Source organism: Micromonospora sp. MGP-C2, assembly GCF_057766525.1.
On sequence record NZ_JBYMEN010000002.1, the window covers coordinates 6,760,183 to 6,817,853 of the forward strand.

Below are 57,671 nucleotides of genomic sequence, written 5' to 3' on the forward strand. Positions count from 1 at the left end.
TGGCGTACACGTCGTGGAAATTTCGACGCCGTCCAAAGCCGCCGCATTGAACGCCGCTGACCAGGCAGTAAGCGGCGAGGTTCGCATTTATGTGGACGCCGACGTGCCCGTCACGGCCGAATTGTTACGCCAGCTCGCCGCCACCGTCAGCCAGCCCGGAGTCGTCGCCGCGGTGCCCCGGCCACTGATCGACACCTCGGGTAGCACCTGGCCCGTCCGCGCCTACTACGCGATCAACGCCAGACTGCCGGTGTTCCGCAACCGCCTCTTCGGGCGTGGGATCATCGCGCTCTCCGCCGAGGGGAGGTCCCGATTCGTTCGGATCCCCGACATCACGGCCGACGACATGTTCCTCGACGCGGTGGTCGGCGCGGACGAAAAGGTGGAAATCGAGGCGGTGGTCCGCGTACGCGCGCCGCAGCGAACGGGGGATCTCATTCGCCGGGTGGCCCGCGCGCGGGAGGGCAACGCGCAGTTCTGGCGCTTCGTCCGCTCCGCCCCGCCGGAGTACGGGCTGCCGGCCGACCCGGTGCCCGGTCCGAGTTCCTGGTCCTGGCTGCGGCACGTTCTGCTCCGGTCGCCCTGGCTGCTGCCGGAGGCGGCCTGCTACGTCACGATCATCCTGCTGGCCGAGGCGAAGAGGCGCTCGCCAGGGTGGAGTGTCCGCTCCGGCTGGGGGCGGCAGGAGGCGCCCCAACTCCGGCGATGACCCCTCGCTCGGCGGATGGCTGTCGCTTGGCCGGTACGGCGGCGGATGGGCATTCGGGACGATTTGGGCGCCCATTCTCAAGTATCCATTAAGTCTCGCGGAGGGCCGTACCTGATCAGCTGCTGCTTCTCGTTAGCCCAGACAGCGATGACTGACGGGTGCAGCAGCTCTCCACGTCAGCCAAGTCGTACTGGGGAGGGGTTTCCACTTCGACCAAGCGGGGTGGCGGCAGTAAGAGATCTAATCCGAAAGGTGCCAAGTCTCGTGGAAAGCCAGCATCCGCCCGCTCCTCTGGCCCCCCGCCCGCACGGCGGCGCCGCCTCGCCGCCACCGGGGCTCCGCCCGCGTCGCGGGCGCTTGATCTTCACCATCGCCGCGGCCCTGGTCATCTTGGCCTCGGCAACGGTCATCGCCGCTCGGGCAGCGACCAGCCAACCCGCAACCTATTCCTTCTTCACCGGGACGGACGTCTCGGACGTGCCGACCGATTCCGATACCCAGTCCGTCGAGCTCGGCCTGCGCCTCACGTCGAGCAGCAACGGGACGCTGACCGCCGTCCGGTTTCTGAAGGCGAACGGATCCGGAACTTCGCACCCGGTCAACGTCTGGTCGACGGCAGGCCAGAAGCTGGCGACGGCGACCTCGACCAGAGAGTCGAGCTCGGGCTGGCAGGAGGTGAAGCTCCCGACGCCGGTTTCGATCAAGGCTGGCCAGGAGTACGTCGTCTCGTACCACACTTCTCGGTACCGGGCGACGCAGGAGTTCTTCAATCGCACGGTCAAGTCCGGTCCGCTGTCCACGGTTGGCAGCGCCGGGGTCTACCTGTACGGCAGCGAGGGCTTCCCCACGTCGACCTGGAAGGCGAGCAACTACTGGGCAGATGTCGTCTTCGTTCCCGCCGCAGGTGGCTCGACCTCACCGACTGCCACTGCCGGTCCGACCACGACGCCGACCCGTACCCCTTCGGCGTCTCCCTCTCCGACGCGCCCTCCGACTCCGGTCCCGACGCCCAGCCCGACGGCGACGGCGGCCAATCCGTTGGCCCTGCCCCGTATTGCCTGGGAGGGCGGTCCCGCCTACTACGGGGCCTACCCGGTCGCCCGGACGGCGGGCTGGACCAACCCGGCTTTCTTCCCGATCGGCGTGTGGCAGGAGAGCGTGATCGAGGCGCGTGACACGGGCCTGGACAAGAGCGCAGGACTCAACACGTACGTGGCACCAACTGACAACAGCAACCTGCGGCTCATCGAGAACGCCGGGATGAGCGTGATAGGGGGCAACAGCCAGCACGTCGGTCCGTCGACCGTCGGCTGGTCGCTGTCCGACGAGGTCGACATGTGGGGCGGCCCGGGCAGTTCTGCCTGGACCGGCAACCACCCCGGCCAGGGAGCAGTCTGCCAACCTGCCAACGGTCGCTGTGGATACACGATCCAGGAAGCGATGCTCAAGCGCTTCCCTGCCGACGGGCGGCTACGCTACGCCAACTACGGCAAGGGCGTCATGTTCTGGGAGACCGATGCCGAGGCGGGCCGTTTCGTCAACGGCTACACCAGCGTGGTCTCCAACGACATCTACTGGTACACCGATCCGGGCGTCTGCGTGTCCCCCTCCGAGGGGCCTGGCATTGGTGTACGGCCGGAAAACTGCCGGCGCGCCGCAAACTACGGCCGGACCATGGATCGGATGCGCCAGCTCGACGGGGCCGACGGCAAGCGTCAGCCGATCTTCGCCTTCGTGGAAGTGGGGCACCCGTTCACCGAGAACGGCGCACCGACCATCACCGGTGACCAGATCGCCGGCGCGGTGATGAACTCGCTGATCCACGAGGCGCGGGGCATCCAGTACTTCAACCACAACTTCGGTGGGTCCTGCCTCTCGCAGCACGTGCTGCGCGATCGCTGTGGCGCTGCGGTCCGACCGGTGGTGACCGAGTTGAACCGGCGGGTGACTTCCCTGGCGCCCGTGCTGAACACCCAGTCGTACGAGTGGCGGTTCAACGCGAACCTCGACACGATGCTCAAGGCGTCCGGGAATTCGTACTACATCTTCGCGATGCCGGGCCGGACCGGCGGCACGGGCTCCCAGGCTCTGACGCTTCCGCCGGGAATGAAGGGGACGCGGGCCGAGGTGCTGTTCGAGAACCGCACGGTGCCGATCAGCGGTGGCGCGTTGCAGGACACGTTCGCCCGGGAGTCCGCGTACCACATCTACAAGATCACACCGTGACGCCCTGACGGACCAGCAGTCGATCGTCGGGATTCCGGCCCCACTGTGGTGGAGCCGGAATCCCGACGGCCACGCAGCGGTCCAGCCCGTGTCGGGTGGCCACTGGCACCGTCAGTAGCGGTGGCCGATCTCTTTGAAGAACGCCAGGATGCTGGCGCTCTCCCGTTCGGCCGAATACTCGGCCCGCACGTGCCGCGCCGCCTCCACCCCTCGCGACCAGCACCAGCCGGGCTGCTCGGCCTCCCGGATCAGGCATTCCTCCAATGTGCGACTCATCCCCAGCAGGTCACCGGTGGGAACCGGCTGGCTGAAGGTGGGGTCGAAGAACTCCCGACCACCGAAACCGTCAAAACCGATCACATAGTTTCCGGACGCCATGGCCTCGACCGCCGGTAGCCCGAAACCCTCCTGATAGCAGGAGCTCAAGAAGATCGTCGAAGCGCGCAGCCGGCGGGCGACCTCCTCCTGAGAGACACCATCCACCGCATCGATGGTCCACCCGGCCAGCGCGCTCCGAGCCCGCAGCACATGCAGGACGTTCTCGGCGTCCGCCCGCCCGCGCCGCGGCATGTAGCTGATCACACGTCCGTTGGCCCGCTCGGGTGGGTGGAACAGCGCCGCGTCGACGCTCAACCGGACCCGGTGGATCGGCTTGCGGAACGCGTATTCGAGGAGGTCCTGGCTGTGCTCCGAGACCACCATGACGCCGAGCAGAGCGGGGCTGCCCAGGTAGTGCCGCGTGACCGTCTCGGCGTCCACGTTCCAGGTGAGGTGCCCACTCTGGTTGAAGACGACGTGCCGCACGCTCGCCGGCAGCCGGGACAGCAGCCGGGCGTCGGTCTCGGGCACCACGAGGAGATCGTCGGGTCCGAGCGGGCTCGATTTCACATCGGTGACCCGGGTTTGATGAGGGAACCAACTGCACCGGAAGCCGCGCCGCTCGTGCAGCACCGCGGCGGCGACCCCGGCCTCGTTGAGCACATCGACGTGTCGATAGAGGGTACGGATGCCGCCGGAGGGCTTGTTGTAGTCGCGGGCCAGGTAGTAGATGGTCGGTGCCGCGGAAGACTTCTCCCGCACCCGGATCTTGGGCGGCCCGTGCTGCCGATACTGCTGATAGACCCGGTACGCCCGCCGTGCCTGTTCCTCGAGGCCCATCGTCCGCCGCCCTCAGATGCTCAAGATGCCGAGCTTGCGGGCGAGTTTGAGAGAGCGGTCGAAGACGGTCAGGCCAATCGCGAACATGATCACACTGAACCCGGCCAGGATCGCCAACGACGTCAGCGGGGACAGGCCCTCGGCCGGCGGGTCGCTCATGAGCAACTGCCGCTCGGCCGAGATGACGTACGAGTGCGGCACGAGGTAGCTGACCCAGCGGATCCAGTCCGGCAGGACGCTGATCGGGAAGAGGGTGCCGCCGAGCACCCCCGCGGCCAGGCTGTAGAGCATGATGACTGGCTCGCCGCGCTTGAACAGGATGATGAAGCTGGCGGCGAGGGTGCCGACGGCGTTGCAGGCGGCTATCCCGACCAGGAACACCAGCAGCGCGAGGGGGATGGACCGCCATTCGATCTGGGCACCCAACAGGCTGCCGAACGCGATCATGAATGCCGCCATCACCGTGCCAGTGACGCTGCGCCAGATGTTCATCGCGATCGGGATCAGCGCCCACGGCACGGGCTCCACCAGATAGGTCTCGAGCGTGCCGCGTTCCTGCGCGAACTGGAGCCGGTTTGTCAGGGCGGTCAGCGCGTCCTGAAAGCCCGCGGTGACACTCGCGCCGATGAGCATGAAAGCGAACGCGTCGGTGGCATTCAGGAACGTGCCCTGGAAGAAGTAGAGCAGCACGGGAAAGACCACCGCGGCGTACCGCAGGATGGTGGTGGCCGGGAACATCCGCTCTTCCACCAGGTCGATGCGGATGTAGGCCGCACAGGTGTCGAGCGATTTGCGCCAGAGCCCACGGCGGCCGATCGGAGCGGTATAGGCCAAGCTCATATCGCTCTGCTTTCTGCGGTCTGATCGTGACGGTAGGCGCGAGCGATGAGGTCCCGCAGTGGCATCGGGATCTCGCGGACGTGCCGGACGTGCCGGGCGGTCGCACCGAGCGCCGCCAGCACGTCACCCGCTCCATCGCGGACCTTGAGCCAACACCGGACGGTGGCACCGTCGATGGTGAGCTCCAGCCCCAGCGACGTCAGATCCGCAGCCGCCTGGTCGGCTGCGCCGGCCGAGGCGAAGACCAACTCGAGTTGCGGGCGCTCCCACTGCTCCCGCAGGCTGTCCAGGTCACCGAAGTACTTGACCCGACCCTTGTCGAGCAGCAGGGCCTCGGAGCGCAGCGCCTCGATCTCTTCGAGGCGGTGCGACGAGATCAGCACCGCGAGTCGCTCCCGCTGGACGAGATCGGTGATCAACCCGAGGAGCCCGTGCGCGGCGATCGGATCCACCGCCCCGGTCGGCTCGTCGAGGATGAGCACCCGGGGGCCGGGCAGCAGCGCGCGCGCCAGTCTCAGCCGGGCTTTCATGCCGGCCGACAGGCCGGCGACGACCGTGTCGACCCGAGACTCGAGGTCCACTGTCGCCAGGACCTCGGGGATCCGGGTCGCCATCGACCGCGATGACATGCCCTGCAGCCGGCCGTGCATGTGCAGGTTCTCCCGGGCGGTCGCCCGCATGAGCAGGCTCCGGTCGTCCGCCGGCATCCAGCCGACGACCTGGCGGATCTGCTCCGAGTCCCGTCCGACGTCGAGCCCGAGGAGAGTGCCGGTGCCGCGCGTCGCCGTGGTCAGGCCGACGATGATCCGGAACAGGGTGGTCTTCCCGGCGCCGTTCGGGCCGACGATCGCGCAGATCTCGCCTGCGCGCACGGTCAGGTCGACGCCGTCGAGCGCGATGACGTCGGACTTGATGTGCGTCCGCGCCAGGACCCGCATCCACCGTGGCGTCGGTTCGTACACCTTGGTCAGGCCGGCCAGGACAAGGACGTCCTCCGCGCCAGCCCGTTGCGCCCGGCCGGAGCCATCCGCTGTGGTGGGTGTGCGCGATCGCACGCCCGACGGGAGTTCGGCCACGCCGACGTCACCCGCGCTCTCCGAAATCGCCGACATGCCGTCAGTCGCCCCTTCACCCTTGTGCTTGTGCTTGTTCGCCGCGCCGGTCAGACCCGGATGCCCCGCCAACGCCACCAGCCCCACCGCACCCGGCGATCGACCCGGTCGGCCAGCAGCCGCAGCCGGGACGGGCGCTCGGGCCGTCGTCCGCCGCTGACGTTCCGTTCGTAACGCTGCCAGAGCCGTGACCCCCGCACCTCGGCGTCGATGCCCTCGGCCAGCGTCGCCAACCGTTCGGGCAACTCGTCATCGCCGTCATCCAGCTCGGAGGCCCGGCACGCGATGGACAACGCCGTCCGGGCGAGCGCGGCCTTGGCCGCCTCGTGCAGGTGGCGCACCGGCTCGACCCGGTCGCCCTCTTCGGTGAAGACGATCTCGAAGACGCTGTTGCGCTCGGTGATGTCCCGGACCATGCCACCGAACTCCTGGACGTGCATGTTGGCACCGTGGACGCGGTAGAAGGCCTGGTCGACGCCATTGACCCGGCCGACGTGGGCGCGGGCGGCGGCCCGCAGCCAGAGCAGGAAGTCCGCAGCGTGTGGCACCCGGGCGTCGTAGCCCTTGAGGTCGTGCATGACGCTCGCCCGCATGACCACCTCGGGCGTCGAGACCGGGTTGGTGGCCCGCTCGCAGTTTTCCCGCAGCCACTGTTCGCCGGTCCAGATCGTCCACGACGTTACCCGGGTCCGCGGCGTCGGGGTGCGGTCGTTGAACGCCGCGGAGAAGCCGTAGACGAACCCGACCTCCGGATGCGCCTCCAGCAGCGCGGTGGCCCTCGCCAGTGAACCCGGCGTCAGCAGGTCGTCCGCGGAGAGCAGGACGAGATAGTCGCCGGTCGCCTTCGCCAAACCCTCGTTGTACGTGGCGATGTGGCCCTGATTGACGACATGCTCGATCACCTGGACCCGCGGATCCACGGCGATCTCGCGGGCCACCTCGACGCTGCCGTCGGGCGAGGCGTCATCGACGATCAGTACATCGACGTCCACGTCCTCCTGCGTGAGGATGCTCTGCACACAGGCTGGGAGATAACGGCCGTAGTTGTAACAGGGAACCACGACGGAAACGGTCGGCCGCCGCCGCAACGGGTGCGGCCGTTCCCGGGTCACCACGCGGCGACGGCTAACGTCGGCCAGGCTCACCCAAGACTCCCTCAATTGCCCGTGGACAGAAACCCGCGCAAGCATGGCCGCGCCGACCCTCAAGGTGCCGTAAGGCCGCGTTGACGCACAACCTCCAATTGCCTCGAGCTGCTGTCCAGTAGTTGACTGCGTCAGGCGTTCGGTTGGAATACGACGTCCACCCAGAAGTTGTGCGAAACGGCAGAATCGGGGAAGCCGCCTCCGTAACGGAAGCTAGCGCCGCCGGCCGGTATGTGCAGCGGTCCGCGATCAGTGCCCTGGCCCGCGAACGCGTTGAGGGTGACGGCATACTGCCCGACCGAAGTCCAGTAGGAGACGACGTACGTGGTGCCCGCCGTAATGCTGACGGGTTGCGAGAATGTGGCGGTCTGCCATCCGGATGCGGTCTCGCTCGTGAACGACGCCGTCGCCAGCACATTCCCGCCCGAGGTCCACAGCGTGCCGGTGTGGAGTCCGTTGTTGTCCGGCCCCTTGAAGAACCGCACTCCGGTAACCGAACCGTTGACGTCCGCGGTAAACCGCGCGCCGACCTCGGTCGAGTTCGAATCGTTCCAGTTCGGATGTTGCGGCGTGTCCGTGCCGCTGAACAGGCTGACCGGCTGACCCAGCGGGGGAGTCGGGCTGGGACTGGACGTCGGTGTCGGTGTCGGAGTGGAACCCGGAGGTTGAGCCTCATCCGGCACGTAGAGCGGGTCCACCCAGTAGTTGCTGGACCGGTACGAGTTCTGCGGGAACGCGTGGTTGCCATAGTTGTAGACACCGTTGGCAGTTGTCGGTGGCGCGCTGAGCGGCCCGTTGGTCCAGAGCGTCGAGAAGAAGTTGGACGTCGACGCGTAGTGGCCGTTGGGCGCGAAGTACGACGCGACGTACGTCGTACCGGCCGTCACCGAGATCGGGTTGTCGAACCGCACACTCTGCCAGCCTGCGCCCGACTCACCGGAGAACGTGGCACGGGCCAGCAGCGTGCCGGAGGCCGTCCACAGACTGCCGGTGTGCGTACCGGTGTTGCCCGGACCTTGGTAGAAGCGCACCCCGACGACCCGTCCGTCTGTCGACGGGACGAACTTCACGCCCAGTTCGACGGCGCTGGGATCGCCGTCCGCAGCCGTCTGCGGCGTCGCGTTCGGCGCGAACATCGTGTAGATGGCGGCGTACGCATCGGTGGTGAAGGACCAGACGGTCGGCTCGTCACCCGGGTTGCCCTGGTTGTCGGCCACGGTCACGGTGGCGACGTAGGTGGTCGCGGTGGCCAGTGGGGCCGACGGAGTGAAGGTCACCGTCTTGGTCGCATCGTCGTATCCCACCGTGCCGGGGACGGGCACGTTGGCCTGGTTCTTGAGGGTGAACTGGATGGACGTCGGGTTCAACGGCTTGGAGAAGATCACCGACGGGTGTGCCGTGATCGGCACGGTGGTGGCGTTCGCCGACGGTGTGGTTGCCACCGGGCTCGGCGGGCCGGCCTCGCTGTCGATGAACGCGACGTCCACCCAGTAGTTAACATCGTTGTACGTCAGTGTGGGGAAGCCGGTGCCGTAGGCGAAGACGCCGTTGCCGCGGGACGGGGTGGATCGGGGTGCGATCAGCGGTGCGGAGTTCACGTCCCGGCCGCTGAATACCAGTGGGTCGGCGGCGTAGCCGCCGTTGGGCGCGGTGTATGACGCGACGTACTCCATGCCGTGGGCGATGGGCACGGGGCTGGCGAAGCGCAGCGTCTGCCAGCCGGCGCTGGTCTCCCCGACGAACGTTCCAGTGGCCAGCCGGGTGCCTGTGCTCGTCCAGAGGCTTCCGGTGTGCGTACCGGTGTTGCCTACGCCTTTGTAGAAGCGGACACCTGTGACGTAGCCGTCGTCCTGCGAGGTGAACCGCACGCCCAGCTCCACCGGGGAGCTGTCGTTGACCGAAGGGTTGTCGGGCACCCGGGAGCCGAGGAGGGTGCTGGGCCCGGCCAGCTTCAGGCTGACCGTGGATGGCGTCGTCTGCGTGTTGGCGCTGTCATCCATCGCCCGGGCCCGGACGACCTGGGTGCCGGCGCCGCTGGCATGAAAACTGTACGACCATGACGTGGTGCCGTCAGCGGCGTGCCAGGTGGCGCCGCCGTCGGTCGACACCTCGACGCCCGCGACCCGGCCAACGCCCAGGTCGGCGGCGGTGCCCCGCACGGTCACCAGGGAGCCGTTGGTGACCGTCGAGCCGTTCGCCGGTGCGGTGATGGTGGTTGTCGGTGCCACGCTGTCGGGAGACGCCGACGCCGCCTGGAGGCCCGACATCAGCGTCGCCGGCTGAACCCCCATGTCAGCGAAGAGGTTGACGGTCGCCTGCTGCATTCGGCTGTCGGCCGGCGAGGTGATGCCGTCGTGGACCGAGTCCAGACCCCACGCCCACTGGACGGTCCCGGCACCGAACACCAGAGCCCCGCTCGGTGCGCGGTACATCGTGAGGTGGTGGGTGGTGGTGCCCGGGGTGACCCTGTTGCCGAAGTCGCGCAGGTATTCAGGTGTGGATCCGGTCGTGGTGGAGAGGCGGATGAGTCCGGCTGGCCGGAACCCGTTGTCCACGTCCTCGTCGGACTCGTAGCCGATCGTGTGCGGGGCGAGCGTCGCCGTCTGGCCCGTTGCGATATTGGCGAGGCCGGTGTTCCGCCACAGCCGGAACTTGCCCTGATATTCGGGGACCTGAAGAGCGAGATCGGTGTTGTTGCTCATGTAGGCGGTGCCGGTCAGTGCATTCTCGGGTTGCCCCGCACCGTTGCCGGGCTGTATGAAGCGCGGATCTCGCCAGGTGCCGGTCCATTCGTTGGTCGGGTCGATGTCGGCATTGGCCCAGGTCTCCTTGTAGCAGACCAGCGTGCGGTGCGGGGTGTTGGTGCCATCCACGCTGGGCGCGAGCCGCGTCCGCCAGTAGGCCTCGTTGCCGCTGAAGAAGGCCAGGTTCACGCCGGCGTCGCGGGCCGCCTCGACGTTGGTGCGCTCGGGGCCGGACCAGTACTCGTCGTGTCCCACCGACAGGAAGACGTCGTGGTTGCGGATGAGGCTCCCACGTCGATCGGTGTCGATGTCCGTGGTGTAGCTCACGTCGTACCCGTTGCGCTCCAGGAAGCGGATCATGGGGTACTCGTTGCTGAACAGGAAGTCGCGACCGCTGCTGCTGCCCCGGGTGGAGAACGGCCGGTTGTAGCTGACCTCGTACGCCCGGCCGTTCTGCAGCGCCTCGTAGAAGTTTCCGCCGCCGTACGTGTTGTAGGCGTGCCAGGTGGCGTCGGAGGTCTTGAAGAAGACGCTTGAGGTGCTGCTGTCGTTGCGCACCACGAACGTGATGTGGCTCGCGCTGTCAGTGGGGACGTCGGTGCGCTTCAGCCGGGCGATGTACACACCGGAGACGGCGTCGGCGGGAACCTGCCACGAGGCGGATACCTGCCAGTTCCCACAGTCGAACATCTGGGTCTCGTGGTTGGTGATGCATTCGTCGGGTTGGTGCTGCGGCAGTGACGCGGACGGCGTCACCGGCGTGATCCACCGGGCGCCGGCGCCGCCGTACCAACCGAGGCGATAGATGTCGATGGTGTACGCGCTCGCCACGGTGTCGATCTTGAAGTCGAGCCGCTGGCCACGATTCACGCTGATGTCGGTGGCGAAGCCCTGGATCGTCCAGTCGCCGAAACCGTCGACGTCCCACTCCGAGGCGGGTTGGCCCGACTGAGCGTTTTCGCAGACCACAGGATTCGTATTGCAGGTGGCGGCAGCGGCTGGGGTCGGCCCGGCGACCGCTGTGGCGAGGATGACGCTGACGACGGCCAGGGTCGCGAGACCGGGCCGCGACCGGCGGCGCACACCGCCCGTCACGGTCGCACCGATAGCTGGCGGCAACGCTTGCGGCAGCGCCGGCCGGATCAGTGCTGCGGTCTCATCGCGCCCGCAGGCGGTGCCGGATTTCCCGGTCGAGACAGGGTTCATCGCCATCGGGCACCAACCTCTCGATACGAGACGTCACGGCGCCTGCCGGGCGGCTCAATATTGAAAAGTAGAGAACCCCTCATCTTTTGCCAATGGCCGTCCACACTGGCGGTAACACCGGCCGGCCGCCAGCGGCCAACCGTTCAGGCACGCTCGGTCGGATGGCCGACGGCTGAGGCCGACAAGTAGGACGGGCTAGTCCCGCGTGGGCCTCTGGCTCGTCGGACCCTGCTGCTCCGTCCCGCGCACGCGAGGTAGGACGATGGTGAGGTCCGAGGCATTGGTGCGCGTAGATGTGACCGGCGCCTTCGTCGGCTCGGCCACGTCTCGCGGAGCATCCGGATCGTCGAACGGCACAACCTGCTTCGTCCGGCGCGGGCCGACCGCCTCGGCGATGGAGATCAGGCCGAAGAGCAGCACCAGGCACGCGGCGGACACCGCGATCATCGACCTGATGGTCCCGGTGACCTTGCGGGTCGGATCGGTCGGTGGGTTGATCGGCAGTGCCTGGAACAGGTATTTGTCGTCCGCGCCGTCGACCTTCTGCATCTCGTACAGCTCTTTTTCCATGCTCTTGGAGACCAGGTCGAGCGTCTTGGCGGCCGAATCGGGTGAGCTTCCCGTGCCGACGACGTTGATGACCAGGCCCGAGCCGATCGCGTTGGTGGAGCTGATCGTGTAGTCCTCGTCCGCCCCCTCGTTGATCAACTGCTGGCGGATCATGTTGCCCGACACCCGCTGGGACAGGACGTCGACGACCACGGATGGGTTGGGCAGTCGCAGGTACGGGTTGTTGGCGTTGACCTTGAGGAGTCCCGGATCCCGTTCGATCGCGGCTTCGGTCGGCTGGGGTGGCGGGGCGATCAGCACATACTGCGCCTGGGACTCATACCGCGGCGGTATCCCGAAGGCGACGAAGGCGTTTCCGGCGATCAGGACGAGCAGCACTGCCAGCACGATCAGCTTGTGGCGTCGCACGGTCGTGAACAGGGCCAGGAGATCCATCAGGGGCTCAATTCTCGCTGGGGGAAACGGGGCGTCGACGATGGGCAGCCGGTGACGATGCCGGCTCTGCTGGCCGCAGGGGTGCCGTCGTCAGCGGTACGGGAAAGATTCGGGTTTGGGCGGGCCACCGTTGCACGGCTAGCCAGCATGCGCCGCAGAGCCCGAGGACAACGGCGTGGACCGAGGCGAACTGCGCAAACGAGAATGCGTCGAACGTGTACGCCCCGACCGTCGCGGCGAGGCCGGCGCCGGCAAGCGCACTGCACAGCGAGCGCAACTCGGGACTGGTCGTCCGGGCTCGCGCATGCAACGCCGTGATGGCGGGAACCAGGAAATACAGCACGAGCGCGGCCAAGCCAAGGACGCCCATCTCGATGGCGCTCTTCAAGTATTGGTTGTCCAGAATCCGCGTGGCGTCCTCCGGCAGGAACGTGCCACCGCCCCGGCCCAGCCACGGGGCCTGCTGGACGAGTGCGACCACCCTGGGATAGTTGTCCAGCCGGTTGGTGATCGAGGCATCTTCTGCCCCCGCGGTGATCGAGCCGATGATCGTCCGTAGATAGCCCGGTGTGGTGGCGAAGATGGCGACGACGGCGGCCGGCGCGAAGGCGAACAGCCAAACCCTTTGCTTGGCGGGCAGGCAGATGGTGAACGTCGCCATCGCGACACAGACAGCCAGGATCGCCGACCGGGAGACTGACATCGGTATGCACATCCCGATCAGCCCCACCGGCAGCCACCGCCGGACGGGCGACCGTTCCCGGTCATGGATGCCCAGCCAGATCGCCACCGGCAGGAGCATGCCGGCGACGACGCCCAACTCGATCGGATGGATAGTCGTCCCGCTGACCCGGACGAGCGCGTCACGGCCCTGAAACGAGCCGTACGCCGAGCCGGACTCGAATCCCGGCAGCGCCAGGCGCAGCAACGGCTTGAGGTCCCACAGAAACCAGAACTGGAGGGTGGCCACGACACCGGAGAACGCGCCGCCCCACACCAGAGTCCGGATTACTCGCAGGAGGTCGGCCGGGCTGCGCAGGTGCTCGGCGGTCACCAGGATCACCCCCGACATGCCGACGAGCAGGAGCATCCAACGGTCGGCGCCGAGCCGCTGCGTCTCGTTCGGCGTGAACAGCGGCATGGCGGCGTAGGAGAGCAGTGCGCAGATCCACAGCAGCGCCAGCGCACCGCGAACGGGATAGCGGGTGTGGACCGGATCGTGCAGGCCGAGGAGCGCCGTCACCGCCCAGGCCAGAAAGAGGACAAGGGATACGAGGCTTGCCAGATAGCCCTGCGCGCCGACGATCCGGATCACCGCGTCCGACGGGAAGATGAAGGCGCTGAGGATGAAGACCTGCAGCATGAATGCGGCCTGGCGGGATCCCTGCGGGCGGACCACCCGGAGAGTCTCGGCTGGCCCCTCTCTGGAGGCCCGGCCCCTGTTCACCCGCCTGGCGTCGTCGGTCATGGTTATCGTCGATCCGTTGAATCGCCGCACCATGCGCTCGTTCCTACCCATGAATCGGGATCCTTCAGCCGGGGGCCGACCCGAGCGTACCGCCCTGGCGTGAGCCGCGGAATCGTCCTGTTTCAGGGCTCAGCGAGCCGGACGGCCGACGTGCGGACGGGTCGCGCTGTTGTCCTTGGTCAGGTCAGGGAGAGGTTGGCCAGCGCCTTTCGACGCAGCGGCGTGGGCGTACGCGACTTGGCGGAAATCATCACCGCGATGTCGCGTTCCTGGATCGCTTCGAGAAAGTCCTGCATCGTGCGTTCGTCCAATGGGGTCTCCTCCCAATAGGCATGGCAGAGAGTATCCGCGACGCTGAAGGAGTCGACATTCGTTCCAGCCCGGGAAACCTCATCGACATAAACGCCGTACAGGGTCCACTCGGAAAAATGCAGCTTCGCGCCGATCACGTCCGTCCACCGGCGCCCGGTCGTCGACTCCACGTGGGCTAGCAGCCGCCGCACGATGACCGGATCCCACGCCAACAGTGACGAGACGTAGTCGGCGTAGGGCGGCGCGGCCGCCGGCACACCGAGCAGGGACCGGGCGACCTGATGCCAGATCACGTGCCGCGGCAGCCGCTCGTTGACCTCGTCGGGTTTGCGATAGAAGCGGACCACGCCGTCGCGACGGAAGGTGTCGGCGGAGAACGGCCGAACGAATTCGATGTCGGAGTCGACCAGCACGACGACGTCGGCATCGGATCGCGCCGCGGCCGCGAGCTTGATGATCTGCTGCAGGATCCAGCCGCGCAACGGTGGGAAGGGGCGGCGGAGGTTGACCGAGAACTTTCCGACCGGCAGGGACCGGAAGGAGCGGGGCAGGAAATCCGCCTCATCGTGGATCACCGCGCGCGGCCCGCTCAACTGACCGAAGAGCGCCAGATCGGCTCGCGGCACGATGATGTGGTGTCGTGTCGAATCCGGCGAGTGCGCCAGCACGGAGCTGTGCAGGTCGGCGCAGCGCTCGAAGTCAGGCGCGAAGCTGGGGGTGATGATGGCCAGTCGTGACATTCCAGGATTCCTCAGGTCGGCCGGCTGCGGTCCCGGCTGATCGGTGTTCACCGGACCACCGCCGGCGACCAGGCGTCGGATACCAGTAGCTCGGGGCCGCCCCGGCCGTCCGTCAGGCTCGACCAGATGTCGCTGGTCGCCGTCCCGGTACCGCTACGGGGGAGCGCGTAGATGATCGTCGTGTCATCCAGCCACTCGACTTGGTCGTCGACGCTACGCGTCTCGGCGAGCAGAGTTTCGCTGCCGGTCGCGAGGTCGTAGACGGCGAGGCGCCAGCGGCCGGGCGGCAGGTTGCCGTGCTTCTTGAAGGCGATACGGGTCCGGTCCGGCGAGAGCGACGGGCACTCGGCGTCCTCCCGCAGCGCGGTCATCCGGCGGGCTGCGAGACTTCCCTCGACCAGCCAGGTCTTCCCTCCGGCCGCGGCGGTGGCGTAGAACCGGTCATCGTCGGCAAAGGTCACCCCCCACAGGTTCTTGTCCACCGCGGTGACCACCGCGCCGTTGACGACGAGCTGGAATTGCTCGAGGTCCCCGATCACCTCACCGTCGGTCCGGCTGACCACCGTACGGGTCGAAAACTGCCCCGGATTCGCGTACGAGTCCCCGAAGACGAACGTGGTCGTCGCGACCAACGACCCGTTCCGCGACAACCGGGCCCGGCTCGGTGTGCCGACCAGCGGTAGGTCGCGCCGAACTGACCAGTCCGTCCCGAGCAACTGCGCCCGGTAGGTGGTCAGCAGTCCCCGGTCAGCCGAGAGGCAGATCGCCTCTTCCCGGGTGGCGTAGACCCGCTCGCAGGCGACGTCGGTGACCGCGCGCGGCCCGGCCGGCGCCGAGAGCGGGACCATCGCCACCCGGCCGTAGTCGGCGCCGAGAGCCGTGTTCCGGAAGACCAGGTGTGGCACGTCGCGCACCACGGCGAGGTCATTTCGTGTCGGCGCACCGGTCGCCGTCGCCTGCACGGCGATCATGTCCTGCCGGGCCCGCCAGACATAGCCGCCTGCGCTGAGGACGGCCACCAGCAACACCACCGCCAGCGCGGCCAGCCGCGCCCGCGGCCCGAGCCCACCCACTCGCTCACTCATGCCGCCACCGCACTGGGTTGAGCTCCGGGGAGCGTCGTTGGGGTCGAATCGTCGATGCCGCGCAGCAGCCAGGCGGCGACCGGCACCGCGACCGCCAACATGGCGGCGAAGAGCAGCAGCGCCGAGCGGGGGCCCTGGACGCTCCAGAGCAGACCGAAGAGCACCGACGCGGCGAAGCGGGCCAGCGCCACCGTGGTCTGGGCGGCCGCGATTCCACTTCCCCGTGCCCTGGCGGCCACGAGGCGGCTCACCAGCGCCGCCAGCACGCCATCGGTGGCGGCATAGAAGGTGCCGAGCAGCAGCAGGACCGCAAGGGTTCCGCCGACGCCACTGCTGGGCAGCGCAGCGAGGAGGTAGCCGCCCAGCAATGCCAGGTGACCGGCGACCAGCACCCGACCTCGACCGAACCGATCGGCCAGCAACCCCAGGGGTACGGCCAGCGCCAGGTAGGCGACGTTGGTTCCCACGTAGAGCAGGGGGAAATAGCGGGCAGTGACGTCGTCCCGGTCTTGCAGGAGCAGGTAGAGGAAGCCATCGCCGATGGTCAGCAGGCCGAGCAGAGCGGCAGCCAGCAACGGTCGTCGTAGACCTCGTCCGGCGACCTCCGCGAGCACCTCTCGCAGAGTGGCCCGGGCCGCGCCGACCGCGGTAGGCAGGTCCGGAACGAGCAGCACCAGCACCGCCAACCCGGCGACCGCGAAAGCGAACGAGACGACGAAGATCGAGTCGTAGCTGCCGGGGACGGCGGCGAAGAGGGCGAACGCGACAAGTGGACCGATGGCCGCGCCCAGGGTGTCCAGCGCCCGGTGCACACCGAAGGCTCGACCGAGCACGTCCGGCTGCGACACCGCGGCGATCAGGGCGTCCCTGGGCGCGGTGCGCAGGCCCTTGCCCAACCGGTCCGCCGTGACCACCGCGGTTATCGCCGCGAAGCCTGCCGCCGGCAGCATCGCCAGGCGGCTCAACGCGGACGCGCCGTACCCAGCCACGGCGACCCACTTCGGTCGCTGCCCACGGTCGCCGACGTACCCCCCGGTGATCCGCACCAGCGCGCTGACGCCCTGGTACATGCCGTCCAGGAAGCCGTACGCGATGGGGCTCAGCCCGACCACGGCGGTCAGGTAGAGCGGCAGGATGGAGGCCACCATCTCCGACGACACGTCGGTGAGAAGGCTGACCGTGCCGAGCAGCACAACCGTCCCGGATACGCGGTGCACGGCGATGCGGGCGCGGCTCGGACCGGCATCGTCCGGCCGGTCCCGCAGCGTCACGTACACGACATCTCCATTTCCAGGCCCGCTACGTCCGCACCGCCTGCCTCATCGGCGGCGATGCCTTCCCGTCTGCCACCCGGGTCGCCTCCGACCTGGGCAGGGACAGACGGTCAGCCGGCCAGCGCGGCGGTCAACGCGGCGACGACGGACTCCTGCTGGTCGGCGGTGATCTGTGGATAGATCGGCAGCGAGAGCAACTCGGGCGCGATCCGCTCCGCCCGCGGAAACGCCCCCTGCGGGTAACCGAGGCCGGCGAAGGCCGGCGTCCGGTGCACCGGCACGGGGTAGTGGATCGCCGCGCCGACGCCGGAGGCGTTGAGTCGCGCCAGCACCCGGTCCCGGCGGGCCGGGGTGCCGTCGTCGGGGATCCGGAGACAGTAGATGTGCCAGACGTGCTCGTTACCCGGCAGGGTCACCGGGCGGATCACGTCGACCGACTCCAGCAGCGCGTCGTACCGGCCGGCCGCAGCCCGGCGCAGCGCGTTCCAATTGGCCAGTCGGGCCAGCTTGGCGCGGAGCACGACCGCCTGGAGGCCGTCCAGCCGGCTGTTCACACCGATCACGTCGTGCACGTACTTCTTCAGGCCGCCGTGGCTGCCGAGGGTGCGGACCATGGTGGCGGCGTCCACGTCGGCGGTCACCACGGCGCCCGCGTCGCCGTACGCCCCCAGGTTCTTGCCGGGGTAGAAGCTCGTCGCGGCGATGCCGCCGACACCGGCGCCACGTCCGTGCCGGGTGGCGCCCTGGCACTGCGCGGCGTCCTCGACGATGGCGATGTCGCGCCCGGCCAGGCCGTCCCGTAGTCGCTCCACCGGCGCCAGCTGGCCGTAGAGGTGTACCGGGATGATCGCCCGGGTGGCCGGCGTGATCGCGGCCAGCGCCGCGTCGACGTCGATCAGGTACGAGTCGGGATCGCAGTCGACCAGCACCGGTCGCGCGCCGGACCGGGCGACGGCCTCGGCGGTGGCGATGAAGGTGTTCGTGGGCAGGATCACCTCGGCGCCTGGCCCGACGCCGACTGCGCGTAGCGCCAGTTCGAGCGCGTCGGTGCCGTTGGCGACTCCGACGCAGTGGTCCACTCCGGTAAAGGCCGCGTACTCGCGTTCGAAGGCGGTCACCTCGGGGCCGCCGATGAAGGCGGTGTCCGCCAGGATCCGCTTGAAGCCGACCGCGACCTCCTCGGCTACTTCGGCATGCGCAGCCTGCAGGTCCACCAACGGAATCGCGTTCATCGTGGAAGCACTCCCTGAGAAGTTGGCTGACGGACAGGACGAAGGAATCGGGCCGGATTACCGGCCCACACCTCACCGTGGGGTACGTCGCTGAGCACGACCGAACCCATGCCGATGAGCGACGTCGCGCCGACGGTGAGCGATTCGCGGATCAGCGCGCCGGCCCCGAGGTAGGCGCCCCGTCCGATCAGTACGGAACCGGAGACCCGCACGCCCGAGGCGATCGTGACGTGGTCGGAGACGATGTCGTCGTGGGTCAGCACGGTCTGCGGCATGATGGCCACGTGTGCGCCGACCGTGACGTCGGCGGTCAGGACGACCTGAGCCAGCAGCACCGAGCCTGGTCCGATCGTGCAGTTGGTGGGCACCTCGGCCGACGGGTGTACGACTGTCGCGTACCGTGCCGGCGGCAGGCCCAGCCGTTGCACCACCTGCTCGCGGACGCCGGGGTTACGGGCGTTGGCGACGCAGATCACCACGTCGGCATCGGGCAGATCGGCGATCGCGTCCAGCGGGCCGAGCACCGGCAACCCGGCACGGAGCACGCCGTACAGGGCTGGGTCGTCGTCGAGAAAGCCGCGTAGCAGCCAGGTCGGCGCTGCCGCGTTGATCGCCGCAACGGTGGCTACCGTCTCCCGGGCCATTCCTCCGGCGCCGACGATCACCAGATCGGTGGTCATCGGCGGATCAGCCCACGAAGTGTTCCGACGATGTGGTCTTGGTCGTCCCCGGTGAGCGCGTGGTGCAGGGGCAGGACCAGCGAGTCACGCGTGATCCGCTCGGTCACCGGCAGCGGTGCCGGGTTGACGTCCGCGTACGCCGGCTCCAGGTGCGACGCCATGATGCCGCGCCGGGCGGACACCCCGGCGGCGGCGAGTGCGGCGAGGGTCTCGTCGCGCCCGACGCCGAACTCGTCAGTCAGCAGCACCCAGAAGGTCTGGAAGTTGGTGCGGCCGTGCGCCGGATCGCGGACCGCGACCGCGCCCGGCACGTCGGCCAGCAACTCGTGGTACCGCGCGGCGAGGCTGCGGCGCTGCGCCACGATCGTCGGGAGTTTGCCAAGTTGGACCAGGCCGATGGCCGCCTGGATGTCGGTCATCCGGTAGTTGTAGCCCGTCTCCAGGTACGCCTCGAGGATCGGTTGGGCACTCGCGTGCCGGTCCGCTGCCGACACGTTCATCCCGTGCTCGCGCAGCCGGCGCAGCCGCACCGCCCAATCCGCGTTGTCGGTGGTGAGCATTCCGCCTTCACCGGTGGTGAGGAGCTTTCGCGGGTGAAACGACCACGCAGCGAGCAACGCCCCGGCACCGACCGGGCCACCATCCACCACGGATCCGGCCGCGCACGCGGCGTCTTCGATCAGCGCGACGCCCCACCTCTCGGCGGCGCTGCGCAGCGCGGACACCTCGGCCGGCACGCCGCCCTGGTGCACGGCGATGACGGCCCTGGTACGCGCCGTGCGCACCACGTCGAGCGTCGCCACCGTTACGTTGCCGGTGGCGAGGTCCACGTCGGCGAAGACGGGCCGTGCTCCGACGTAGCGGACCGCGTTGGCGGTGGCAATGAACGACAGCGACGGGACGATCACCTCGTCACCGGGCTCCACCCCGACCGCGACGAGCGCGAGGTGCAGCGCCGTGGTGCAGGAGCTGACGGCGACGGCGTGGGCCGCACCGACACTGGCGGCGAACGCGGTCTCGAACGCCGCGACCCGGGGGCCCTGGGCAACCCACCCCGAACGGACAGCATCGGCCGCGGCCAGTGCCTCCTCCTCGCCGAGCGCGGGGAGCATCACCGGGATGCGGCGTGCCGCCTCGATGGTCACCGCGCCTCCTGGGACGCGCCGGCGGCGGGCTGCTCCGCGCGCCACCACTCGACCAGGCCCTGTAGGCCCTCCCGGAGGCCGATCTGTGTCCGGAAGCCGAGTGCCTCCGCGGCGGCGGAGGTGTCAGCGAGTCTCCGGGTGACCCCGTTGACCTTCCGCGCCGGGCCGTACTCGGGGGAGAGATCGCTCTTCATCACCGAGAGAAGCGTGCGGGCGAGCTCATTGAGGCTGGTCTCGACCCCGCTGGCGATGTTGAACACCTCGTCGGTGTGAGCCGACTCGGCGGCCAGGATGTTGGCGCGGGCGATGTCGACCACGTCGACGAAGTCCATCGTCTGGGTGCCGTCGCCGAGGATCAACGGGGGGAGGCCTGCGTCGATGCGCTCCATCCAACGGATCAGCACCTCGGTGTACAGCCCGTGGACGTCCATCCGCTGGCCGTACACGTTGAAGTACCGCAGGACCACATAGTCCAGCCCGTACATCCCGTGGAAGCTGCGCAGCATGCCCTCGTTGAACGCCTTGGCGGCCCCGTAGAACGTGTCGTTGTTGTACGGGTGGTGCCGTTCGCTGGTGGGGAACTCCTCGGCCAGGCCGTAGAGCGACGCCGACGACGAGGCGACCACCTTGCGGACGCCCTCGGCGGCTGCCGCCTCCAGCACGTTGAACGTGCCGTCAACGAGCACCTCGTTGGCCAGCCGCGGCTCCTCGGCGCACTGGGTGATCCGGATGGCGGCAAGGTGGAAGACAAGGTCCTTGCCCCGGGTGACGTCGCGGACGAGGTTGGCATCGCGGATGTCCCCCTCCACCACGCGCACCCGATCGCTCTGCAGCGCCCACTTCAGGTTCTCGCGCCGGCCGCGTACGAGGTTGTCGAGAACGACAACCTCGTCGGCGCCGCCCCGCACGAGCAGGTCGACCACGTGCGAGCCAATCGTGCCGGCTCCGCCCGTCACCAGGGCACGCGCATTCTTGACCGAAACCGCCGCACTCATCGTTCGGACTCTCCTTCCAGTTCGACCATCACGCCGCCTTTGGTGAGACTTTGCGAGGCTGCCTGCAGGATCTGCAGAACCCGTAGGCCGGATCGGCCGTCGGTCAGTGCGGGCGATCCGGTCCGGATGGCGCGCGCGTACTCCTCGACCATGGTCCGCAGCGCCTCGCGCTCCGTCAGTGCCGGCGCCACCATGTCCCCCGAGCGGTAGGACACCAGCACGTCGTGGCGTTCCTCGGCGCCGAGCTCGTCCGGAGTCGCCACGTCGACGCCCCGATCGAAGATCGCCAGCCGTTGGCTGGGGTTGAGGTCGTCCCAAACCAGGGTGCGCTTGGACCCACCGATGATGGTGGTGCGGATCTTGACGGGGGACAGCCAGTTGACGTGGATGTGTGCGATCGCACCGGTGTTGAGTCGGAGCGTGAGGTAGGCGACGCAACTACGGCCAGCGCCGATGCCGTCGACACCGTGCGCGGCGACGGCCACCGGCACGATGCCTGGCGGCAGGACGAAGTCCAGGATGGACAGATCATGCGGCGCCAGGTCCCAGATCACGTCGATGTCGCGCTGGACCAGACCGAGATTGATGCGAACCGAGTCGAGGTAGTGCAGCTCGCCCAGGTCGCCCGAATGCAGCAGCTCGCGGATGCGAAGGACGGCCGGGGTGTAGCAGTAGGTGTGGTCGCACATGAGCGTGAGGCGGCGCCGGTCGGCCTCCTCGACGAGTTGGCGGCCCTCGTCGTACGTGGCGGCGAGCGGCTTCTCTACCAGCACGTGCTTGCCGGCGCGCAGCGCGGCCAGTGCCACCGTCAGGTGGGTGCCGGCCGGGGTGGCGATGGCGACGGCCTGTACCGCGTCATCGGCCAGCACCCTGTCGAGGTCGTCGGTGACCTGGACGGTCGAGTAGTCCCCGAGCACGCGACGGGCCCGTTCGACGTCGAGGTCACAGAGCCAGCGCAGGCGGAATGCCGTGGATCCTTGGAAGTTGCGAACCAGGTTGGGGCCCCAGTAGCCGGCGCCGATCACGGCGATCCCGATGGGTCTGTCGGAGGCGGCAGGTGAAGGAGTCACAGCGATCCGTTTCGTCTACGGCGGTTCGTGGCGGGCGACCATGGGGCGATGTCCGACACACCCGCGGCGTGTGACAACGATTGGCGCCTGTTGACCTGGTCCGCCCCGGGAAGCTACCGGCCGGCGATCGGCCGCGACAGCGCTGTGTCGGGTTTCGGCGGCCCACTGCGGGTAACCGATACCTTCGGCCCACGCGCACCGGCTGTCGGTCGCGTCATTTCCAACCGACGGGTGCGCAATACCAGCCGCCTCAACGGCGGCCGGCAACCTGCGCTCGTTCCTACAGTGACGGCACCACAATCGCGACGGGGAACTAGATGACCGATTCTGTGCAGCCGCACCGGGACGACGTGTTCGTCGCACCCGGCGCCGATGTCGATGTGCGCGCGACGATCCAGGCGGGCACCAAAATCTGGCATCTCGCGCAGGTGCGGGAGAACGCCAGCCTCGGGCGCGACTGTGTGATCGGTCGGGGCGCGTATGTCGGACCGGGAGTGCGCCTCGGCGACAACGTGAAGGTCCAGAACTACGGTCTCGTCTACGAGCCTGCCGTGCTGGGCGACGGCGTCTTCGTGGGGCCCGCGGCAGTGCTCACCAACGATGAGTACCCGCGGGCGGTGACGCCGGAGGGCCGGCTCAAGAGCGGTGACGACTGGACAGCGGTGGGGGTCATCGTCGGAGAGGGTGCGTCGATCGGAGCCCGTGCCGTCTGCGTGGCGCCGGTGACGGTGGGCCGTTGGGCGTTGGTCGCCGCGGGCGCTGTCGTCACCAAGGACGTGCCCGACTTCGCGCTCGTGGTGGGCGTCCCGGCCCGCAGGGTGGCCTGGGTGGGCCGCGCGGGCGAGCCGCTGGCCGCCAAGGGCGACGGTCGCTTCGTCTGTCCGCGCACCGGCGATGAATACCAGGAGTTGGCTGGCGTACTGACGGAGGTGTGAGGCGTCCGCAGCGCGGGACACGGCGGGCAGCGTGCCGGGTCGGTGGCGCGCCGTGACAGACTGACCGACGTGTTGCGCTGGCTGACTGCAGGTGAATCGCACGGTCCCGCCCTCGTCGCGATGATGGAGGGGGTGCCGGCCGGCATCGAGGTGACCACCACCGTGATCGCCGACGAGCTGGCCCGCCGGCGGCTGGGCTACGGCCGTGGCGCCCGGATGTCCTTCGAACGCGACGAGGTCGAGCTGCTCGGCGGCCTGCGGCACGGCGTCACCCTGGGCAGCCCGGTGGCCATCCGGGTCGGCAACTCCGAGTGGCCGAAGTGGCAGACCGTGATGGCCGCCGACCCGGTCGACCCCGACGAGCTGGCCCGGCAGGCCCGCAACGCCCCGCTGACCCGCCCCCGGCCGGGCCACGCCGACCTGGCCGGCATGCAGAAGTACGGCCACACCGACGCCCGGCCGATCCTGGAACGCGCCAGCGCCCGGGAGACCGCCGCTCGGGTCGCCGTCGGCGCGGTCGCCAAGGCCCTGATCCGTCAGGCGCTCGGCATCGAGATCGTCTCGCACGTCGTCGAGCTGGGTCCGGTGGCCGCGAAGCCCGGTCTGCGCCCCACTCCGTCCGACGCCGCCCGCATCGACGCCGACCCGCTGCGCTGCCTCGACGCGGAGGCCAGCGCCCTGATGGTCGCCGAGGTCGATGCCGCGAAGAAGGCCGCCGACACCCTCGGTGGCGTGGTCGAGGTCCTGGCGTACGGGGTGCCACCGGGGTTGGGCAGCCACGTGCAGTGGGACCGCAAGCTCGACGCCCGACTGGCCACCGCGCTGATGTCCATCCAGGCGATCAAGGGCGTGGAGATCGGTGACGGCTGGCAGCAGGCCCGGTCCCGTGGCTCGCAGGCGCACGACGAGATCATTCCGTCGGCCACCGGCGTCCGCCGGGTCACCGACCGGGCCGGCGGGCTGGAGGGCGGCATCACCACCGGTGAGCCGCTGCGGGTCCGCGCCGCGATGAAGCCGATCTCGTCGCTCAACCGGGCGCTGGCCACCGTGGACGTTACGACCGGCGAGCCGGCCACCGCGATCAACCAGCGGTCCGACGTGTGCGCGGTGCCCGCCGCGGCGGTCGTCGCCGAGGCGATGGTGGCGCTGGTGCTCGCCGAGGCGGCCACCGAGAAGTTCGGTGGGGACTCGATCGCCGAGATGCGCCGCAACCTGGCCGGATACCTCGACGCACTGGTCATCCGCTGATGGCCCCGCTCGTCGTGCTGGTCGGCGCGCCCGGCTGCGGCAAGACCACCGTCGGGCGGGCGCTCGCCGACGCCCTCGGGGTGGAGTTCCGTGACACCGACACCGACATCGAGCAGATGGCCGGTAAGCCGATCCCGGAGATCTTCATCGACGAGGGTGAGGCGCACTTCCGTACCCTGGAGCGGGCCGCGGTGGCCGCGGCGCTGGCTGCCGGCACGGGCGTGCTCGCCCTCGGCGGCGGCGCGGTGCTGGCCGAGGAGACCCGGGCCGCCCTGGTGGGGCACCGGGTGGTGCACCTCTCGGTCGAGTTGCCCGACGCGGTGAAGCGGGTCGGGCTCGGCACCGGCCGGCCGCTGTTGGCGCTCAACCCGCGGGCCACCCTCAAGCACCTGATGGACCAGCGCCGGCCGCTCTACGCCGAGGTCGCCACCGCGACGGTGACCACCGACGGGCGGGCCCCGGCGGCGATCGTCGACGAGATCACCGCCCTGCTGCCCCGCTGACGTCCGCCCGGCCGGTGAGCTACCGGCCGGGCGACGGCGCCCTTCCCGAAGCAGCGCTCAGCCTCGGGCCGCGGCGTCGAGCACGTCGGCCAGGGCCTTCGGCTCGCTGAGCATCGGCCAGTGCCCGGTCGGCAGTGCGAACAGCTGACCACCGGCCAACCCGGTGAAGTACGGGTGCCCCTCGCTGATCATCTGCTCCACCACCGCCAGCGGGAAGGTGCAGGCGACCAGCGCGGTCGGCACCGGACGCCCGCCGGTGCGCCGCACCGGGTCGGTGGCTGCCCGCAGCGGCTGCGGGGTGGCCCGTGCGCGGAGCATTGCCAGCGTCGGCTCGTCCAGGCCGGCCAGGTTGGTCGGGTCGGCGGCCGGATCCCAGGCCGGCGGCGGCAGCAGGTGCCCGTCGCCGATCGCGGCCCGCAGGTGCTGCTGCTCCTCCGGGGGCACTGTGTCGAACTGCGCGGTGCCGTCGGGCAGCGGACCACTCTCCACGTAGACCACCCGGGCGATGCGGTCCGGGATGCGGTCCGCCGCCTGGGCGACCGGCATGCCGCCGCCGGAGTGCCCGACCAGCAGCACGTCGCGCAGGTCCTCGACCTCGATCAGCCGGACGATGTCGAGGGTGTGCGTCTCCAGGGTCACCTCCGGACCGGCCAGGTGGTCGCGCTCGGCCAGCCCGGTCAGCGTCATCGGGTGCACGTCGTGACCCTGCGCGCGCAGGGTGGCGGTCACCTCCCGCCACGCCCAGGCGCCCAACCAGAAGCCCGGCACCAGTACGAACGTCGCCATCTGTCGCTCCTTCTCTCGGTTACCGACAGACCGTACGATCGAATCCGGACAGGATCCGCCCGGTTTGGAGGAGTGTCCCGTGTCACATCCCGCCGGTCGGGTGCTGGCTCTGCTGGAGTTGCTCCAGGCCCGGCACCGCGCAACCGCCACCGAGTTGGCCGCACGGCTGGGCGTCGACGAGCGGACCGTGCGCCGGTACGCGGCCACCCTGGTCGAGTTGGGCATCCCGGTCACCGCCGACCGGGGCCGCCACGGCGGCTACCGGCTGCACCCGGGCTACAAGCTGCCACCGCTGATGCTCACCGACGACGAGGCGGTGGCGGTGCTGCTCGGCCTGGTCGTCGCCGAGCGAGTCGGGCTGGCCACCGAGCAGCCCGCCACGGCCACGGCACTCGCGAAGATCCGCCGGGTGCTGCCGGCGGCGCTCGCCGACCGGCTCGCGGCCGTGCAGGAGCACCTCGGTTTCACCCTGCGACGCCCCGAGCCGGAGCTGCGGCCGGCGTCGGGCACCCTGCTCGCCCTGGCCTCGGCCGCCCGACACCGGCAGCGGGTGGCACTGGACTACCGCTCCTGGCGCGGTGAGCAGTCGCACCGGGAGCTCGACCCGTACGGTCTGGTCTTCCACTCCGGCCGGTGGTACGTCACCGGCCACGACCACCGGCGCGGCGAGGTCCGCACGTTCCGGTTGGACCGCATCGGCACCGTGACGCCGGGCGGGGCGACGTTCACCGTCCCGGAGGGCTTCGACCCGGTGGCCCGGGTGACCCGGTCACTGGCCGGTGTGCCGTACAAACACGAGGTCGAGGTGCTGCTGGAGACCGACCTGGTCACCGCCCGTCGCCGCATTCCGCCCAGCGTGGCCGAGCTGACCGCCACCACCGACGGGGTGCTGCTGCGGGCCCGCGCGGAGAGCCTGCCGGGTATGGCCGCGCTGCTCGCCGGCCTGGGCTGCCCGTTCACGGTGCGACACCCGGACGCGCTGCGCGCCGAGGTGGCCGAGCATGCCCGACTGCTCGCCGAGTGGGCGGCTCGGCCAGCAGGTGGGCAGCCGCCCGCACCACGTCGTCCGCTCGACTAGGCTGCCGGCGATGGACGAGGTGACCCGGATTCCGGTCGGCGGCGAGCGGCCGTACGACGTGTTGGTGGGGCGTGACCTGCTGGGCGCGCTGCCCGGCCTGCTGCCCGGCGCGGGCCGTGCGGCGGTGCTGCACGCACCCCCGCTCAAGGCCCTGGCGGACGCGCTCGGCGAGCGGCTGCGCGCCGCCGACATCGAGCCGCTGCCGATCGAGGTGCCCGACGCCGAGTCGGGCAAGCAGATCGACGTGGCCGCCTCCTGCTGGGACCAGCTCGGGGCGGCTGGCTTCACCCGCACCGACGCTGTCGTCGGGGTGGGCGGCGGCGCGGTGACCGACCTGGCCGGGTTCGTCGCGGCCTGCTGGTTGCGCGGGGTGCGCTGGGTTCCGGTGGCGACCTCGCTGCTGGGCATGGTCGACGCCGCCGTCGGCGGCAAGACGGGCATCAACACGGCCGCCGGCAAGAACCTGGTGGGCGCGTTCCACCCGCCGGTCGGTGTGCTGGCCGACCTGGCCACCCTGGACAGTCTGCCCGCTGTCGACCTGGCCGCCGGGCTCGCCGAGGTGGTCAAGTGCGGGTTCATCGCCGACCCGGCGATCCTGGACCTCGTCGAGCGCGACCCGGAGGCGGCCACCGACGCACGCGGCCCGGTGACGCGGGAGCTGATCGAGCGGGCGATCCGGGTCAAGGCCGACGTGGTCGCCGGTGACCTGCGCGAGTCGGGCGTGCGGGAGGTGCTCAACTACGGTCACACCCTCGCCCACGCGATCGAGCAGAACGAGGGCTACCGCTGGCGGCACGGTCACGCCGTCGCCGTCGGTCTGGTGTACGCCGCCGCGCTGGCCCGGCTCGCCGGCCGGCTCGACGCCCCGACCGCCGACCGGCACCGGGTCACCCTGACCGCGCTCGGTCTGCCGGTGACCTACCCGGCCGACGCCTGGCCGCAGCTGCTGGCCGCGATGCGGGTCGACAAGAAGGCCCGGGGCAGTCGGCTGCGCTTCGTGGTGCTGGATGGGCTGGCCCGCCCGGCGATGCTGGAGGGCCCGGACGACGCGCTGTTGGAGGCCGCCTACCGGGAGGTGGCAACGCCGTGAAGGTCTATGTCCTGAACGGGCCGAACCTGGGCCGGTTGGGCACCCGCGAGCCCGAGGTGTACGGCGCGACCACCTACGCCGATCTGGTGGCGCTGTGCGAGGCCACCGGCCGGGAGTTGGGGTTGGACGTGACGGTCCGGCAGACCGACGCCGAGCACGAACTGCTCGGTTGGCTGCACACCGCCGCTGACGAGGCTGCCGCGGTGGTGCTCAACCCGGCCGCCTGGTCGCACTACTCGTACGCGGTGCGGGACGCCTGCGCCATGCTGCGGGGGCCGTTGGTTGAGGTGCACCTGTCCAACATCCACGCCCGCGAGGAGTTCCGGCACCACTCGGTGGTGTCCGCGGTGGCGACCGGGGTGATCTGCGGTCTCGGCATCGACGGTTATCGCCTCGCACTGCACCACCTGGCCACCCGAGCCGCCTGACGGCGGCTTCCCGCCCGCCGTACCCGACCTTTCACCGTCTTTCGCGCCGGTCTGTGGCAAATCACCGATTGTGATCGCCAACTCGCGTCGGCGAGCGTCACTCCGCGTTCCCCGCCCGGCGCTAGGGCACCTGCCTGCTCGCTCCCTTTGCTCTGCACCTTCGGATGCGACAGGGCGGTGAGCTGCGAATATGTGAGCTGGGTTGCCGTAGGGGCGACAGCCTGCCGGTACGGTGCGTGACTGTCGCATATAGGTATGCAAAGCAAAGGGGGTAGACCAGGGGAGGGGTGCCTCCCTGGAAAATCACTCTGCGTTATCTGCGTGGGTGTCGATGCCCAAGGGGTGGCCCGCGCCGAAGTAGGGCGGTCAGCGAGTCTCGGCGCAGCTAGTAGACTCGTAAGGTCTGTCCGCCAATTGATGATCAAGGCAGGAAATGGCCTCCACCAACGACCTCAAAAACGGCCTGGTTCTCAACCTGGACGGCGAGCTCTGGGCCGTCGTCGAGTTCCAGCACGTCAAGCCCGGTAAGGGTGGTGCCTTCGTGCGCACCACGCTGAAGAACGTGCTGTCCGGGAAGGTGGTCGACAAGACCTTCAACGCGGGCACCAAGGTCGAAACCGCGACCGTTGACAAGCGCACGATGCAATACCTCTACGCCGACGGCGAAGACTTCGTCTTCATGGATCTGGAGACCTTCGACCAGATCACCGTGCCCGGTGGCACCGTCGGTGAGGCAGCCAACTACCTGCTGCCCGAGGCGGAGGCGACCGTCGCCCAGCACGAGGGGGTGCCGCTCTACATCGAGCTGCCCACCAGTGTCGTGCTGGAGGTCACCTACACCGAGCCGGGCCTGCAGGGCGACCGTTCGACCGGTGGCACCAAGCCGGCGACCGTGGAGACCGGTGCCACAGTGCCGGTTCCGCTGTTCATCACCACCGGTGAGAAGATCAAGGTCGACACCCGCGACGGCCGTTACCTCGGCCGCGCCTGATGGCTGAGGGTTCCAAGCAGCAGATGCCGGCGCGCCGCAAGGCGCGCAAGCGGGCGCTGGATGTCCTCTACGAGTCCGACCTACGAGACAAGCCTCCGGTGGAGGTGCTCGCCGGCTACGTGCAGCGGATCGAGCAGCCCCGACCGGAGCACCTGGGCTACGCGGTGGGCCTGGTCGAGGGTGTCGCCGAGCACCTTGACCGGATCGACGAGCTCATCGCCAGTTACGCCGAGGGATGGACGCTGGAGCGGATGCCGGTCGTCGACCGGAATCTGGCCCGGATCGCCGTCTACGAGCTGCTCTACGTCGACGAGATCGACGACGCGGTGGCGATCAGCGAGGCCGTTGAGCTGGCCCGCCAGATGTCCACCGACGATTCGCCGCGCTTTCTCAACGGGGTGCTCGGCCGGATCGCCGAGTACGCCACCCGCTGAGCGTCTCCACCGAACGACGCGACGCGAAAGGGCCCGTGCCATCCGGCACGGGCCCTTTCGGTGGAGCCGCAGATCAGGTGAAGCGACAGCTCAGGAGGCGAAGAACGCCCGGGGGTCGGCCACCAGCACACCGTGCTCGGTGAGCCGCTCGATCAGGCCCGACGGTGAGGCGTCGTACACGATCGCGAGTGCCCGCAGGTCGTCGGCGCGGATGGAGAGCACCCGGCCGTTGTAGTCGCCGCGCTGCTGCTGGATGGCGCGGGCGTAGCGCGCGACGTAGGCCAGGTCCTCGGAGGCCTCGTCGTAGAGCCGCTCCAGGTCCAGGACGATCTTGCTGGTGGGCTCGTGACGGACGCCACTGCCGTCAGGCAGCAGCTCCGAGACGGGGACACGGTAGAACTCGGCCAGCTCGGCCAGACGGGACACCGTCACGGCCCGGTCGCCACGCTCGTACGAGCCGACCACCACGGCCTTCCACCGCCCGTTCGACTTCTCCTCCACACCCTGCAGGGAAAGACCCTGCTGTTGGCGGATGGAGCGCAGGCGGGCGCCCAGAGACTTGGCGTATTCAGAGGGCATTCGGACACTCCCAGTGCTGCTCGGGGTTCTCCCGTCGATCGCTACGGAGCGTGACGGTACGGGGAATGGGACACGTGGTCAAGTGGTCGTGACCCTACCGTTGGGGAGCGTCTGGGAAGTTATCCCCTTTTCATGGTCCTGATCCGGTGGTCAGTGGCCGCCGTCCATCAGCCCGGTGACCACTGGTAACGTGGCGTGAAGCCCCGGCTCAGGAGCGCTCTGCGGTCCGGCCGGAGGTGCCCGACATCCTTTAACGACCCGTCCAGTGAGGCGGGGAAGGAGGTCCGCCGTGGCATACCCATCGGCTGCCCGCTCGTCACCACCGCGACAACCCTCGGTGAAGGTGATCCTCGCCAGCGCCGACGTGCAACGCGTGGTCGACCGCATCGCCCACCAGATCCTGGAGAAGACCCAGGGCGCCGCCAACACGGTGCTTCTTGGGATTCCCACCAGAGGAACCCCCCTCGCTCGGCGGCTCGCCGACCGGATCAGCACCTTCGAGGACGTCGCCGTTCCGGTCGGTGTGCTCGACATCACCCTCTACCGCGACGACCTGCGCCGGCACGCCACCCGCGCGATCGGCCCGACCGAGCTGCCGCCCGGCGGCATCGACGGCAAGCGGGTCATCCTCGTCGACGACGTGCTGTTCTCCGGCCGCACCGTCCGGGCCGCGCTCGACGCGCTCAACGACGTGGGCCGCCCAGCGTCCGTGCAGCTCGCCGTCCTGGTCGATCGCGGCCACCGGGAGCTGCCGATCCGCGCCGACTACGTCGGCAAGAACATCCCGACCTCGCTCGCCGAGAGCGTGAAGGTGACGCTCGCCGAGACCGACGGGACGGACGAGGTCAAGCTCTACGGGGGACCCACCTCATGATCAAGCATCTGCTCTCCGGCGCGGATCTGGACGCCGCGACCGCCACCGAGATCCTGGACACCGCCGCCGAGATGGCCACCGTCGCCGGCCGGGAGATCAAGAAACTGCCCGCGCTGCGCGGCCGGACCGTGGTGAACCTCTTCTACGAGGACTCCACCCGCACCCGGATCTCCTTCGAGGCGGCGGCGAAGCGGCTCAGCGCCGACGTGATCAACTTTTCCGCGAAGGGGTCCAGCGTCACCAAGGGCGAGAGCCTGAAGGACACCGCGCTGACCCTGCAGGCCATGGGCGCCGACGCCGTGGTCGTCCGGCACCCGGCCTCCGGCGCGCCGCACCGACTGGCCAACTGGGTCGACGGGTCGGTCGTCAACGCCGGCGACGGCACCCACGAGCACCCCACCCAGGCGCTGCTGGACGCGTACACCATGCGGTCCCGGCTGGGCCGGTTGGCCGGCCTGTCGGTAGCGGTCGTCGGGGACGTCTTGCACTCCCGGGTCGCCCGCTCCAACGTGCTGCTGCTCTCCACCCTCGGCGCGAAGGTCACCCTGGTCGGCCCGCCCACCCTCATCCCGGTCGACATCGCCGGAGCGTTGGCGCCGGCCACCGACGTCTCCTACGACCTGGACTCGGTGCTGCCGAATGTCGACGTGGTGATGATGCTGCGGGTGCAGCGGGAACGGATGAACGACTCCTACTTCCCCTCCGCGCGTGAGTACGCCCGCCGCTACGGGCTGGACGGCCCGCGGATGCGTCGGCTGCCGGAGCACGCGATCGTCATGCACCCCGGCCCGATGAACCGGGGGATGGAGATCACCCCCGAGGTCGCCGACTCACCCCGCTCCACCATCGTCGAACAGGTCACCAACGGGGTCTCCGTGCGGATGGCTGTCCTTTACCTGCTGCTCGGAGGGAACAACCGGTGAGCGCGTACCTGATCACCAGCGTGAGCGTCGTCGGCGGCCCGCCGACCGATCTGCTGATCCGCGACGGCGTGGTGGCCGAGGTCGGCGCCGGCCTGTCCGCGCCGGACGCCACCGTCATCGACGGCACCGGGCTGGTCGCCCTGCCCGGCCTCGTCGACCTGCACACCCACCTGCGCGAGCCCGGCCGGGAGGACGCCGAGACCGTCGAGTCCGGGTCCCGCGCGGCGGCGATGGGGGGCTACACGGCGGTCTGCGCGATGGCCAACACCTCCCCGGTCGCGGACACCGCTGGCGTGGTCGAGCAGGTCTGGCGGCTCGGCCGCGAGGCCGGGCTGGTCGACGTGCAGCCGATCGGCGCGGTCACCGTCGGGCTCGCCGGCGAGCGGCTGGCGGAACTGGGCGCGATGGCCGACTCCGCGGCCCGGGTGCGGATCTTCTCCGACGACGGGCACTGCGTCGCCGACCCGTTGCTGATGCGCCGGGCCCTGGAGTACGTCAAGGCGTTCGACGGGATCATCGCCCAGCACGCCGAGGAGCCCCGGCTCACCGAGGGCGCCCAGATGCACGAGGGTGAGGTCTCCACCCGGCTCGGGCTGATCGGCTGGCCGGCGGTCGCCGAGGAGGCGATCATCGCCCGCGACGTGCTGCTCACCGAACACGTCGGCAGCCGACTGCACGTCTGCCACGTCTCCACCGCCGGCAGCGTCGAGGTGCTGCGCCAGGCAAAGGCACGCGGCGTACGCGTCACCGCCGAGGTCACCCCGCACCACCTGCTGCTCACCGACGAGCGTGCGGAGAGCTACGACCCGGTCTTCAAGGTCAACCCGCCGCTGCGGACGGCCGCGGACATCGCCGCGCTGCGCGCCGCGCTCGCCGACGGTGTGATCGACGTGATCGCCACCGACCACGCCCCGCACGCCGTGGAGGACAAGGAGTGCGAGTGGGCGTACGCCCGGCCGGGGATGCTCGGCCTGGAGACCGCCCTGTCCATCGCGCTCGACGTGCTCGGTCCCGAGTGGGACCTGATCGCCGAGCGGATGTCGCGCACCCCCGCCCGGATCGCGGGGCTGACCGGGCACGGCATCGACCCGGCACCCGGCGTGCCGGCCAACCTGACCCTGATCGACCCGGCCGCCCACCGCACCATCGAGCCGGCGGAGCTGGCCAGTCGCAGTCGCAACACCCCGTACGCCCGCATGACGCTGCCGGGTCGCATCGTGGCGACCTTCCTGCGTGGCGAGCCGACGGTCCTGGACGGAAAGGCTGTCAAGTAATGGTCAAGCGCAGACCCGCAATCCTGGTCCTGGAGGACGGGCGCACGTTCCCCGGTGAGGCGTACGGCGGCGTCGGGGAGACCTTCGGCGAGGCGGTCTTCAACACCGGCATGACCGGCTACCAGGAGACACTCACCGACCCGTCGTACCACCGGCAGGTGGTGGTGCAGACCGCGCCGCACATCGGCAACACCGGAGTCAACGGCGAGGACGACGAGTCCGGCCGGATCTGGGTGGCCGGTTACGTCGTACGCGACCCGGCCCGGATCGGCTCGAACTGGCGCGCCACCGGCGGCCTGGAGGACCGGCTCGCCACCGAGGGTGTGGTGGGCATCAGCGGGGTGGACACCCGGGCGCTGACCCGGCACCTGCGCGAGCGTGGCGCCATGCGGGTGGGCATCTCCAGCGTCGACAACGACCCGCAGAGCCTCCTGACCCGCGTCCGCCAGGCACCGCAGATGGTCGGCGCGGACCTGTCCGCCGAGGTGACCACCGCCCAGCCGTACGTCGTCGAGGCTATCGGCGAGCACCGGTTCACCGTGGCGGCCCTCGACCTGGGCATCAAGCGCAACGTGCCGCGCCGACTCGCCACCCGTGGGGTGACCACCCACGTGCTGCCGGCCTCGTCGAGCATCGACGACCTGCTCGCCACCGGCGCCGACGCGATCTTCCTGTCGCCCGGTCCGGGCGACCCGGCCACCGCCGACGCCCCGGTGGCGCTGGCCCGGGAGGCGCTGCGGCGGGAGGTGCCGCTGTTCGGCATCTGCTTCGGCAGCCAGATCCTCGGCCGGGCGCTCGGCTTCGGCACCTACAAGCTGGGCTACGGCCACCGGGGGATCAACCAGCCGGTGCTCGACCGGGTCACCGGCAAGGTCGAGGTGACCAGCCACAACCATGGCTTCGCGGTCAAGGTGCCCGGCGCGGGTGCTGGCGCGGTGGTCCCCGACCAGGTGATCGACACCGACTTCGGCGGCGTCCAGGTGTCGCACGTCTGCCTCAATGACAACGTGGTCGAGGGGCTGCGGGCCATGGACGTGCCCGCGTTCACTGTGCAGTACCACCCGGAGGCGGCGGCCGGCCCGCACGACGCGGACTACCTCTTCGACCGATTCGCCGACTTGATCGAGGGTCGGAACCACAGCAGGGGGCGCAGCAATGCCTAAGCGGACCGATCTCAAGCACATTCTCGTGATCGGCTCCGGGCCGATCGTCATCGGGCAGGCCTGCGAGTTCGACTACTCCGGCACCCAGGCGTGCCGGGTGCTGCGCAGTGAGGGGATCCGGGTCAGCCTGGTCAACTCCAACCCGGCGACGATCATGACGGACCCGGAGTTCGCCGACGCCACCTACGTCGAGCCGATCACCCCGGAGTTCGTGGAGCTGGTCATCGCCAAGGAGCGCCCCGACGCGATCCTGGCGACCCTCGGTGGGCAGACCGCGCTGAACACGGCCGTCGCACTGCACGAGGGCGGCGTCCTGGAGAAGTACGGCGTGGAGTTGATCGGCGCGAACATCGACGCCATCAACCGGGGCGAGGACCGGCAGCTGTTCAAGGAGATCGTGGCGAAGGCCGGGGTCCGCCTGGGCGTCGACGACCCGACCGGGCTGGTGCCCCGCTCCCGGGTCTGCCACTCGATGGACGAGGTCGAGGCGACCGTCGCCGAGCTGGGTCTGCCGGTGGTGATCCGGCCGTCGTTCACCATGGGTGGCCTGGGCTCCGGCATGGCGCACACCCCGGAGGACCTGGCCCGCATCGCCGGCGACGGCCTGTCCGCCAGCCCGGTGCACGAGGTGCTTATCGAGGAGAGCGTGCTCGGCTGGAAGGAGTACGAGCTTGAGCTGATGCGCGACCGGCGGGACAACGTCGTGGTGGTCTGCTCGATCGAGAACATCGACCCGATGGGCGTGCACACCGGCGACAGCGTCACCGTGGCCCCGGCCATGACGCTCACCGACCGGGAGTACCAGCGCCTGCGTGACCTGGGCATCGCCGTGCTGCGCGAGGTCGGGGTGGACACCGGCGGCTGCAACATCCAGTTCGCGGTCAACCCGGTCGACGGCCGGATCGTCGTGATCGAGATGAACCCCCGGGTGTCGCGCTCCTCGGCGCTGGCCTCCAAGGCGACCGGCTTCCCGATCGCGAAGATCGCCGCGAAGCTGGCCATCGGCTACACCCTCGACGAGATCCCCAACGACATCACCCTGAAGACCCCGGCGGCGTTCGAGCCGACCCTGGACTACGTGGTGGTGAAGATCCCCCGGTTCGCGTTCGAGAAGTTCCCCGGTGCGGACCCGGAGCTGACCACCACGATGAAGTCGGTGGGTGAGGCGATGAGCCTCGGGCGCAACTTCACCGAGGCGCTGAACAAGGCGATGCGCTCGATGGAGACCAAGGCCGCCGGTTTCTGGACCGTGCCGGACCCGGCCGACGTCACGCTCGCGGACACTCTCGCCGCGTTGCGGATCCCGCACGACGGCCGGCTGTACACCGTCGAACGGGCGCTGCGCCTCGGCGCGTCGATCGCCGAGGTCGCCGAGGCCTCCGGCGGGATCGACCCGTGGTTCCTCGACCAGATCGCCGCCCTGATCGAGCTGCGTACGGAGATCGTGGACGCGCCGGTGCTCGACGCCGACCTGTTGCGGGTGGCGAAGCGGGCCGGGCTGTCCGACCGGCAGCTCGCCGCGCTGCGCCCGGAGCTGGCCGCCGAGGACGGCGTACGGACCCTGCGGCACCGCCTCGACGTGCGCCCGGTCTACAAGACGGTGGACACCTGCGCGGCCGAGTTCGAGGCCACCACGCCGTACCACTACTCGACGTACGACCTGGAGACCGAGGTCGTGCCGTCGGACCGGCCGAAGGTGCTGATCCTGGGCTCCGGCCCGAACCGGATCGGGCAGGGCATCGAGTTCGACTATTCCTGCGTGCACGCGGTGCAGGCGCTGCGGGCGGCCGGCTACGAGACGGTCATGGTCAACTGCAACCCGGAGACGGTCTCGACCGACTACGACACCGCCGACCGGCTCTACTTCGAGCCGCTGACCTTCGAGGACGTCCTGGAGGTCTGGCACGCGGAGGACTCGTCCGGCCGGGCGGCCGGCGGGCCGGGCGTGGTCGGGGTGGTCGTACAGCTCGGCGGGCAGACGCCGCTGGGCCTGGCGCAGCGGCTCAAGAACGCGGGCGTGCCGATCGTCGGCACCTCCCCGGAGTCGATCCACCTGGCCGAGGAGCGCGGCGCGTTCGGCACGGTGCTGGCCCGGGCCGGGCTGCGCGCGCCGGCGCACGGCATGGCCACGTCCTACGACGAGGCCAAGACGATCGCCGACGAGATCGGTTACCCGGTGCTGGTCCGGCCGTCGTACGTGCTGGGCGGTCGGGGCATGGAGATCGTCTACGACGACCCGACGCTGCGCGACTACATCGGACGCGCCACCGACATCTCCCCGGATCACCCGGTGCTGGTGGACCGGTTCCTCGACGACGCCATCGAGATCGACGTGGACGCGCTCTGCGACGCCGACGGCGAGGTCTACATCGGCGGTGTGATGGAGCACATCGAGGAGGCCGGCATCCACTCCGGCGACTCGTCCTGCGCGTTGCCGCCGATCACCCTCGCCGGCTCGCACCTGGCCGAGGTGCGCCGCTACACCGAGGCCATCGCGCGTGGCGTCGGCGTCCGCGGCCTGCTCAACGTGCAGTACGCCCTCAAGGACGACGTGCTCTACGTCCTGGAGGCCAACCCGCGGGCGTCGCGGACCGTTCCGTTCGTCTCCAAGGCGACGGCGGTGCCGCTGGCCAAGGCGGCGGCCCGGATCGCGCTCGGCGCGAGCATCGCCGAGTTGCGCGCCGAGGGCCTGCTGCCGGCGACCGGGGACGGGGGCACGATGCCCGCCGACGCGCCGATCGCGGTCAAGGAGGCGGTGCTGCCGTTCAAGCGCTTCCGGACGCGCGCCGGCAAGGGGATCGACTCGCTGCTCGGGCCGGAGATGAAGTCGACCGGCGAGGTGATGGGCATCGACACCAACTTCGGGCACGCGTTCGCCAAGAGCCAGTCGGCCGCGTACGGCTCGCTGCCGACCACGGGGAAGATCTTCGTGTCGGTGGCCAACCGGGACAAGCGCGGCATGATCTTCCCGATCAAGCGGCTGGCCGATCTGGGCTTCGAGATCGTCGCGACCGCCGGCACGGCCGAGGTGCTGCGCCGGCACGGCATCGCCTGCGAGCAGATCCGTAAGCACTACCAGGCCGGTGAGGGCGACGACGCGGTGTCGCTGATCGGCGGCGGCCACGTGGCGCTGGTGATCAACACGCCGCAGGGCTCGGGTGCCAGTGCCCGCTCCGACGGCTACGAGATCCGCAGCGCAGCCGTCACCGCCGACATCCCCTGCATCACCACGGTTCCCGGCGCCGCCGCGGCCGTGATGGGCATCGAGGCGCGGATTCGCGGCGACATGCAGGTACGCCCCCTGCAGGACCTGCACGCCACCCTGCGGGCGGCCCAGTGACCCTGTTCGAGCGGGTGGTACGCCCCCAGTTGTTCCGGCTCGGCGGTGGGGACGCCGAGGTGGCGCACGAGTGGACACTGCGTCGGTTGAGCGCGCTGTCGCGGCGTCCGGTGGCCCTCGCCGCGCTGCGGGCCCGGTACGCGGTCAACGCCCCGCGCACCGTGTTCGGCGTGCGGTTCCCCAACCCGGTCGGGCTGGCCGCGGGCATGGACAAAGACGGCGCGGCGTTGCCGGCCTGGCCGGGGCTCGGCTTCGGTTTCGTCGAGGTCGGCACTGTCACCGCGCACGCCCAGCCGGGCAATCCACGGCCGCGGCTGTTCCGCCTGCCGGCCAGCGAGGCCGTGGTCAACCGGATGGGCTTCAACAACGCCGGGGCCGCCGCGCTGGCCACCCGGCTGGCGGCGCTGCCGCGCCCGCTCGGGGTGCCGTTGGGCATCTCGCTGGGCAAGTCCAAGGTGACCCCGCTCGACGAGGCGGTCGAGGACTACCTCGCCTCGTACCGGGCGCTGCGCGGGCACGGCGACTACTTCGCCGTGAACGTGTCTTCACCCAACACGCCGGGGCTGCGCTCGTTGCAGGACCGCGCCCACCTGGACGCGCTGCTCGGCGCCCTGGTGGGGGAGAAGCCGGTGCTGGTCAAGATCGCGCCGGATCTGACCGAGGCGGCGATCGCCGAGCTGTTGGAGGTGTGCCTGGCCCGGGGCGCCGCCGGGGTGATCGCCACCAACACCACCCTGGCCCGTACCGGTCTGGCCACTGTGGACGCCGAGCGCGGCGCCCAGGCGGGTGGCCTGTCCGGTCGGCCCCTGACCACGCGGGCCCGCGACGTGGTCGCCTTCGTGCACTCCGAAACCGGTGGCCGGCTGCCGATCGTCGGCGTCGGCGGGGTGCTCGACCCGGACGACGCGGCACGGATGTTCGACGCCGGCGCGTCCCTGGTGCAGCTCTACACCGGCTTCATCTACCGGGGCCCTGCCCTGGTGCGCGCCGCCGCCCGCGCGACGGCCGCAACCGTGGCACCGGAACCGGTCGCCGGTCGGTGACCGCCCCCGGTGCGGTGCTGGCCCGGCGCAACCGGGCCTCGAGCCCGCTGCGCGCCGAGGAGCCCACGCCCGCTGTTGCTCCTTTGCTCTGCACCCGTGGATGCACCACCCGGAGCGCGACACCCGGCCACCGGGTGTCGCGTCCCCGGGTGGTGCGTCCGTGGGGATCGCGTCCGCGGGTGTCGCGTCCGTGGGTGCAGAGCAAAGGCAGCGGACATGGGAGCGGCGGCGGCGCGGGAGGCGGCGACGGCGAGGTTCGACCCGGCCGCAGGACGCCCGCCGTCCGGGCCGCCTGAGGCACGAAGGAGTACGCGTGACACCCGAGGAGATCCTGGCCGCCGACCGGGCACACGTCTGGCACCCGTACGCCGCGCTGCCGCCGACGAACCAGCCCTACGTGGTGCGGAGCGCCGAGGGGGTACGACTGCGGCTGGCCGACGGGCGGGAGCTGGTGGACGGGATGTCGTCCTGGTGGGCGGCGATCCACGGGTACCGGCACCCGGTGCTGGACGCGGCGGTGACCGACCAGCTCGGCCGGATGAGTCACGTGATGTTCGGCGGACTCACCCACGAGCCCGCCGTGCAGCTCGCCCGGACCCTGGTCGAGCTGACCCCGGAGGGCCTGGAGCACGTGTTCCTGGCCGACTCCGGCTCCGTCAGCGTGGAGGTGGCGGTGAAGATGTGCCTGCAGTACCAGCGGGCCGTCGGGCAGCCGCAGCGACGCCGGCTGGCGACCTGGCGGGGCGGCTACCACGGCGACACGTTCCACCCGATGAGCGTCTGCGACCCGGAGGGCGGCATGCACCACCTCTGGGGCGACGTGCTGCCCCGGCAGGTGTTCGCGCCGGTTCCGCCGGGCGGCTTCGACGACCCGCCCGACGACGCGTACGTGGCGGCGTTGGTGGAGACCGTCGAGCGGTACGCCGACGAGCTGGCCGCGGTGATCGTCGAACCCGTCGTCCAGGGCGCCGGCGGGATGCGTTTCCACCACCCGGGTTACCTGCGGGTGCTGCGCGAGGTGACCCGCGCCCACGGGGTGCTGCTGATCTTCGACGAGATCGCCACCGGGTTCGGCCGTACCGGTGCGATGTTCGCGGCCGAGCACGCCGGGGTGACCCCGGACGTGCTGTGCGTGGGCAAGGCACTCACCGGGGGCTACCTGACGCTCGCGGCGACGCTCTGCACCGCTGAGGTCGCCCGTGGCATCTCCGCCGCCGGCGTGCTGGCGCACGGGCCCACGTTCATGGGCAACCCGTTGGCCTGCGCGGTGGCCAACGCCTCCATCGGGCTGCTGCGGGCCGGGGACTGGGCGGGGCAGGTCGCCAGGGTCGGCGCCGGTCTGCGTGCCGGTCTGGAGCCCCTGCGCGGCACGCCGGGCGTCGCCGACGTGCGGGTGCTCGGCGCGATCGGGGTGGTGCAGCTCGATCACGAGGTCGACCTCGGCGCGGCCACCAGGGCCGCGGTCGAGCAGGGGGTGTGGTTGCGCCCGTTCCGCGACCTGGTCTACACGATGCCGCCGTACGTCACCGACGACGTCGACCTGGCTCGGATCGCGGCTGGCGTCGCGGCGGCGGTGGCGGCCGGCTGAATCGGTAGTGGTCGACGGGTACCCGGGAGGCGGTCCGCCGCCCGGCAGGAGGAGAGAGGGAGTACCGGATGGAGAGCTTCGGAAGCCGGCTGCACCGGGCGGTCGACGAGCGGGGGCCGCTCTGTGTGGGCATCGACCCGCATCCCGGTCTACTGGCCCGTTGGGGTCTCGCCGACGACCTTCAGGGTCTTGACCGCTTCACCCAAACCGTCGTGGAAGCCCTCGGTGACCGGGTTGCGGTGGTCAAGCCTCAGTCGGCCTTTTTCGAGCGATTCGGGTCCCAGGGCGTGGCGATTCTTGAGTCAACTATCCGACAGTTACGGGATGCTGGCTCGCTCGTTCTCCTTGACGTCAAGCGCGGCGACATCGGCTCGACGGTGAGCGCGTACGCCTCCGCGTACCTTGATCCATCCAGCCCGCTGTATGTCGACGCGGTCACCGCGAGCCCCTACCTCGGGGTCGGTTCGCTGGCGCCGATGTTCGAGCTGGCTGCCCAGCACGGCGGCGGAGTGTTCGTGCTCGCCCTCACCTCCAACCCCGAGGGCGCGGCCGTGCAGCGGGCCCGTACGGCCGACGGCCGCACCGTCGCGCAGACCGTCATCGACGAGATTTCCCAGCTCAACAGGGGTGCGACACCACTCGGGAGCTTCGGTCTGGTGGTCGGGGCGACCATCGGCGACACCGGTCACGACCTATCCGGCGTGGGGGGTCCACTGCTCGCCCCGGGCCTCGGCGCGCAGGGTGCCGGGGCAGCCGATCTGCGTACCGTCTTCGGTCCGAGCCTGGGCTCGGTGCTCCCGTCGTACTCGCGGGAGGTGCTCTCGGCGGGCCCCGACGTCGCTGCCCTGCGGGCCGCCGCGGACCGGGTTCTGGCCGACTGTCGGGCCGTATTGCCTGCCCGGTGACTGACTGACGGGTCGGTCACTGTGCGTTGATCATGGACCCCCCACGTTGCCGAAAGCTCCGTTGACCGCTAGTTTTCCCCGCGCTGGGAACCACGGACCCCTTGGTTCACAGCGACACCACGTTTCACAGATGCGGCGGTGCGCCCCGCCCGCCGCGATAGGGACCTGAGGAGAACTGGTGCCGCTCCCGTCACTGACCCCCGAACAACGCGCTGCCGCGCTCGAGAAGGCCGCGGAGATCCGCAAGGCCCGTGCTCAGCTGAAGGAGCAGCTCAAGCAGGGCAAGACCACCCTCGGTGCTGTCCTCGAGCGCGCCGAGGGCGACGACGTCGTCGGCAAGCTCAAGGTTTCGGCCGTCCTGCAGGCCATGCCGGGTATCGGCAAGATCCGGGCGACCCAGATCATGGAGAAGCTCAAGATCGCCGACAGCCGTCGCCTGCGTGGCCTCGGCGAGCAGCAGCGCAAGGCACTGCTTGGAGAGTTCGCCGCCAACTGAACCTGGCAGCGTGTAGAAACAAGCAGTGAGCACGGATGACGAGGCGCGCCCGGCGGCTCGGCTCACTGTCCTGGCTGGACCTTCGGGTTCCGGCAGGGAGAGTGTCGTCGAGCTCGTCCGGGCGCGTTCTCCGTCCGTGTGGTTGCCGGTGCCGGCGACCACACGGCCGCGCCGGGAGTCGGAAATCGACGGCGTTGACCGCGTCTTCCTCGCCCCCGCCGAGTTCGATCGCCGACTCGTCGACGGCGAGCTGCTGGAGTGGTCCCGGATCGGCTCGTACCGCCGGGGCACCCCGTACCAACCGCTGCGCGCCCGGCTCGACGCCGGGCAGCCGGTGCTTCTTCCGCTCGACCTGCCCGGCGCCCCGCTGGTGCGCGCGTGCCTGCCCGATTCGCGGCTGGTGCTGCTGAGCCCACCCGGGTATCACCCCGACGCCGTGGTGGCGGCCGCCTTCGAGCACACGCTGACCCACGACCTCACCGAGCGGGTGGCCGACGAGCTGGTAGGCTTACTCGGTTCTTCTTATCCGGATCCGACCTGGTCGCGAGTGCGCGGCTGACGGTCGGCCGCTGTTGAGACTCAGCACCGCGTCCGCGCGGCTCGAAAGACGCAGAGGTTAATTCGTGGGATCCATCGCCAACCCCGAAGGCATCACCAACCCGCCGATCGACGAGCTCCTCGAGAAGACGACGTCGAAGTACGCGCTGGTCATCTTCGCCGCCAAGCGCGCGCGCCAGGTCAACGCCTACTACAGCCAGCTCGGTGAGGGTCTGCTGGAGTACGTCGGCCCGCTCGTCGAGACCACCCCGCAGGAGAAGCCCCTCTCCATCGCCATGCGCGAGATCAACTCGGGCCTGCTCACCGCCGAGCCGACCGACCAGCCGTAAGCACTCGCCGGCCGATGTCCGCCTCGATCGTCCTCGGGGTTGGCGGCGGCATCGCCGCCTACAAGGCGTGCGAGCTGCTGCGACTCTTCACCGAATCAGGTCACCGGGTCCGTGTCGTGCCGACCGCGTCGGCGCTCCGGTTCGTCGGGGCGCCGACCTGGGCGGCACTCTCCGGCCAGCCGGTCGCCGACGACGTCTGGACCGACGTCCACGAGGTGCCGCACGTCCGACTCGGTAAGCAGGCCGACCTGGTGGTGGTCGCGCCGACCACCACCGACCTGCTCGCCAAGGCCGCGCACGGGCTCGCCGACGATCTGCTGACCAACACCCTGCTGACCGCCCGCTGCCCGGTGCTGCTGGCCCCCGCCATGCACACCGAGATGTGGGAGCACCCGGCCACCGTCGCCAACGTCGCCACGCTGCGCTCCCGGGGCGTCCGGGTCATCGAGCCCGCCGTCGGGCGGCTCACCGGCGTCGACACCGGCAAGGGGCGACTGCCCGACCCGGCGGAGATCTTCGCCATCGCCCGTCAGGTGCTGGCCCGGGGCGACGTCGCCCCCGCCGACCTGGCCGGCCGTCGGGTGGTCGTCACCGCGGGTGGCACCCGGGAGCCACTGGACCCGGTCCGTTTCCTGGGCAACCGCTCCTCGGGCAAGCAGGGTTACGCGTTCGCCCGCGCCGCCGTGGCCCGGGGCGCCCGGGTCACCCTGATCGCGGCGAACGTCTCCCTGCCCGACCCCGCCGGCGTCGACCTGATCCGGGTGGGCACCACCGCCGAGCTGCGGGAGGCGACGGTGAAGGCCGCCGTCGACGCCGACGCGGTGGTGATGGCTGCGGCTCCGGCCGATTTCCGCCCGGCGACGTACGCGGCTGGCAAAATCAAGAAGTCGGACGATGGTGTCGCGCCCACCATCGAGCTCGTCACGAACCCCGACATCGCAGCGGAGCTCGGCCAGCGCAAGCGACCGGAGCAGCTGCTGGTGGTGTTCGCCGCCGAGACCGGCGACGCCGAGGCCAACGGCAGAGCAAAACTCGCCCGGAAGCGGGCCGACCTGATCGTGATCAACGAGGTTGGCCCGGACAAGGTCTTCGGCGCCGACACCAACACGGTGACGGTCATCGGGGCGGACGGCTCGGTCAGCCGGCTTCCCGAGCAGGCCAAGGAGGCCGTGGCCGACACCGTCTGGGATCTCGTCGTGGCGCGGCTGCCCGGCAGTTCCTGACGAGTGGTAAACGGCGCGACCGATCCCGACACCGGCCGCAGTGGTGATTAGACTGCCGCGGAACGACCTCACACGCTTAGGAGTGCCGTGACACGCCGTCTCTTCACGTCCGAATCGGTCACGGAAGGCCACCCGGACAAGATCGCTGACCAGATCAGCGATGGCATCCTCGACGCGCTGCTGGCCGAGGACCCGCACAGCCGGGTCGCGGTGGAGACCATGATCACCACCGGCCAGGTGCACATCGCCGGTGAGGTGACCACCAAGGCGTACGCCGACATCCCGACGATCGTCCGCCGGACCATCCTCGACATCGGCTACGACTCGTCGAAGAAGGGCTTCGACGGCGCCTCCTGCGGGGTCAGCGTCTCCATCGGCGCGCAGTCCGAGGACATCGCGCAGGGCGTGGACAACGCCTTCGAGCTGCGTACCGGGGCGTCGGAGAGCGCGCTGGACGCGCAGGGCGCCGGCGACCAGGGCATGATGTTCGGCTTCGCCTGCTCGGAGACGCCCGAGCTGATGCCGCTGCCGATCGCCCTCGCCCACCGGCTGGCCCGCCGGCTCGCCGCGGTCCGCAAGGACGGCACGATCCCCTACCTGCGCCCGGACGGCAAGACCCAGGTCACCATCGAGTACGAGGGGCTGCGCCCGGTCCGGCTGAACACCGTTGTCGTGTCCAGCCAGCACGCCGCGGACATCTCGCTGGACTCGCTGCTCACCCCGGACGTGCGTGACCACGTCATCGCTCCGGAGCTGGAGAGCCTCGGGTTGGACACCGAGGGCTACCGGCTGCTGGTCAACCCGACCGGCCGCTTCGAGATCGGCGGCCCGATGGGTGACGCCGGCCTGACCGGCCGCAAGATCATCGTCGACACCTACGGCGGGTACGCCCGGCACGGCGGTGGCGCGTTCTCCGGCAAGGACCCGTCCAAGGTGGACCGCTCGGCCGCGTACGCGATGCGCTGGGTCGCCAAGAACGTGGTCGCCGCCGGCCTGGCCGAGCGGTGTGAGGCGCAGGTCGCCTACGCCATCGGCAAGGCGCACCCGGTGAGCCTGTTCATCGAGACGTTCGGCACCGAGACCGTGCCGGTGTCCTCGATCGAGAAGGCCGTCGCCGAGGTTTTCGACCTGCGCCCGGCCGCGATCATCCGGGACCTCAACCTGCTCCGCCCGATCTACCAGCAGACCGCCGCGTACGGCCACTTCGGTCGGGAGCTGCCGGACCTGACCTGGGAGAGCACCGACCGGGCCGCCGACCTCAAGTCGGCCGCGGGAGCCTGACCGCCACCAGGCACAGCGACCGGCGACCCGCAGATGGGTCGCCGGTCGCGCGCGTCTGCGTGGATGTCCCGCTGGCACACCTGGACCGCCCGTTCGACTACCTGGTGCCCGCCGAGCTGGACGAGGTGGCGATTCCCGGTACGCGGGTGAAGGTGCGATTCGCCGGGCAGCTCGTCGACGGATGGTTGCTGTCCCGTGCCGACGACTCCGGGCACACCGGCCGCCTCGCGTACCTGGAGAAGGTGGTCTCGCCGGAGCCGGTGCTGGCGCCCGAGGTCGCCCGGCTGGCCCGGGCGGTCGCCGACCGGTACGCGGGCAACCTCGCCGACGTGCTCCGGCTCGCCGTGCCGCCCCGGCACGCGCGGGTGGAGAAGGAGGCCCGCGACGACGAACCCGGCCCGACGGCCGTCGCCGAGGCCGCAGCGGTCGACCCGCGTGGCTGGCGGGACTACCCGACCGGCCCCGCGCTGCTGCGCGCGCTCACCGACGGCCGCGCACCGCGCGCGGTCTGGTCGGCGCTGCCCGGCGAGGACTGGGCGGCTCGCTACGCCGACGCGGTGGCCGCCACCGTCGCCGGGGGGCGCGGGGCGGTCGTCGTGGTGCCTGACGCCCGTGACCTCGACCGGCTGGACGCCGCGCTCACCAGCGTGCTCGGTCCGGGACGGCACGTCAGCCTCTCCGCCGCGCTCGGGCCGGCCCGGCGTTACCGGGCGTTCCTCGCCGCCCGCCGCGGCCAGGTGCCGGTGGTGATCGGCACCCGGGCGGCGATGTTCGCCCCGGTGGACCGGCTCGGCCTGGTCGCCATCTGGGACGACGGCGACGATCTGCACTCCGAACCCCGGGCCCCCTACCCGCACGCCCGTGACGTGCTGCTCACCCGCGTCCAGCTCGCCGAGGCCGGTGCGTTGGTCGGTGGGTACGCCCGGACCTCTGAGGCGCAACTGCTGCTGGAGACCGGTTGGGCGCGGGAGGTGGTCGGCGACCGGGCGACCGTGCGGGCCCGGATCCCGGCCATCGCGCCGACCGGCGACGACCCGCAACTGGCCCGCGACCCCGGGGCCGCCACCGCCCGGCTGCCCAGCCTGGCCTGGACGGCCGCCCGCGACGCCCTCCGGCAGGACCATCCGGTGCTGGTGCAGGTGCCCCGGCGCGGCTACCTGCCGTCGATCTCCTGCGGGGACTGCCGCACCCCGGCGCGCTGCGCGCACTGCGCCGGCCCGCTCGCGCTGCCCTCGGCCGGCGGCACCCCGGCCTGCCGGTGGTGTGCCCGGGTGGCCGCCGCGTACGCCTGCCCGGAGTGCGGTGGGCGGCGGCTGCGGGCCGCGGTGACCGGCGCCCGCCGGACCGCCGAGGAGCTGGGGCGGGCGTTCCCGGACGTCCCGGTGCGCACCTCGGGGCGCGAGGAGGTGCTGACCGACGTGCCCGGCGGCGCGGCCCTGGTGGTGGCCACGCCGGGTGCGGAGCCGGTCGCCGAGGGCGGCTACGGCGCGGTGCTGCTGCTCGACTCGTGGGCCCTGCTGACCCGGGCCGACCTGCGGGCCGGGGAGGAGGCGCTGCGGCGCTGGCTGGCCGCGGCGGCCCTGGCCCGCCCGGCGCCGGCCGGCCGGGTGGTGGTGGTCGCCGACGGCGCGCTCGCCCCGGTGCAGGCGTTGCTGCGCTGGGACGCGGCCTGGTTCGCCGGCCGGGAGTTGGCCGAGCGCCGGGAGCTGGGCTTCCCGCCGGCGGTACGGATGGCGAGCGTCACCGGCTCGGCCGAGGCGGTGGCGGACCTGCTCACCGCTGCCCGGCTGCCCGCGGACGCCGAGGTGCTCGGGCCGGTGCCGGCCGAGGAGGGCCGGGAGCGGATGCTGGTCCGGGTGCCCCGGGCCCGAGCTGCCGCGCTCGCCGAGGCGCTGCACTCGGCTGCCGGTGTTCGTGCCGCCCGCAAGGCCGCCGACCCGGTCCGTCTCCAGGTCGATCCGTTGAGCCTCTTCTGAGAAGTTTCCGCCGGTGCCGGCGGTGCCGCAGCCCGACCGTCGGGTGGTCGCCCGCACACCGCGTCCGGCAGGGCGGTGGCGTCAGAGTGGTAGCATCGCCCGTCATGCCGAGGCGTACGGCGGCTCCAGGTCGCGACGGAGCGTCGGACGCGCCGAGTCGGGGCCGCCGCAGGATGGCGCGACAATGGCGGTAACGCGTTGCTCGGGCGCGATGTCGATGATGTCAATGATCCGGTGATCAGGGGTGGACCAGTCGTGACCGTTGGACAATCGATCGTCTTCAACGGCGACCTCGGCAGCGGCAAGAGCACCGTGTCGGTCGAGATCGCCAAGCGGCTCGGCATGCGCCGGGTCAGTGTGGGGGACCTCTACCGGGAGATGGCGCAGCAGCGGCAGATGACCGCGTTGCAGCTCAACCTGCACGCCGAGCTCGACCAGGCTGTCGACGGCTACGTCGACCAGCTCCAGCGGGACATCGCCGCCTCCGGTGAGCGCCTGGTCATGGACTCCCGGCTGGCCTGGCACTTCTTCACCGACGCGCTCAAGGTCCACATGATCACCGAGCCGGGCGAGGCGGCCCGTCGGGTGCTCGCCCGACCGTCCGGCCCGGCGGAGAGCTACGCCTCCCTGGAGGAGGCCAAGGCCAAGCTTCGTGAGCGCAGCGTGAGCGAGCGCAGCCGGTTCATCATCCGATACGGCGTGGACAAGGCCCGGCTGCGCAACTACGACCTGATCTGCGACACCACCCGGGCGTCCGCCACCGAGGTGATCGAGCACATCGTCGCCGCGTACGAGGGGAAGCTCGGCGCCGAGGTGCTGCGTGACGGCCCGCCGCTGCTGCTGCTGGACCCGGCCCGCGTCTACCCGACCGAGGACATCGCCACGCTGCGCGGTCTGTGGGACACCGACTTCGTCGGCGACGTGGCCGAGGCCGGCGACGAGGCCCTCGAACCCCTGAAGATCGGGTTCACCGGCGAGTACTTCTTCGTCGTCGACGGTCACCGCCGCCTCAGCGCCGCCCTCCAGAACGGGTTCTCCATGGTCCCCGCCCAGCTGGTCGCCGAGGTCGACGAGCCGGTCGTGGGTGGGATGACGGCGATCGACTACTTCGCCGCCCAGGTCCGCCCCGGCCTGATCTACGACTGGGAGGCGGCTCACAAGATCCAGCTCCCGCTGCCTGAGCCCGCGCTCCTCCGCGGTGACGCGGTGCTCGCCGGGGACCCGGCCGCCAGCGCCTGAGCTCTGGGCGCCGGCGCCTGAGTCGCCGCTGCCTGTGTGCTCGGCGAAGACTGCACGGCGCCGAGGGCTGCCGGATGGCGGCCGCACCGGGATGATGGAACCTCCGACGCATCGACGGGGGAGGCCAGCCATGGAGGCTGCCGAAGCGCTCACACTGCTCATGTCGCCGCAGGGACGTGTCGACCCGTACCCGACGTACGAGCGGCTGCGCGCCCACGGGCCGGTGGTGCAGGCGATGCCGGGCCTGTACGTGGTGACCGGCTACCCGGAGGCCGACGAGCTGCTGCGTGACCCCCGCCTCGGGGTGCTCGACGACCCGCTGCGCGACGAGGTCTGGCCGAACTGGCGGGACAGCCCCGCCGTGTCGTCGATCGCCCGGTCCATGCTGCGGACCAACCCGCCGGACCACAGCCGGATGCGTCGGCTGGCCGCTGGGGCGTTCAGCCCCCGCCGGATCGCCGGGATGCGCGACGTGGTGCGGGCACAGGCCGAGGAGTTGCTCGACGCGATCGTCTCCCGGGCCGAGGATGGCGCTCCGGTCGACGTGCTGGCCGACTTCGCGTACCCGCTGCCGGTCGGGGTGATCTGCGAGCTGCTCGGCGTACCCGCCGCCGACCGGCCGCTGTTCCGCCGTTGGGCCGGTGACCTGACCGGGGTGCTGGAGCCGGAGATAACCCCCGAGGAGTTGACGGTCGCCGACGCGGGCGCCTCCGAGCTGCGCGACTACTTCGTCGAGCTGATCGTCGCCCGGCGGCGGGCACCGGCCGACGACCTGACCACCGCGCTGGTCCAGGTGCACGACGCCGACGGCGACCGGCTCACCGGCGACGAACTGCTGGCCAACCTGGTGGTGCTGCTGGTGGCCGGCTTCGAGACCACCACCAACCTGCTCGGCAACGGTCTCGTCGTGCTGCTGGACCACCCGGCCGCCGCCGCCGAGCTGCGCGCCGATCCCGCGCTCGCCCCGGCGTACATCGAGGAGCTGCTGCGCTACGACTCGCCGGTGCAGCTGACGACCCGCACCAGCACGGCGCCGCTGCGCTGCGGCGGGCTCGACCTCCCGGCCGGCAGCACGACGCTGCTGCTGCTCGGCGCGGCGAACCGGGACCCGCGCCGGTTTCCCGACCCACAGCGCTTCGACCCGACCCGTGACCAGGCGCACCCGCTGTCCTTCGGCGCCGGCCCGCACTACTGCCTCGGCGCCGGCCTGGCCCGGCTGGAGGCGCAACTGGCCTTCCCGATGCTGCTGCGCTGCCTCCCCGAGCTGGCGCTGGCCGAGCAGCCCCGGCACCGGACCCGGCTGACCCTGCGTGGCTACGAGAGCCTGCTGGTGACGCTGGGCACACCGGCCGTCTCCGATCGAGGTACGCCGGCCGGCACGTGGCGGGGCACTCCGTAGACTGGTACGGCATCCCCGTCCGACCCATGAAGGAGCCACCCCGCGTGACCGTCCAGCCCATCCGTCTGTTTGGGGATCCGGTGCTGCGCACGCCGGCCGATCCGGTGGTCGACTTCGACGCCGAGCTGCGTCGGCTCGTCGCCGACCTCACCGACACGATGCGTGAGCAGAACGGCGCCGGCCTGGCCGCCCCGCAGCTCGGTGTGAGCCTGCGGGTGTTCGCCTTCGACGTCGACGACGTGCTCGGGCACCTGGTCAACCCCGTCCTCGAGTTCCCCGACGAGGAGGAGCAGGACGGCCCGGAGGGCTGCCTGTCCATCCCCGGGCTCTACTTCGACACCAAGCGCCGTCAGAACGTCATCGCCAAGGGCTTCAGCTCGTTCGGCGACCCCATGCAGATCGTGGGCAGCGGCCTGATGGCCCGCTGTGTGCAGCACGAGACCGACCACCTCGACGGTGTGCTCTTCCTCGACCGGCTGGACGCCGCCGGGCGCAAGGAGGCAATGAAGGCGATCCGCCAGGCCGACTGGTACGACGCGGCGGCCCCGCCCACGGTGAAGCTCAGCCCGCACCTCAGCGACCCGTTCGGTCTGGGTCGGTGACCGGATGCGCGTGATCTTCGCCGGCACGCCGGCCGTCGCCGTTCCCGCCCTGGCCGCCGTCGCCGCCTCCCGGCACGAGCTGGTCGCCGTGGTCACCCGGCCCGACGCGCCCGCCGGCCGCGGGCGTGGCCTGTCCCGGTCCCCGGTCGGCGAGTGGGCCGACGAGCACGGCGTCGAGGTGCTCACGCCGGCCCGTCCCCGCGACCCCGAGTTCCTCGACCGGCTCCGCGCGCTCGCGCCGGACTGCGTGCCGGTGGTGGCCTACGGCGCGTTGGTGCCGCCGGCCGCCCTGGACATCCCCCGGCACGGCTGGATCAACCTGCACTTCTCGCTGCTGCCCGCGTGGCGGGGTGCCGCACCGGTGCAGCACGCCGTGCTGCACGGCGACGAGCTGACCGGTGCCAGCGTCTTCCAGTTGGAGGAGGGCCTGGACACCGGCCCGGTCTACGGCACCCTGACCGACGAGATCCGGGCCGCCGACACCTCCGGTGACCTGCTGGAGCGGCTCGCCGACTCCGGTGCCGGTCTGCTGGTGGCGGTGCTCGACGCGATCGCCGACGGCACCGCCCGGGCCGAGCCGCAGCCCGCCGACGGGGTGTCGTTGGCGCCGAAGCTGACTGTGGACGACGCCCGGGTGCGCTGGAGCGATCCGGCCTTCGCGGTGGACCGTCGGATCCGGGCCTGCACCCCGGCCCCGGGCGGCTGGACCACCTTCCGGGGCGAGCGGGTGAAGCTCGGCCCGGTCGTGCCGGTGCCCGACGGCCCAGAGTTGAAGCCGGGGGAGTTGCTGGTGGAGAAGTCCCGGGTGCTGAGTGGCACGGCGACAGTGCCGGTGCGCCTCGGCGAGGTCCGCGCCGCGGGCAAGCGGGCAATGGGCGCGACCGACTGGGCGCGCGGCGTCCGGGTCGGCACTGGAGAGGACTTCGCGTGACAGCCCCCGAGGGCACCCGCCCCACCCGCTCCGGCCCGCCCGCGGGTCGTGGCGGGGACCGCCGGCCGGTCCGGCCACCACTGGACCGACCGCGTCGTGCGGCGTACGAGGCGGTTGCCGCGGTGCACCGCGACGACGCGTTCGCCAACCTCGTTCTGCCCATGATCCTTCGGGAGGAGGGGCTGTTCGGTCGGGACGCGGCCTTCGCCACCGAACTGACCTACGGCACCCTGCGCCACCTCGGCACGTTGGACGCGATCCTGACCGACGCGGCCGGCCGGGACGTGGCCCGGATCGACCCGCCGGTCCGTGACGCGCTGCGGCTCGGGGCGTACCAGCTGCTGCACACCCGGGTGCCGGCGCACGCCGCCGTCTCGTCGACGGTGGACCTGGTCCGCTCGGTCGCACCGGGTGCCACCGGCTTCGCCAACGCGGTGCTGCGCGAGGTGTCCACCCGGGACGCGGACGCCTGGGTGGCGAAGCTCGCCCCGCCGATGGAGACCGACCCGGTCGGGCACCTCGCACTGGCGTACAGCCACCCGCAGTGGATCGTGCGGGCGTTCTCCGAGGCGCTCGACGGTGATCTGGGTGAGACCGAGCGCCTGCTGATCGAGGACAATGAGCGCCCGCCGGTGCACCTGTGCGCGCGGCCGGGGCTGATCGACCCGGTCGAGTTGGCCGACCAGGTCGGCGGAGCGCCCGGTGCCTTCTCGCCGTACGCCGTCTATCTGCCCGGCGGAGCGCCGGGCGACATCCCGGCGGTGGTCGACGGTCGCGCCCACGTCCAGGACGAGGGCTCGCAGCTGGTGGCCGCCGCACTCGCCGACGCGCCGCTGGACGGCCCGGACGGGCGTTGGCTGGACCTGTGCGCCGGCCCGGGTGGCAAGGCCGGGCTGCTCGGCGCGCTGGCCGCGCAACGTGGTGCCCGGGTGACAGCGGTGGAGGTGGCCGAGCACCGTGCCCGGCTGGTCTCCCTGGCGACCCGGGACCTGCCGGTGGCCGTGCTGACCATGGACGGCCGTGAGGTCGGCGGCGACCCGAAGCTGCCGGAGCAGCACTTCGACCGGGTGCTGGTCGACGCCCCGTGCACCGGGCTGGGGTCGCTGCGCCGCCGGCCGGAGTCGCGTTGGCGTCGCCAGCCGTCCGACCTGCCGCCGCTGACCCGGCTGCAACGGGAGTTGCTCGGCGCGGCGCTGCGGGCGGTCCGCCCAGGTGGGCTGGTCGCCTACGTCACCTGCTCGCCGCACACTGTCGAGACACACGTGACGGTGACCGAGGCGGCCCGCCGTAGCGGGGTCGCTGTGGACTTCGTGGACGCCCGGCCGCTGCTGCCGGCCGGCATGCCCGGTCTGGGCGACGGGCCGACCGTGCAGCTCTGGCCGCACCGCCACGGCACCGACGCGATGTTCCTCGCCGTCCTGCGCCGAGGCTGAGTCGCACCGACACCCGACGCGCGAAGGAAGGGCCCCGAGGGGCCCTTCCTTCAGCTCAGGTGACCGGGAGGCCCTTGTTGCCGGCGTTCTTCATCGAGCGGGTGAGGTTGCGGTCGGAGATCCAGAGGAAGCACTGCACGCCACGGTTGCCGTTCTTCCACTCCTCCTCGTACGGCTGGTAGTAGATCGTCCCGGCGCGGAAGTCGAGCTGGGAGTTGTCCGGTACCTTCGCGTACTTGGCGATCACCGACTGGCAGGCACGGTGGGTGCGCTTGATGGTGCGGGAGAACTCGGCGTAGGTGACGTCCGGCGCCTGCCAGACCCCGACGAACTCGGCGTGGTGCTTGGCGGTGCAGGACACCGGCACCATCTCGTCGACGTCGTCCTTGACCAGCTTCGGGTTGAAGCAGCGGTACGCCAGTGGCGCCGCGCCGGACAGTGCGCCCCGGAGGCTGCCGGTGCGCAGGTCGACGGCGGTGTCGTCGATGCTGGCGATCTCGGTGACGTCGCAGCGGTACCAGCGGGCCCCGCCCGACCACGCCTGCGGCGAGGGCAGCACGACTGTCACGCCGAGTCGCCCGGACCGCCAGTCGGCGCCCAGCGCCTTGTTGACCTCGGTGTCGCAGGCGCTCTGCGCGGCCCGCATGCCCACCGACCCGGCCTGCGGCGGTGCGTCGCGCTCGGCGCCCGGGCCGGTGAGGGTGCCGACGTGCATGGTCTCCACCCGGTGGGCCTCGGTGCACGGCATCGGGTTGTAACCGCTCAGGAAGCCGACCTGCTGGGAGGAGTGGTGGCAGACGTCGGCGGCGGGAACGAACTGCTGCGCCGCGACAGGCGCCGGCCAGTCGTCGATGAGGTCAGTGTCGACTCCGGCGGGTGCGCCGCACCCGGCCAGTGCCAGGGTCAGGGCCGCACCCCCGGCGAACGCCGCCAACCACCGTCGCATCCCCGACCTCCCGCCGCTGGTGGCCTCCGGCCGGACCTCGCCGGTCGGTAGCGCCACGGCGCAGCAGCATACGGCACCGATGTTCAGATCGCCGGTAGTCCCTCCGGGCCGGCACCCCGCATCGAGCGGGTGAGTTTGCGGTCGTCGCTCCACAGGAAACACCGAACGCCCCGGTCACCCTCCTCCCACTCGCGTTGCGACGGTGGGTAGTAGATGGACCCGGCCCGGTACGGCAGGTCGCTGTTGTTCGGCACGGACGCGAACTCGGCGATCAACTGCATGCAACGTTGGTGCGCCTGCGCGGGCGACTTCTTGAAGTCGGCCCAGCTCATGTCCCGCTCCTCGTAGACGCCCACGAACTCGGCGCGGTGCGGTTCGGTGCAGAGCACCGGCGCCATGTAGTTGAGGTTGTCGCCGATCAGCTTCGGGTCGAAGCAGCGGTGCGTCAGCGGGTTGTCGCCGATCAACGCACCGCGCAGGCTGCCGGTGCGGTTGACCGGGCGGGTGTTGTCGATGCTGCCGGTCTCGCTGAGGTCGCAGCGGAACCAGCGCGCGCCGCCGGACCAGGCGGGTGCGGACGGCAACGCGAGCGACAGCGCCAGCCGGGCGGTGTGCCAGTCGCCGCCGAGCACCTCCCGGGCCCGCTGGTCGCACTCGGCGCGGGCGGTGCGCAGCGCCGGCGACCCGGACTCGGGTCGGGTCTCGGTCAGCGCGTCGGGCCCGACGAACGTGCCGACGTGGATGGTCTCGGCCAGGTGGCTGCGCGCGCAGTCCACCGTCTCGTAGGTGCTGGCCTGCACGACCGGGATGATCCGGGGCAGGCAGGTGTCGGCGGCGGGAGCGAACGGCTTCGGGACCCGCAGGGCCGGCCAGTCGTCGGTGAGGTCACCGTCCGCGCCTCGCGCCGGCGCGCAGCCGGCCAGCAGCATCGTGGTGACGCCGGCCAGCGCCAGCGCTGGAAGCCACCGTCGCATCGTCCGCCCTTCCGGGAGCTGGCGGCCGGTCACCGCGCCCCGCGGCGAGACCCCGGCGGGCGTGCAGCCTACGGCACAGTCCCGGTTGGAGTGTCGTCGCCTTTCCGTCGATCGGCCAGCCACTGACGTCTGTTCGTCCGGAATCGGCGGTCCGGAGCGACCAATTCTGCACCACTGGTCACTGCTGGGTCACAGCGCGTCCCTGTTGGTGCCGCGATGCGGGTTGCGGTCCGCAACGTTCGTACACTGACCACGTGACCGTACCGCCGCCGATCGTCGCGCCGAGCATTCTGGCCGCCGATTTCGCCCGCCTCGCCGAAGAAGTCCGTGCCGTCGAGGACGCCGCGGACTGGTTGCACGTCGATGTGATGGACAACCACTTCGTGCCGAACCTGACCATCGGGCTGCCCGTCGTGCAGAGCCTGCGGGCTGTCACCGCGATGCCGTTCGACGTGCACCTGATGATCGAGGATCCGCGGCGCTGGGCCCCCGGTTACGCGGACGCCGGGGCGTACAACGTCACCTTCCACGCCGAGGCGTCCGACGACCCGGTGGCGCTGGCCAAGGACCTGCGCTCGGCCGGTGCGAAGGCTGGCCTGGCCATCGACCGGGACACCCCGATCGAGCCGTACCTCGACCTGCTGCCCAGCTTCGACACCCTGCTGATCATGACGATCAAGGCCGGCTTCGGCGGGCAGCGGTTCATCCCGCAACTGCTGGACAAGGTTCGTACCGCCCGCCGGCACATCTCGGCCGGGCACCTGGAACTGCGCATCGAGGTGGACGGCGGCATCGCCGCCGACACCATCGAGCAGGCCGCCGCTGCGGGCGCCGACGCGTTCGTGGCCGGCACCGCCGTGTACGGCGCCGCCGACCCGGCCGAGGCCGTACGGCACCTGCGGGCACTGGCGGCACGCGCGGCTCCAGGCGCCTGAGGTGGACTCCGACGACGACCGTAAGGACATCATCCTCGTCGTCGACGACGACGAGGACATCGCTCGTTTCGTCGAGTTCAACCTGCGGCTGCACGGCTTCGAGGTGATCCACGCCAGCGACGGTCAGGAGGCGCTCGAGGTCATCGAACGCCAGCGTCCGGACCTGGCGGTGATTGACCTGATGATGCCCCGGATCGACGGGTTGGAGCTGACCCGGCGGCTGCGCGCCGACCCGATGACCTCCGCCATTCCGGTGATCATGTTGACCGCCAAGGGTATGACGGTGGACAAGGTGCACGGTCTCAGCGCCGGCGCCGACGACTACCTGGTCAAGCCGTTCGACACCGCCGAGCTGGTGGCCCGGGTCTCGTCCACGTTGCGCCGCAACAAGGAGTTCCGGGAGGTCTCCCCGCTGACCGGGCTGCCCGGCAACAGCCGGATCCGTCGGGAGATCAGCGACCGGGTCCGCCACGGTGTCGACTACGCGGTCGGCTACATCGACATCGACCGGTTCAAGAGCGTCAACGACCGCTACGGTTTCGTCCGCGGCGACGACTTCATCTCCGCGCTGGCCCGCAGCCTGCACCGGGCGGTGGTGGCGGTGGGGCTGCCACCGGCCTTCCTCGGTCACGTCGGTGGCGACGACTTCGTCATCGTCTGCGCCCCGGACCAGGTCCGCCCGCTGACGTCCCGGGCGGTTGTCGACTTCGAGAAGTCGGCCGACACGCTCTACGACGCGACCGACCGTGAGCGCGGCTTCGTCGAGCTGAAGGACCGGCGCGGCAACATCCGGCGCGCCGCCTTGGTCACGCTCTCCATCGGGGTGTCCCTCTCCGACGCCGGCAAGCGGTTCACCGACCCCCTCGAAGCGATCGCTGTGGCCTCGGAGATGAAGACGGTCGCCAAGAGCCAGCCGGGCTCGTACGTGGCAGTGGACCGGCGTCGCGGCGTCACCTGACGCGTGATCCCGCTGTGAAGTACCTCGCCTAGGTGGCGGCGCACCCTCATCGGCGTGTAAGACTGCCCGTATAACCCACCACGCGCTGGCGGGACTCGGTGAAATTCCGAACCGGCGGTGATCCACGGTCCAACCGTGGTCAGCCCGCGACCCGGACGGCTCTGGCCGCCCGGTGGACCTGGTGAAAATCCGGGGCCGACGGTTGGGGGCGGTTCGTCCGCGCCCAGACAGTCCGGATGGGAGACAGCGCGCGGGACGGACGGGTCCGAGCCGGCCGCTGGCTTCAGCGTGCCGTGCCGAGCCCCCCGGGGCGGCTGCGCCGTTCCCGGACTCCGCCTCCGCCTGCCCGCGGCCCCATGGCCGCAGCCTCCCTGACCGCCAGCGCGCGGACCGGCGAGTGAGAGGGCAGGGGCAGCGCGATGGCCAGCGTCTCCGTCGATGAGGCGATGCGGCGTGCGATCGAGTTGGCGGCGCGCGGGCTCGGCACGACCAGCCCCAATCCGGTGGTCGGTTGCGTGCTGCTCGACGACGAAGGCCAGGTCGTGGGTGAGGGCTTCCACGCGTACGCCGGCGGGCCGCACGCCGAGATCGTCGCCCTCGCGCAGGCCGGTCAGCGGGCCAAGGGCGGCACCGCCGTCGTCACACTGGAACCGTGCGATCACACCGGCCGCACCGGCCCCTGCAGTTCCGCGCTCGTCCAGGCCGGGGTCGCCCGGGTGGTCATCGCCGTGCCCGACCCCAACCCGGTCGCGTCCGGCGGCGCCGCCACCCTGCGCGCCGCCGGGGTCCGTGTCGACCTGGGCGTACGCGGCGAGGAGGCCGAGGCCGGCAACGTCGCCTGGCTGACCTCGATGCGCCGGGGCTGGCCGTACGTCATCTGGAAGTACGCCGCAACCGTCGACGGGCGCTCCGCCGCGCTCGACGGCACCAGCATGTGGATCACCTCGGAGGCGGCCCGGATCGACGTGCACGCCCTGCGTGGCACTGTCGACGCGGTGCTCGCCGGGGTGGGCACCGTTCTCGCCGACGACCCCCGGTTGACCGCTCGCAACCTTCGCGACGG

Annotated in this window: 51 protein-coding genes and 1 riboswitch (2 of these 52 only partly in view); of the genes, 32 read left to right on the forward strand and 19 right to left on the reverse strand. The window is 70.7% G+C overall.

Annotated elements, in window-relative coordinates; all coding sequences use genetic code 11:
- Together AC3CF1_RS31065 and AC3CF1_RS31070 are read left to right on the forward strand one after the other, a co-directional pair.
- Positions 1 to 709 carry the 3' portion of a glycosyltransferase family 2 protein gene (locus tag AC3CF1_RS31065; protein WP_354983651.1) on the forward strand. 158 nt of this gene lie to the left of the window's left edge, so the window shows 709 of its 867 coding nt (coding positions 159–867); its start codon lies off the left edge, out of view; its stop codon occupies positions 707 to 709.
- A 147-nt stretch (positions 710 to 856) separates the two neighbouring features.
- Positions 857 to 2,935: a DUF4082 domain-containing protein gene (locus AC3CF1_RS31070; RefSeq protein WP_488451860.1), complete on the forward strand. Its 2,079-nt coding sequence runs from the start codon at positions 857 to 859 to the stop codon at positions 2,933 to 2,935.
- A 111-nt stretch (positions 2,936 to 3,046) separates the two neighbouring features.
- Here AC3CF1_RS31070 and AC3CF1_RS31075 read toward each other — a convergent pair whose 3' ends face one another.
- The 15 genes from AC3CF1_RS31075 to AC3CF1_RS31145 form a co-directional block, all read right to left on the reverse strand.
- Positions 3,047 to 4,093: a glycosyltransferase gene (locus AC3CF1_RS31075; protein WP_354983653.1), complete on the reverse strand. Its 1,047-nt coding sequence runs from the start codon at positions 4,091 to 4,093 to the stop codon at positions 3,047 to 3,049.
- 12 nt (positions 4,094 to 4,105) lie between these two features.
- The gene (locus AC3CF1_RS31080) at positions 4,106 to 4,933 is read right to left on the reverse strand and encodes an ABC transporter permease (RefSeq protein ID WP_354983654.1); all 828 of its coding nucleotides are present in this window, start codon (positions 4,931 to 4,933) and stop codon (positions 4,106 to 4,108) included.
- The gene (locus tag AC3CF1_RS31085) at positions 4,930 to 6,045 is read right to left on the reverse strand and encodes an ABC transporter ATP-binding protein (protein ID WP_354983655.1); all 1,116 of its coding nucleotides are present in this window, start codon (positions 6,043 to 6,045) and stop codon (positions 4,930 to 4,932) included. The genes AC3CF1_RS31080 and AC3CF1_RS31085 overlap by 4 nt, the downstream gene beginning before the upstream one ends.
- Positions 6,046 to 6,095: 50 nt before the next feature.
- On the reverse strand, positions 6,096 to 7,235 hold the full coding sequence (locus AC3CF1_RS31090) for a glycosyltransferase family 2 protein (protein ID WP_488451861.1): 1,140 nt from the start codon (positions 7,233 to 7,235) through the stop codon (positions 6,096 to 6,098).
- Between the two features lie 86 nt (positions 7,236 to 7,321).
- The gene (locus tag AC3CF1_RS31095) at positions 7,322 to 11,029 is read right to left on the reverse strand and encodes a DUF4082 domain-containing protein (protein WP_488451862.1); all 3,708 of its coding nucleotides are present in this window, start codon (positions 11,027 to 11,029) and stop codon (positions 7,322 to 7,324) included.
- 306 nt (positions 11,030 to 11,335) lie between these two features.
- Complete coding sequence (locus AC3CF1_RS31100) at positions 11,336 to 12,145, reverse strand: Wzz/FepE/Etk N-terminal domain-containing protein (protein WP_488451863.1); 810 nt, start codon at positions 12,143 to 12,145, stop codon at positions 11,336 to 11,338.
- Between the two features lie 7 nt (positions 12,146 to 12,152).
- Positions 12,153 to 13,664 (reverse strand): O-antigen ligase family protein, encoded by a 1,512-nt coding sequence (locus tag AC3CF1_RS31105; RefSeq protein WP_488451864.1) that lies wholly within the window; start codon positions 13,662 to 13,664, stop codon positions 12,153 to 12,155.
- Between the two features lie 128 nt (positions 13,665 to 13,792).
- A complete protein-coding gene (locus AC3CF1_RS31110) occupies positions 13,793 to 14,716 on the reverse strand; it encodes a DUF6492 family protein (RefSeq protein ID WP_354983660.1) in 924 nt (307 codons plus the stop codon).
- Positions 14,713 to 15,750, reverse strand: a complete 1,038-nt coding sequence (locus AC3CF1_RS31115) for a TolB-like translocation protein (protein ID WP_488451865.1) — start codon at positions 15,748 to 15,750, stop codon at positions 14,713 to 14,715. The genes AC3CF1_RS31110 and AC3CF1_RS31115 overlap by 4 nt, the downstream gene beginning before the upstream one ends.
- Positions 15,747 to 17,027 carry an MFS transporter gene (locus AC3CF1_RS31120; RefSeq protein ID WP_488451866.1) on the reverse strand — a complete coding sequence of 427 codons (1,281 nt, stop codon included), beginning with the start codon at positions 17,025 to 17,027 and terminating at the stop codon, positions 15,747 to 15,749. Before AC3CF1_RS31120 ends, AC3CF1_RS31115 begins: the two co-directional genes overlap by 4 nt.
- 107 nt (positions 17,028 to 17,134) lie before the next feature.
- Entirely contained in the window at positions 17,135 to 18,256 is a 1,122-nt protein-coding gene (locus tag AC3CF1_RS31125; protein ID WP_488451867.1) for a DegT/DnrJ/EryC1/StrS family aminotransferase, read from the reverse strand.
- Positions 18,253 to 18,936: an acetyltransferase gene (locus AC3CF1_RS31130; RefSeq protein WP_488451868.1), complete on the reverse strand. Its 684-nt coding sequence runs from the start codon at positions 18,934 to 18,936 to the stop codon at positions 18,253 to 18,255. The genes AC3CF1_RS31125 and AC3CF1_RS31130 overlap by 4 nt, the downstream gene beginning before the upstream one ends.
- Entirely contained in the window at positions 18,933 to 20,081 is a 1,149-nt protein-coding gene (locus tag AC3CF1_RS31135) for a DegT/DnrJ/EryC1/StrS family aminotransferase (protein WP_488451869.1), read from the reverse strand. The genes AC3CF1_RS31130 and AC3CF1_RS31135 overlap by 4 nt, the downstream gene beginning before the upstream one ends.
- The gene (locus AC3CF1_RS31140; RefSeq protein WP_488451870.1) at positions 20,078 to 21,076 is read right to left on the reverse strand and encodes an NAD-dependent epimerase/dehydratase family protein; all 999 of its coding nucleotides are present in this window, start codon (positions 21,074 to 21,076) and stop codon (positions 20,078 to 20,080) included. Before AC3CF1_RS31140 ends, AC3CF1_RS31135 begins: the two co-directional genes overlap by 4 nt.
- Entirely contained in the window at positions 21,073 to 22,146 is a 1,074-nt protein-coding gene (locus AC3CF1_RS31145; RefSeq protein ID WP_355160145.1) for a Gfo/Idh/MocA family protein, read from the reverse strand. The genes AC3CF1_RS31140 and AC3CF1_RS31145 overlap by 4 nt, the downstream gene beginning before the upstream one ends.
- Positions 22,147 to 22,463: 317 nt before the next feature.
- On the opposite strand from AC3CF1_RS31145, the gene AC3CF1_RS31150 reads away from it, so the two are divergent.
- The 3 genes from AC3CF1_RS31150 to AC3CF1_RS31160 all read left to right on the forward strand — a co-directional run bounded on the left by AC3CF1_RS31150 (position 22,464) and on the right by AC3CF1_RS31160 (position 24,832).
- Complete coding sequence (locus tag AC3CF1_RS31150; protein WP_488451871.1) at positions 22,464 to 23,081, forward strand: DapH/DapD/GlmU-related protein; 618 nt, start codon at positions 22,464 to 22,466, stop codon at positions 23,079 to 23,081.
- A gap of 69 nt (positions 23,082 to 23,150) precedes the next feature.
- Positions 23,151 to 24,329, forward strand: coding sequence for a chorismate synthase (gene aroC, locus AC3CF1_RS31155; protein WP_088947447.1), 1,179 nt, complete (start codon positions 23,151 to 23,153; stop codon positions 24,327 to 24,329).
- On the forward strand, positions 24,329 to 24,832 hold the full coding sequence (locus AC3CF1_RS31160) for a shikimate kinase (RefSeq protein ID WP_099852257.1): 504 nt from the start codon (positions 24,329 to 24,331) through the stop codon (positions 24,830 to 24,832). Before aroC ends, AC3CF1_RS31160 begins: the two co-directional genes overlap by 1 nt.
- Positions 24,833 to 24,889: 57 nt before the next feature.
- Here AC3CF1_RS31160 and AC3CF1_RS31165 read toward each other — a convergent pair whose 3' ends face one another.
- On the reverse strand, positions 24,890 to 25,618 hold the full coding sequence (locus tag AC3CF1_RS31165; RefSeq protein ID WP_355160143.1) for an alpha/beta fold hydrolase: 729 nt from the start codon (positions 25,616 to 25,618) through the stop codon (positions 24,890 to 24,892).
- Positions 25,619 to 25,697: 79 nt separating this feature from the next.
- On the opposite strand from AC3CF1_RS31165, the gene AC3CF1_RS31170 reads away from it, so the two are divergent.
- The 5 genes from AC3CF1_RS31170 to nusB all read left to right on the forward strand — a co-directional run bounded on the left by AC3CF1_RS31170 (position 25,698) and on the right by nusB (position 29,639).
- A complete protein-coding gene (locus AC3CF1_RS31170) occupies positions 25,698 to 26,696 on the forward strand; it encodes a helix-turn-helix transcriptional regulator (protein WP_488451872.1) in 999 nt (332 codons plus the stop codon).
- A 10-nt stretch (positions 26,697 to 26,706) separates the two neighbouring features.
- The gene (aroB, locus tag AC3CF1_RS31175; protein ID WP_488451873.1) at positions 26,707 to 27,786 is read left to right on the forward strand and encodes a 3-dehydroquinate synthase; all 1,080 of its coding nucleotides are present in this window, start codon (positions 26,707 to 26,709) and stop codon (positions 27,784 to 27,786) included.
- Complete coding sequence (gene aroQ, locus AC3CF1_RS31180) at positions 27,783 to 28,214, forward strand: type II 3-dehydroquinate dehydratase (RefSeq protein WP_354983672.1); 432 nt, start codon at positions 27,783 to 27,785, stop codon at positions 28,212 to 28,214. Before aroB ends, aroQ begins: the two co-directional genes overlap by 4 nt.
- Positions 28,215 to 28,647: 433 nt before the next feature.
- Positions 28,648 to 29,205: an elongation factor P gene (gene efp, locus AC3CF1_RS31185; protein WP_007458344.1), complete on the forward strand. Its 558-nt coding sequence runs from the start codon at positions 28,648 to 28,650 to the stop codon at positions 29,203 to 29,205.
- A gap of 23 nt (positions 29,206 to 29,228) precedes the next feature.
- Positions 29,229 to 29,639, forward strand: coding sequence for a transcription antitermination factor NusB (gene nusB / locus AC3CF1_RS31190; protein ID WP_172862180.1), 411 nt, complete (start codon positions 29,229 to 29,231; stop codon positions 29,637 to 29,639).
- A gap of 90 nt (positions 29,640 to 29,729) precedes the next feature.
- Here the strand turns inward: nusB and bldD are convergent, their stop codons facing one another.
- Positions 29,730 to 30,218 (reverse strand): transcriptional regulator BldD, encoded by a 489-nt coding sequence (gene bldD, locus AC3CF1_RS31195; protein WP_007458348.1) that lies wholly within the window; start codon positions 30,216 to 30,218, stop codon positions 29,730 to 29,732.
- A gap of 289 nt (positions 30,219 to 30,507) precedes the next feature.
- Here bldD and pyrR point away from each other — a divergent pair, with 289 nt between their 5' ends.
- From pyrR to AC3CF1_RS31290, 19 genes are all read left to right on the forward strand, one after another.
- Positions 30,508 to 31,092, forward strand: coding sequence for a bifunctional pyr operon transcriptional regulator/uracil phosphoribosyltransferase PyrR (gene pyrR / locus AC3CF1_RS31200; protein WP_354983673.1), 585 nt, complete (start codon positions 30,508 to 30,510; stop codon positions 31,090 to 31,092).
- Complete coding sequence (locus AC3CF1_RS31205) at positions 31,089 to 32,015, forward strand: aspartate carbamoyltransferase catalytic subunit (RefSeq protein ID WP_088947455.1); 927 nt, start codon at positions 31,089 to 31,091, stop codon at positions 32,013 to 32,015. The genes pyrR and AC3CF1_RS31205 overlap by 4 nt, the downstream gene beginning before the upstream one ends.
- Entirely contained in the window at positions 32,012 to 33,289 is a 1,278-nt protein-coding gene (locus AC3CF1_RS31210; RefSeq protein WP_099852264.1) for a dihydroorotase, read from the forward strand. Before AC3CF1_RS31205 ends, AC3CF1_RS31210 begins: the two co-directional genes overlap by 4 nt.
- Entirely contained in the window at positions 33,289 to 34,452 is a 1,164-nt protein-coding gene (gene carA, locus AC3CF1_RS31215; RefSeq protein ID WP_488451874.1) for a glutamine-hydrolyzing carbamoyl-phosphate synthase small subunit, read from the forward strand. Before AC3CF1_RS31210 ends, carA begins: the two co-directional genes overlap by 1 nt.
- A complete protein-coding gene (gene carB / locus AC3CF1_RS31220; protein ID WP_354983675.1) occupies positions 34,445 to 37,792 on the forward strand; it encodes a carbamoyl-phosphate synthase large subunit in 3,348 nt (1,115 codons plus the stop codon). The genes carA and carB overlap by 8 nt, the downstream gene beginning before the upstream one ends.
- A complete protein-coding gene (locus AC3CF1_RS31225; protein WP_488451875.1) occupies positions 37,789 to 38,835 on the forward strand; it encodes a quinone-dependent dihydroorotate dehydrogenase in 1,047 nt (348 codons plus the stop codon). Before carB ends, AC3CF1_RS31225 begins: the two co-directional genes overlap by 4 nt.
- A gap of 313 nt (positions 38,836 to 39,148) precedes the next feature.
- Entirely contained in the window at positions 39,149 to 40,423 is a 1,275-nt protein-coding gene (locus tag AC3CF1_RS31230) for an adenosylmethionine--8-amino-7-oxononanoate transaminase (RefSeq protein WP_488451876.1), read from the forward strand.
- A gap of 68 nt (positions 40,424 to 40,491) precedes the next feature.
- The gene (pyrF, locus tag AC3CF1_RS31235; RefSeq protein ID WP_488451877.1) at positions 40,492 to 41,328 is read left to right on the forward strand and encodes an orotidine-5'-phosphate decarboxylase; all 837 of its coding nucleotides are present in this window, start codon (positions 40,492 to 40,494) and stop codon (positions 41,326 to 41,328) included.
- A 178-nt stretch (positions 41,329 to 41,506) separates the two neighbouring features.
- A complete protein-coding gene (mihF, locus tag AC3CF1_RS31240; RefSeq protein WP_124821254.1) occupies positions 41,507 to 41,824 on the forward strand; it encodes an integration host factor, actinobacterial type in 318 nt (105 codons plus the stop codon).
- Between the two features lie 25 nt (positions 41,825 to 41,849).
- Positions 41,850 to 42,383, forward strand: a complete 534-nt coding sequence (locus AC3CF1_RS31245; protein WP_354983678.1) for a guanylate kinase — start codon at positions 41,850 to 41,852, stop codon at positions 42,381 to 42,383.
- A gap of 64 nt (positions 42,384 to 42,447) precedes the next feature.
- The gene (rpoZ, locus tag AC3CF1_RS31250; protein ID WP_030335666.1) at positions 42,448 to 42,711 is read left to right on the forward strand and encodes a DNA-directed RNA polymerase subunit omega; all 264 of its coding nucleotides are present in this window, start codon (positions 42,448 to 42,450) and stop codon (positions 42,709 to 42,711) included.
- A gap of 14 nt (positions 42,712 to 42,725) precedes the next feature.
- Positions 42,726 to 43,934 (forward strand): bifunctional phosphopantothenoylcysteine decarboxylase/phosphopantothenate--cysteine ligase CoaBC, encoded by a 1,209-nt coding sequence (gene coaBC, locus AC3CF1_RS31255; protein ID WP_141908848.1) that lies wholly within the window; start codon positions 42,726 to 42,728, stop codon positions 43,932 to 43,934.
- 87 nt (positions 43,935 to 44,021) lie between these two features.
- Entirely contained in the window at positions 44,022 to 45,215 is a 1,194-nt protein-coding gene (metK, locus tag AC3CF1_RS31260; protein WP_141908849.1) for a methionine adenosyltransferase, read from the forward strand.
- Complete coding sequence (locus AC3CF1_RS31265; protein ID WP_488452150.1) at positions 45,212 to 47,191, forward strand: primosomal protein N'; 1,980 nt, start codon at positions 45,212 to 45,214, stop codon at positions 47,189 to 47,191. Before metK ends, AC3CF1_RS31265 begins: the two co-directional genes overlap by 4 nt.
- 255 nt (positions 47,192 to 47,446) lie before the next feature.
- On the forward strand, positions 47,447 to 48,430 hold the full coding sequence (locus AC3CF1_RS31270) for an AAA family ATPase (protein WP_088947465.1): 984 nt from the start codon (positions 47,447 to 47,449) through the stop codon (positions 48,428 to 48,430).
- 130 nt (positions 48,431 to 48,560) lie between these two features.
- Positions 48,561 to 49,829 carry a cytochrome P450 gene (locus AC3CF1_RS31275; protein ID WP_355162992.1) on the forward strand — a complete coding sequence of 423 codons (1,269 nt, stop codon included), beginning with the start codon at positions 48,561 to 48,563 and terminating at the stop codon, positions 49,827 to 49,829.
- Between the two features lie 44 nt (positions 49,830 to 49,873).
- On the forward strand, positions 49,874 to 50,431 hold the full coding sequence (gene def, locus AC3CF1_RS31280) for a peptide deformylase (protein ID WP_210926143.1): 558 nt from the start codon (positions 49,874 to 49,876) through the stop codon (positions 50,429 to 50,431).
- A 4-nt stretch (positions 50,432 to 50,435) separates the two neighbouring features.
- Positions 50,436 to 51,362 (forward strand): methionyl-tRNA formyltransferase, encoded by a 927-nt coding sequence (fmt, locus tag AC3CF1_RS31285; protein WP_488451878.1) that lies wholly within the window; start codon positions 50,436 to 50,438, stop codon positions 51,360 to 51,362.
- Positions 51,317 to 52,795, forward strand: coding sequence for an RsmB/NOP family class I SAM-dependent RNA methyltransferase (locus AC3CF1_RS31290; RefSeq protein WP_247667604.1), 1,479 nt, complete (start codon positions 51,317 to 51,319; stop codon positions 52,793 to 52,795). The genes fmt and AC3CF1_RS31290 overlap by 46 nt, the downstream gene beginning before the upstream one ends.
- 55 nt (positions 52,796 to 52,850) lie before the next feature.
- On the opposite strand, the gene AC3CF1_RS31295 is transcribed toward AC3CF1_RS31290, so the two are convergent.
- Positions 52,851 to 53,741, reverse strand: a complete 891-nt coding sequence (locus AC3CF1_RS31295) for a septum formation family protein (RefSeq protein WP_330468420.1) — start codon at positions 53,739 to 53,741, stop codon at positions 52,851 to 52,853.
- Between the two features lie 83 nt (positions 53,742 to 53,824).
- Complete coding sequence (locus tag AC3CF1_RS31300; RefSeq protein WP_141908853.1) at positions 53,825 to 54,715, reverse strand: septum formation family protein; 891 nt, start codon at positions 54,713 to 54,715, stop codon at positions 53,825 to 53,827.
- A 254-nt stretch (positions 54,716 to 54,969) separates the two neighbouring features.
- On the opposite strand from AC3CF1_RS31300, the gene rpe reads away from it, so the two are divergent.
- From rpe to ribD, 3 genes are all read left to right on the forward strand, one after another.
- Complete coding sequence (rpe, locus tag AC3CF1_RS31305; protein ID WP_088947472.1) at positions 54,970 to 55,650, forward strand: ribulose-phosphate 3-epimerase; 681 nt, start codon at positions 54,970 to 54,972, stop codon at positions 55,648 to 55,650.
- Positions 55,538 to 56,608: a response regulator gene (locus AC3CF1_RS31310; protein WP_355162665.1), complete on the forward strand. Its 1,071-nt coding sequence runs from the start codon at positions 55,538 to 55,540 to the stop codon at positions 56,606 to 56,608. The genes rpe and AC3CF1_RS31310 overlap by 113 nt, the downstream gene beginning before the upstream one ends.
- A gap of 80 nt (positions 56,609 to 56,688) precedes the next feature.
- A riboswitch (FMN riboswitch) is annotated at positions 56,689 to 56,860 on the forward strand.
- A 167-nt stretch (positions 56,861 to 57,027) separates the two neighbouring features.
- On the forward strand, positions 57,028 to 57,671 hold the 5' portion of the coding sequence (ribD, locus tag AC3CF1_RS31315) for a bifunctional diaminohydroxyphosphoribosylaminopyrimidine deaminase/5-amino-6-(5-phosphoribosylamino)uracil reductase RibD (protein ID WP_387382198.1). It continues 418 nt past the right edge of the window; only the first 644 of its 1,062 coding nucleotides appear in the window; the start codon lies at positions 57,028 to 57,030; its stop codon lies beyond the right edge, outside the window.

Bases quoted from the DNA above. Each gene is read 5' to 3' on its own strand.
- AC3CF1_RS31205 (WP_088947455.1), top strand. From the start codon at position 31,089: ATGATCAAGCATCTGCTCTCCGGCGCGGATCTGGACGCCGCGACCGCC.
- AC3CF1_RS31125 (WP_488451867.1), bottom strand. From the start codon at position 18,256: ATGAACGCGATTCCGTTGGTGGACCTGCAGGCTGCGCATGCCGAAGTA.
- AC3CF1_RS31090 (WP_488451861.1), bottom strand. From the start codon at position 7,235: ATGCTTGCGCGGGTTTCTGTCCACGGGCAATTGAGGGAGTCTTGGGTG.
- AC3CF1_RS31130 (WP_488451868.1), bottom strand. From the start codon at position 18,936: ATGACCACCGATCTGGTGATCGTCGGCGCCGGAGGAATGGCCCGGGAG.
- AC3CF1_RS31275 (WP_355162992.1), top strand. From the start codon at position 48,561: ATGGAGGCTGCCGAAGCGCTCACACTGCTCATGTCGCCGCAGGGACGT.
- AC3CF1_RS31150 (WP_488451871.1), top strand. From the start codon at position 22,464: ATGACCGATTCTGTGCAGCCGCACCGGGACGACGTGTTCGTCGCACCC.
- AC3CF1_RS31085 (WP_354983655.1), bottom strand. From the start codon at position 6,045: ATGTCGGCGATTTCGGAGAGCGCGGGTGACGTCGGCGTGGCCGAACTC.
- fmt (WP_488451878.1), top strand. From the start codon at position 50,436: ATGCGCGTGATCTTCGCCGGCACGCCGGCCGTCGCCGTTCCCGCCCTG.
- AC3CF1_RS31075 (WP_354983653.1), bottom strand. From the start codon at position 4,093: ATGGGCCTCGAGGAACAGGCACGGCGGGCGTACCGGGTCTATCAGCAG.
- AC3CF1_RS31300 (WP_141908853.1), bottom strand. From the start codon at position 54,715: ATGCGACGGTGGCTTCCAGCGCTGGCGCTGGCCGGCGTCACCACGATG.
- carA (WP_488451874.1), top strand. From the start codon at position 33,289: ATGGTCAAGCGCAGACCCGCAATCCTGGTCCTGGAGGACGGGCGCACG.
- bldD (WP_007458348.1), bottom strand. From the start codon at position 30,218: ATGCCCTCTGAATACGCCAAGTCTCTGGGCGCCCGCCTGCGCTCCATC.
- AC3CF1_RS31115 (WP_488451865.1), bottom strand. From the start codon at position 15,750: ATGAGTGAGCGAGTGGGTGGGCTCGGGCCGCGGGCGCGGCTGGCCGCG.
- AC3CF1_RS31080 (WP_354983654.1), bottom strand. From the start codon at position 4,933: ATGAGCTTGGCCTATACCGCTCCGATCGGCCGCCGTGGGCTCTGGCGC.
- AC3CF1_RS31070 (WP_488451860.1), top strand. From the start codon at position 857: ATGACTGACGGGTGCAGCAGCTCTCCACGTCAGCCAAGTCGTACTGGG.
- AC3CF1_RS31295 (WP_330468420.1), bottom strand. From the start codon at position 53,741: ATGCGACGGTGGTTGGCGGCGTTCGCCGGGGGTGCGGCCCTGACCCTG.
- carB (WP_354983675.1), top strand. From the start codon at position 34,445: ATGCCTAAGCGGACCGATCTCAAGCACATTCTCGTGATCGGCTCCGGG.
- nusB (WP_172862180.1), top strand. From the start codon at position 29,229: ATGCCGGCGCGCCGCAAGGCGCGCAAGCGGGCGCTGGATGTCCTCTAC.
- aroB (WP_488451873.1), top strand. From the start codon at position 26,707: ATGGACGAGGTGACCCGGATTCCGGTCGGCGGCGAGCGGCCGTACGAC.
- efp (WP_007458344.1), top strand. From the start codon at position 28,648: ATGGCCTCCACCAACGACCTCAAAAACGGCCTGGTTCTCAACCTGGAC.
- AC3CF1_RS31160 (WP_099852257.1), top strand. From the start codon at position 24,329: ATGGCCCCGCTCGTCGTGCTGGTCGGCGCGCCCGGCTGCGGCAAGACC.
- pyrF (WP_488451877.1), top strand. From the start codon at position 40,492: ATGGAGAGCTTCGGAAGCCGGCTGCACCGGGCGGTCGACGAGCGGGGG.
- AC3CF1_RS31165 (WP_355160143.1), bottom strand. From the start codon at position 25,618: ATGGCGACGTTCGTACTGGTGCCGGGCTTCTGGTTGGGCGCCTGGGCG.
- AC3CF1_RS31100 (WP_488451863.1), bottom strand. From the start codon at position 12,145: ATGGATCTCCTGGCCCTGTTCACGACCGTGCGACGCCACAAGCTGATC.
- coaBC (WP_141908848.1), top strand. From the start codon at position 42,726: ATGTCCGCCTCGATCGTCCTCGGGGTTGGCGGCGGCATCGCCGCCTAC.
- AC3CF1_RS31105 (WP_488451864.1), bottom strand. From the start codon at position 13,664: ATGGGTAGGAACGAGCGCATGGTGCGGCGATTCAACGGATCGACGATA.
- AC3CF1_RS31140 (WP_488451870.1), bottom strand. From the start codon at position 21,076: ATGAGTGCGGCGGTTTCGGTCAAGAATGCGCGTGCCCTGGTGACGGGC.